The sequence below is a fragment of the Lentzea cavernae genome (genome assembly GCF_014653695.1).
Classification (GTDB): domain Bacteria; phylum Actinomycetota; class Actinomycetes; order Mycobacteriales; family Pseudonocardiaceae; genus Lentzea; species Lentzea cavernae.
In genome coordinates this window covers 57164-113946 of the sequence record NZ_BNAR01000023.1, presented here as the reverse complement: position 1 = coordinate 113946, position 56783 = coordinate 57164, and the positions used below count along the sequence as shown (strand labels likewise).

General features: G+C 69.1%; 59 protein-coding genes and 1 riboswitch (1 of these 60 cut by a window edge). Of the genes, 31 read left to right on the top strand and 28 right to left on the bottom strand.

What is annotated here, in order from left to right; translation table 11 throughout:
• Together thiC and thiD are read left to right on the top strand one after the other, a co-directional pair.
• Positions 1-1248, top strand: partial view of a phosphomethylpyrimidine synthase ThiC gene (thiC, locus tag IE307_RS42255; RefSeq protein ID WP_191305121.1) — the 3' portion only. Its footprint begins 408 nt before the window's first position; 1248 of the gene's 1656 nt are visible here — the last part of the coding sequence; its start codon lies off the left edge, out of view; its stop codon occupies positions 1246-1248.
• Positions 1245-2060, top strand: coding sequence for a bifunctional hydroxymethylpyrimidine kinase/phosphomethylpyrimidine kinase (gene thiD / locus IE307_RS42250; protein ID WP_191305120.1), 816 nt, complete (start codon positions 1245-1247; stop codon positions 2058-2060). The genes thiC and thiD overlap by 4 nt, the downstream gene beginning before the upstream one ends.
• A 33-nt stretch (positions 2061-2093) precedes the next feature.
• Here thiD and IE307_RS42245 read toward each other — a convergent pair whose 3' ends face one another.
• From IE307_RS42245 to IE307_RS42225, 5 genes are all read right to left on the bottom strand, one after another.
• The gene (locus IE307_RS42245) at positions 2094-2423 is read right to left on the bottom strand and encodes a VOC family protein (protein WP_229905586.1); all 330 of its coding nucleotides are present in this window, start codon (positions 2421-2423) and stop codon (positions 2094-2096) included.
• Positions 2424-2486: 63 nt separating this feature from the next.
• Entirely contained in the window at positions 2487-2930 is a 444-nt protein-coding gene (locus IE307_RS42240) for a MarR family winged helix-turn-helix transcriptional regulator (protein ID WP_229693556.1), read from the bottom strand.
• 75 nt (positions 2931-3005) lie between these two features.
• Positions 3006-3761 (bottom strand): thiazole synthase, encoded by a 756-nt coding sequence (locus IE307_RS42235; RefSeq protein WP_191305119.1) that lies wholly within the window; start codon positions 3759-3761, stop codon positions 3006-3008.
• Position 3762: 1 nt separating this feature from the next.
• Complete coding sequence (gene thiS / locus IE307_RS42230) at positions 3763-3963, bottom strand: sulfur carrier protein ThiS (protein ID WP_191305118.1); 201 nt, start codon at positions 3961-3963, stop codon at positions 3763-3765.
• Positions 3960-4916 carry an FAD-dependent oxidoreductase gene (locus IE307_RS42225; protein ID WP_191305117.1) on the bottom strand — a complete coding sequence of 319 codons (957 nt, stop codon included), beginning with the start codon at positions 4914-4916 and terminating at the stop codon, positions 3960-3962. Before IE307_RS42225 ends, thiS begins: the two co-directional genes overlap by 4 nt.
• Positions 4911-5022: riboswitch (TPP riboswitch) on the bottom strand. It overlaps the preceding gene by 6 nt.
• Before the next feature lie 26 nt (positions 5023-5048).
• Between IE307_RS42225 and thiE the strand changes: the two genes are divergently transcribed.
• Both thiE and IE307_RS42215 read left to right on the top strand, forming a co-directional pair.
• Entirely contained in the window at positions 5049-5687 is a 639-nt protein-coding gene (thiE, locus tag IE307_RS42220; RefSeq protein WP_191305116.1) for a thiamine phosphate synthase, read from the top strand.
• A 31-nt stretch (positions 5688-5718) separates the two neighbouring features.
• Positions 5719-6480, top strand: coding sequence for a dioxygenase family protein (locus IE307_RS42215; protein ID WP_191305115.1), 762 nt, complete (start codon positions 5719-5721; stop codon positions 6478-6480).
• Here IE307_RS42215 and IE307_RS42210 read toward each other — a convergent pair.
• A complete protein-coding gene (locus IE307_RS42210) occupies positions 6473-7030 on the bottom strand; it encodes a TetR/AcrR family transcriptional regulator (RefSeq protein ID WP_229905579.1) in 558 nt (185 codons plus the stop codon). The genes IE307_RS42215 and IE307_RS42210 overlap by 8 nt on opposite strands.
• Positions 7031-7079: 49 nt before the next feature.
• Between IE307_RS42210 and IE307_RS42205 the strand changes: the two genes are divergently transcribed.
• A complete protein-coding gene (locus IE307_RS42205) occupies positions 7080-7982 on the top strand; it encodes an NADP-dependent oxidoreductase (protein ID WP_191305113.1) in 903 nt (300 codons plus the stop codon).
• 50 nt (positions 7983-8032) lie between these two features.
• Here the strand turns inward: IE307_RS42205 and IE307_RS42200 are convergent, their stop codons facing one another.
• Together IE307_RS42200 and IE307_RS42195 are read right to left on the bottom strand one after the other, a co-directional pair.
• The gene (locus IE307_RS42200; protein ID WP_308436442.1) at positions 8033-9016 is read right to left on the bottom strand and encodes a S1 family peptidase; all 984 of its coding nucleotides are present in this window, start codon (positions 9014-9016) and stop codon (positions 8033-8035) included.
• Positions 9017-9543: 527 nt separating this feature from the next.
• Positions 9544-10032, bottom strand: coding sequence for a hypothetical protein (locus IE307_RS42195; protein ID WP_191305111.1), 489 nt, complete (start codon positions 10030-10032; stop codon positions 9544-9546).
• Positions 10033-10095: 63 nt separating this feature from the next.
• On the opposite strand from IE307_RS42195, the gene IE307_RS42190 reads away from it, so the two are divergent.
• Positions 10096-11025, top strand: coding sequence for a threonine ammonia-lyase (locus IE307_RS42190; RefSeq protein WP_191305110.1), 930 nt, complete (start codon positions 10096-10098; stop codon positions 11023-11025).
• Positions 11022-11930, top strand: a complete 909-nt coding sequence (locus IE307_RS42185) for a threonine ammonia-lyase (RefSeq protein ID WP_191305109.1) — start codon at positions 11022-11024, stop codon at positions 11928-11930. Before IE307_RS42190 ends, IE307_RS42185 begins: the two co-directional genes overlap by 4 nt.
• On the opposite strand, the gene IE307_RS42180 is transcribed toward IE307_RS42185, so the two are convergent.
• Both IE307_RS42180 and IE307_RS42175 read right to left on the bottom strand, forming a co-directional pair.
• Positions 11904-13364, bottom strand: a complete 1461-nt coding sequence (locus IE307_RS42180; protein WP_268250475.1) for an MFS transporter — start codon at positions 13362-13364, stop codon at positions 11904-11906. The genes IE307_RS42185 and IE307_RS42180 overlap by 27 nt on opposite strands.
• Positions 13361-14116 carry a GntR family transcriptional regulator gene (locus IE307_RS42175; RefSeq protein ID WP_030480591.1) on the bottom strand — a complete coding sequence of 252 codons (756 nt, stop codon included), beginning with the start codon at positions 14114-14116 and terminating at the stop codon, positions 13361-13363. The genes IE307_RS42180 and IE307_RS42175 overlap by 4 nt, the downstream gene beginning before the upstream one ends.
• Before the next feature lie 223 nt (positions 14117-14339).
• On the opposite strand from IE307_RS42175, the gene IE307_RS42170 reads away from it, so the two are divergent.
• The 5 genes from IE307_RS42170 to IE307_RS42150 are packed head-to-tail and all read left to right on the top strand — an operon-like array spanning position 14340 to position 19897.
• Complete coding sequence (locus tag IE307_RS42170; protein WP_191305107.1) at positions 14340-15614, top strand: extracellular solute-binding protein; 1275 nt, start codon at positions 14340-14342, stop codon at positions 15612-15614.
• Between the two features lie 10 nt (positions 15615-15624).
• The gene (locus tag IE307_RS42165; RefSeq protein ID WP_191305106.1) at positions 15625-16623 is read left to right on the top strand and encodes a carbohydrate ABC transporter permease; all 999 of its coding nucleotides are present in this window, start codon (positions 15625-15627) and stop codon (positions 16621-16623) included.
• Positions 16623-17441, top strand: coding sequence for a carbohydrate ABC transporter permease (locus IE307_RS42160; protein ID WP_191305105.1), 819 nt, complete (start codon positions 16623-16625; stop codon positions 17439-17441). Before IE307_RS42165 ends, IE307_RS42160 begins: the two co-directional genes overlap by 1 nt.
• A 3-nt stretch (positions 17442-17444) precedes the next feature.
• Positions 17445-18863: a glycoside hydrolase family 3 protein gene (locus IE307_RS42155; protein ID WP_191305104.1), complete on the top strand. Its 1419-nt coding sequence runs from the start codon at positions 17445-17447 to the stop codon at positions 18861-18863.
• Positions 18860-19897, top strand: coding sequence for an SIS domain-containing protein (locus tag IE307_RS42150; protein ID WP_191305103.1), 1038 nt, complete (start codon positions 18860-18862; stop codon positions 19895-19897). Before IE307_RS42155 ends, IE307_RS42150 begins: the two co-directional genes overlap by 4 nt.
• Before the next feature lie 127 nt (positions 19898-20024).
• Here IE307_RS42150 and nagA read toward each other — a convergent pair whose 3' ends face one another.
• Positions 20025-21227, bottom strand: a complete 1203-nt coding sequence (nagA, locus tag IE307_RS42145; RefSeq protein WP_191305102.1) for an N-acetylglucosamine-6-phosphate deacetylase — start codon at positions 21225-21227, stop codon at positions 20025-20027.
• Between the two features lie 189 nt (positions 21228-21416).
• Here nagA and IE307_RS42140 point away from each other — a divergent pair, with 189 nt between their 5' ends.
• Positions 21417-22091, top strand: a complete 675-nt coding sequence (locus IE307_RS42140; RefSeq protein ID WP_191305101.1) for a FadR/GntR family transcriptional regulator — start codon at positions 21417-21419, stop codon at positions 22089-22091.
• Here IE307_RS42140 and IE307_RS42135 read toward each other — a convergent pair.
• The 4 genes from IE307_RS42135 to IE307_RS42120 all read right to left on the bottom strand — a co-directional run bounded on the left by IE307_RS42135 (position 22088) and on the right by IE307_RS42120 (position 24953).
• Positions 22088-22267 (bottom strand): DUF397 domain-containing protein, encoded by a 180-nt coding sequence (locus IE307_RS42135; RefSeq protein WP_308436441.1) that lies wholly within the window; start codon positions 22265-22267, stop codon positions 22088-22090. The genes IE307_RS42140 and IE307_RS42135 overlap by 4 nt on opposite strands.
• Positions 22268-22275: 8 nt before the next feature.
• Complete coding sequence (locus IE307_RS42130; RefSeq protein WP_191305100.1) at positions 22276-23088, bottom strand: helix-turn-helix domain-containing protein; 813 nt, start codon at positions 23086-23088, stop codon at positions 22276-22278.
• 201 nt (positions 23089-23289) lie between these two features.
• A complete protein-coding gene (locus IE307_RS42125) occupies positions 23290-24027 on the bottom strand; it encodes a PIN domain-containing protein (RefSeq protein ID WP_191305099.1) in 738 nt (245 codons plus the stop codon).
• A 47-nt stretch (positions 24028-24074) separates the two neighbouring features.
• Positions 24075-24953, bottom strand: coding sequence for a LysR family transcriptional regulator (locus tag IE307_RS42120; protein WP_191305098.1), 879 nt, complete (start codon positions 24951-24953; stop codon positions 24075-24077).
• Between the two features lie 71 nt (positions 24954-25024).
• On the opposite strand from IE307_RS42120, the gene dapA reads away from it, so the two are divergent.
• On the top strand, positions 25025-25882 hold the full coding sequence (gene dapA, locus IE307_RS42115) for a 4-hydroxy-tetrahydrodipicolinate synthase (RefSeq protein ID WP_191305097.1): 858 nt from the start codon (positions 25025-25027) through the stop codon (positions 25880-25882).
• Here dapA and IE307_RS42110 read toward each other — a convergent pair.
• The 9 genes from IE307_RS42110 to IE307_RS42070 are packed head-to-tail and all read right to left on the bottom strand — an operon-like array spanning position 25879 to position 34439.
• A complete protein-coding gene (locus tag IE307_RS42110) occupies positions 25879-26709 on the bottom strand; it encodes an amidohydrolase family protein (RefSeq protein ID WP_191305096.1) in 831 nt (276 codons plus the stop codon). The two genes, dapA and IE307_RS42110, sit on opposite strands and share 4 nt — an antisense overlap.
• Positions 26706-27662 (bottom strand): aldo/keto reductase, encoded by a 957-nt coding sequence (locus IE307_RS42105; protein WP_191305095.1) that lies wholly within the window; start codon positions 27660-27662, stop codon positions 26706-26708. The genes IE307_RS42110 and IE307_RS42105 overlap by 4 nt, the downstream gene beginning before the upstream one ends.
• A complete protein-coding gene (locus tag IE307_RS42100) occupies positions 27659-27970 on the bottom strand; it encodes an L-rhamnose mutarotase (protein WP_191305094.1) in 312 nt (103 codons plus the stop codon). Before IE307_RS42100 ends, IE307_RS42105 begins: the two co-directional genes overlap by 4 nt.
• A gap of 3 nt (positions 27971-27973) precedes the next feature.
• Positions 27974-28990, bottom strand: coding sequence for an ABC transporter permease (locus IE307_RS42095; protein ID WP_229905578.1), 1017 nt, complete (start codon positions 28988-28990; stop codon positions 27974-27976).
• Positions 28987-30462, bottom strand: a complete 1476-nt coding sequence (locus IE307_RS42090; RefSeq protein WP_191305093.1) for a sugar ABC transporter ATP-binding protein — start codon at positions 30460-30462, stop codon at positions 28987-28989. The genes IE307_RS42095 and IE307_RS42090 overlap by 4 nt, the downstream gene beginning before the upstream one ends.
• Entirely contained in the window at positions 30462-31496 is a 1035-nt protein-coding gene (locus tag IE307_RS42085) for a sugar ABC transporter substrate-binding protein (RefSeq protein ID WP_191305092.1), read from the bottom strand. The genes IE307_RS42090 and IE307_RS42085 overlap by 1 nt, the downstream gene beginning before the upstream one ends.
• Positions 31497-31510: 14 nt before the next feature.
• Complete coding sequence (locus IE307_RS42080; RefSeq protein ID WP_191305091.1) at positions 31511-32263, bottom strand: SDR family NAD(P)-dependent oxidoreductase; 753 nt, start codon at positions 32261-32263, stop codon at positions 31511-31513.
• A complete protein-coding gene (locus IE307_RS42075) occupies positions 32260-33567 on the bottom strand; it encodes an enolase C-terminal domain-like protein (RefSeq protein ID WP_191305090.1) in 1308 nt (435 codons plus the stop codon). The genes IE307_RS42080 and IE307_RS42075 overlap by 4 nt, the downstream gene beginning before the upstream one ends.
• On the bottom strand, positions 33567-34439 hold the full coding sequence (locus IE307_RS42070) for a fumarylacetoacetate hydrolase family protein (protein WP_191305089.1): 873 nt from the start codon (positions 34437-34439) through the stop codon (positions 33567-33569). The genes IE307_RS42075 and IE307_RS42070 overlap by 1 nt, the downstream gene beginning before the upstream one ends.
• Before the next feature lie 113 nt (positions 34440-34552).
• On the opposite strand from IE307_RS42070, the gene IE307_RS42065 reads away from it, so the two are divergent.
• The 3 genes from IE307_RS42065 to IE307_RS42055 are packed head-to-tail and all read left to right on the top strand — an operon-like array spanning position 34553 to position 38634.
• Complete coding sequence (locus IE307_RS42065) at positions 34553-37369, top strand: S8 family peptidase (protein WP_191305088.1); 2817 nt, start codon at positions 34553-34555, stop codon at positions 37367-37369.
• A 51-nt stretch (positions 37370-37420) separates the two neighbouring features.
• A complete protein-coding gene (locus IE307_RS42060; RefSeq protein ID WP_191305087.1) occupies positions 37421-38341 on the top strand; it encodes an N-acetylglucosamine kinase in 921 nt (306 codons plus the stop codon).
• A 20-nt stretch (positions 38342-38361) separates the two neighbouring features.
• On the top strand, positions 38362-38634 hold the full coding sequence (locus IE307_RS42055) for a hypothetical protein (protein ID WP_191305086.1): 273 nt from the start codon (positions 38362-38364) through the stop codon (positions 38632-38634).
• Here IE307_RS42055 and IE307_RS42050 read toward each other — a convergent pair.
• A complete protein-coding gene (locus IE307_RS42050) occupies positions 38629-39537 on the bottom strand; it encodes a LysR family transcriptional regulator (RefSeq protein WP_229905583.1) in 909 nt (302 codons plus the stop codon). The genes IE307_RS42055 and IE307_RS42050 overlap by 6 nt on opposite strands.
• 205 nt (positions 39538-39742) lie before the next feature.
• Between IE307_RS42050 and IE307_RS42045 the strand changes: the two genes are divergently transcribed.
• From IE307_RS42045 to IE307_RS42015, 7 genes are read left to right on the top strand one after another with little or no spacing between them, the layout of a single operon-like run.
• Entirely contained in the window at positions 39743-40537 is a 795-nt protein-coding gene (locus tag IE307_RS42045; protein ID WP_191305084.1) for a 2-amino-3,7-dideoxy-D-threo-hept-6-ulosonate synthase, read from the top strand.
• A complete protein-coding gene (locus IE307_RS42040) occupies positions 40534-41607 on the top strand; it encodes a 3-dehydroquinate synthase II family protein (protein ID WP_191305083.1) in 1074 nt (357 codons plus the stop codon). Before IE307_RS42045 ends, IE307_RS42040 begins: the two co-directional genes overlap by 4 nt.
• Before the next feature lies 1 nt (position 41608).
• Positions 41609-43006, top strand: a complete 1398-nt coding sequence (locus IE307_RS42035; protein WP_191305082.1) for a class I adenylate-forming enzyme family protein — start codon at positions 41609-41611, stop codon at positions 43004-43006.
• A 33-nt stretch (positions 43007-43039) separates the two neighbouring features.
• Entirely contained in the window at positions 43040-43552 is a 513-nt protein-coding gene (locus tag IE307_RS42030; protein WP_191305081.1) for a YbaB/EbfC family nucleoid-associated protein, read from the top strand.
• Positions 43552-43878 carry a hypothetical protein gene (locus IE307_RS42025; RefSeq protein ID WP_191305080.1) on the top strand — a complete coding sequence of 109 codons (327 nt, stop codon included), beginning with the start codon at positions 43552-43554 and terminating at the stop codon, positions 43876-43878. Before IE307_RS42030 ends, IE307_RS42025 begins: the two co-directional genes overlap by 1 nt.
• On the top strand, positions 43875-45131 hold the full coding sequence (locus IE307_RS42020) for a hypothetical protein (protein ID WP_191305079.1): 1257 nt from the start codon (positions 43875-43877) through the stop codon (positions 45129-45131). Before IE307_RS42025 ends, IE307_RS42020 begins: the two co-directional genes overlap by 4 nt.
• Positions 45128-46306 (top strand): hypothetical protein, encoded by a 1179-nt coding sequence (locus IE307_RS42015; RefSeq protein WP_191305078.1) that lies wholly within the window; start codon positions 45128-45130, stop codon positions 46304-46306. Before IE307_RS42020 ends, IE307_RS42015 begins: the two co-directional genes overlap by 4 nt.
• A gap of 1 nt (position 46307) precedes the next feature.
• Here IE307_RS42015 and IE307_RS42010 read toward each other — a convergent pair whose 3' ends face one another.
• Complete coding sequence (locus IE307_RS42010) at positions 46308-46955, bottom strand: DUF3159 domain-containing protein (protein WP_191305077.1); 648 nt, start codon at positions 46953-46955, stop codon at positions 46308-46310.
• A 126-nt stretch (positions 46956-47081) separates the two neighbouring features.
• On the opposite strand from IE307_RS42010, the gene IE307_RS42005 reads away from it, so the two are divergent.
• From IE307_RS42005 to IE307_RS41985, 5 genes are read left to right on the top strand one after another with little or no spacing between them, the layout of a single operon-like run.
• Entirely contained in the window at positions 47082-48293 is a 1212-nt protein-coding gene (locus IE307_RS42005) for an ROK family transcriptional regulator (RefSeq protein ID WP_191305076.1), read from the top strand.
• A 16-nt stretch (positions 48294-48309) separates the two neighbouring features.
• Complete coding sequence (locus IE307_RS42000) at positions 48310-49635, top strand: ABC transporter substrate-binding protein (RefSeq protein ID WP_191305075.1); 1326 nt, start codon at positions 48310-48312, stop codon at positions 49633-49635.
• A 12-nt stretch (positions 49636-49647) separates the two neighbouring features.
• Positions 49648-50622 (top strand): carbohydrate ABC transporter permease, encoded by a 975-nt coding sequence (locus IE307_RS41995; protein ID WP_191305074.1) that lies wholly within the window; start codon positions 49648-49650, stop codon positions 50620-50622.
• A complete protein-coding gene (locus IE307_RS41990; protein ID WP_191305073.1) occupies positions 50619-51512 on the top strand; it encodes a carbohydrate ABC transporter permease in 894 nt (297 codons plus the stop codon). The genes IE307_RS41995 and IE307_RS41990 overlap by 4 nt, the downstream gene beginning before the upstream one ends.
• A complete protein-coding gene (locus IE307_RS41985; RefSeq protein ID WP_191305072.1) occupies positions 51509-52777 on the top strand; it encodes a 6-phospho-beta-glucosidase in 1269 nt (422 codons plus the stop codon). The genes IE307_RS41990 and IE307_RS41985 overlap by 4 nt, the downstream gene beginning before the upstream one ends.
• A 39-nt stretch (positions 52778-52816) precedes the next feature.
• On the opposite strand, the gene IE307_RS41980 is transcribed toward IE307_RS41985, so the two are convergent.
• The gene (locus tag IE307_RS41980) at positions 52817-54010 is read right to left on the bottom strand and encodes an RNA-guided endonuclease InsQ/TnpB family protein (protein WP_373306084.1); all 1194 of its coding nucleotides are present in this window, start codon (positions 54008-54010) and stop codon (positions 52817-52819) included.
• Between the two features lie 152 nt (positions 54011-54162).
• Here IE307_RS41980 and IE307_RS41975 point away from each other — a divergent pair, with 152 nt between their 5' ends.
• The gene (locus tag IE307_RS41975; RefSeq protein ID WP_191305070.1) at positions 54163-55176 is read left to right on the top strand and encodes an N-acetylglucosamine kinase; all 1014 of its coding nucleotides are present in this window, start codon (positions 54163-54165) and stop codon (positions 55174-55176) included.
• Positions 55177-55382: 206 nt separating this feature from the next.
• On the opposite strand, the gene IE307_RS41970 is transcribed toward IE307_RS41975, so the two are convergent.
• Complete coding sequence (locus tag IE307_RS41970; RefSeq protein WP_191305069.1) at positions 55383-55616, bottom strand: hypothetical protein; 234 nt, start codon at positions 55614-55616, stop codon at positions 55383-55385.
• A gap of 377 nt (positions 55617-55993) precedes the next feature.
• Here IE307_RS41970 and IE307_RS41965 point away from each other — a divergent pair, with 377 nt between their 5' ends.
• Entirely contained in the window at positions 55994-56782 is a 789-nt protein-coding gene (locus IE307_RS41965) for an SGNH/GDSL hydrolase family protein (protein WP_373306083.1), read from the top strand.
• The last annotated feature ends 1 nt before the right edge of the window (position 56783 follow it).

The window sequence follows — 56783 nt, the reverse complement described above, 5'->3', positions numbered from 1 at the left end:
GAGCCGATGATCATCGGCAAGAAGTTCCTCGTGAAGATCAACGCCAACATCGGCAACTCCGCGGTGTCGTCGTCGATCGAGGACGAGGTCGAGAAGATGGTCTGGGCGTCCCGCTGGGGCGCCGACACGATCATGGACCTGTCCACCGGCAAGCGCATCCACGAGACGCGCGAGTGGATCCTGCGCAACTCACCCGTGCCGATCGGCACCGTGCCGATCTACCAGGCGCTCGAGAAGGTCAACGGCGATCCGGCCGCGCTGTCGTGGGAGGTCTACCGCGACACCGTGATCGAGCAGGCCGAGCAGGGCGTCGACTACATGACCGTGCACGCGGGCGTGCTGCTGCGGTACGTGCCGCTGACGGCCAAGCGCGTCACCGGCATCGTCTCGCGCGGCGGGTCGATCATGGCCGCGTGGTGTCTCGCGCACCACCGGGAGAGCTTCCTCTACACGCACTTCGAGGAGCTCTGCGACATCCTGCGCGCCTACGACATCACGTTCTCGCTGGGCGACGGGCTGCGGCCGGGTTCCATCGCGGACGCCAACGACGCGGCGCAGTTCGCCGAGCTCAAGACCCTGGGCGAGCTCACGCACATCGCCAGGGCCAAGGACGTCCAGGTCATGATCGAGGGCCCCGGCCACGTGCCGATGCACAAGATCGCCGAGAACGTCCGGCTCGAGGAGGAGTGGTGCGGCGAGGCGCCGTTCTACACCCTCGGGCCGCTGGCCACGGACATCGCGCCGGCGTACGACCACATCACGTCCGCGATCGGCGCGGCGCAGATCGGCTGGCTCGGCACCGCGATGCTCTGCTACGTCACGCCGAAGGAGCACCTCGGCCTGCCGAACCGCGACGACGTGAAGACCGGCGTGATCACGTACAAGATCGCGGCGCATTCGGCGGACCTCGCCAAGGGCCACCCCGGCGTCCAGGACTGGGACGACGCGCTGTCCAAGGCGCGCTTCGAGTTCCGCTGGGAGGACCAGTTCAACCTGTCGCTCGACCCGGACACCGCGCGCTCGTTCCACGACGAGACGCTCCCCGCGGAACCGGCGAAGACGGCGCACTTCTGCTCGATGTGCGGGCCGAAGTTCTGCTCCATGAAGATCACGCAGGACGTGCGGCGCTACGCCGAGGAACGCGGACTGTCCACAGTGGAGGCGATCGAGGCGGGCATGGCGGAGAAGTCCGGCGAGTTCGCGGACACGGGCAACAAGGTCTACCTCCCGGTCGTGGAGACCACGTGACCGAGGCGCCCCCCAGGGTGCTCACCATCGCCGGAAGCGATTCCGGCGGTGGTGCGGGCATCCAGGCCGACCTCCGCACGCTCTTCGCGTGCGGAGTGCACGGCTGCGTCGCGCTGACGGCCGTGACGGTCCAGAACTCCTTGGGCGTCACGGGTGTCTCGGAGATCCCGGCGGACGTCGTCGCGGCGCAGATCGTCTCGGTCGCCGAGGACATCGGCGTGCAGGCCGCGAAGACCGGCATGCTCGCCTCCGCGCAGATCATCGAGGCCATCACCCCTGCGCTGGACCGCGTCGGCATCGGCGCGGGGAAGACCCCGCTGGTCGTCGACCCGGTCTCGGCCTCCATGCACGGCAACCCGCTGCTCGCCGACAACGCCCTGGACGCGTTGCGCGGCCTGCTGTTCCCGCGCGCGACGCTGGTGACGCCGAACCTCGACGAGGTGCGGCTGATCACCGGCATCGCGGTGAAGGACCGCGAGGACCAGCGCGTGGCGGCGAAGGCGTTGCACGCCATGGGCCCGGAGTGGGTGCTCGTGAAGGGCGGCCACATGTGGGACGACCCGGAGTGCCTCGACCTGCTCTACGACGGACAGGAGTTCATCGAACTGCCCGGGCCCCGCTACGACACCGAGCACACGCACGGCAGTGGCGACACCTTGGCGTCGTCGATCAGCTCGGCGCTCGCTCGTGGAGCCTCGGTGCCGGAAGCCGTGCGGTTCGGCAAGGAGTTCATCGTCCGCTCGGTGGCCACGGCCTACCCGCTGGGCGCCGGCTCCGGGCCGGTCTCACCTTTTTGGAGGCTCGACGGCTGAAACCCGCTGGGCCGCCCCACGCCTTCGGCCGGGCTACGACTCCTCGTCGACTTCCAGGCAGAGGCAGAAGGGGTGGCCCGCGGGATCCAGCAGCACCCGGACGTTCGGCTGCAGCTGGAACTCCGCCACCGAAGCACCGAGCGCCACCGCCTCGGCGACAGCCGATTCCAGATCACCGACCTGGAAGTCGAAGTGCATCATCGGGCGCTGCTGCCCGTCAACCGGCGGCCACACCGGCGCCACGTAGCCGTCCGTGCGCTGGAAGACGAAGAACGGGCCGTTCGGCGAGGCCGCGACGATCGCGGTGCCCGGCTCCTCGTGGCCGACGTGCCACCCGAGGAGCTCGGCGTAGAAGCGAGCCAGGCCGGCGGGGTCGGGCGCCTTGATCGATGCCCTCCACCTGCCGCCGGTCCGCGACTTCCTGCGCTACTTCGGCTCCTCGCCGACCAGCGTCTCCAGCGCGTCCAGCGCACCGACCAGCGCCGAGATGTGTTCCGGCGTCAGCTGTTCGATCCGCCGCTGCAGTTCGCGCACCCGCGCGGACCGCACGCCGGACACCATCGTCTCGCCCTCGGGCGTGGGGGTGGCGAGCCAGGCGCGGCCGTCCTGCGGGTCGGGTTCGCGCTTCACGTACCCGGCCTCGACCAGCGCGGCGACGATGCGCGACAACGTCGGGGGCGCCACGCCCTCCTTGTTCGCGAGGTCTCCGAGGCGCATGGGGCCGCAGCGCGCGAGGGTGGCCAGCGCGGAGACCGCGCCGGGGCCGAGTCCGGGGGAACCGGTGCGTCGCAGCAACCGGGCCAGCCGGCCGATCGCCAGGTACAGGCGCGCGGTCGCGTCCTCGACCTCGGCGTCAATGGGGGCCGTCACGGCTAGTCGTCCTCCTCGGCGGATTTCAGGTAGTGCTCAATCATCCCCCAACACGTGAGTACCCAAGGTAGCGACTCAGAGACCCGGCGAAGACGCTTGGGCCCAAAAGCGCCGCGGAATTCGACCGGCCAGGTGCGCCAGCCGTCCGCCCTCGACCGCACAACGCATGGCGGCGCCCATCCGTTCCGGGTCCTGAGCTCGTGTGACGGCGGTCGCGAGGAGCACCGCCGAGCAGCCGAGTTCCATCGCGAGCGCCGCGTCCGACGCGGTGCCGATGCCCGCGTCGAGAACTACTGGAACAGATGCCCTGGAAGTGATCAGCTCGATGTTGTGGGGATTCCGGATGCCCAGGCCCGTGCCGATGGGAGAGCCCAACGGCATGACGGTCGCGCAGCCGACGTCCTCGAGCTTGCGCGCCAGCACCGGGTCGTCGTTGGTGTAGGGCAGGACCACGAACCCGTCCAGGACCAGGCGTTCGGCCGCGTCGAGCAGTTCGACCGGGTCCGGCAGCAGGGTCTCCTCGTCGTGGACGACCTCGAGCTTGACCCAGTTCGTCTCCAGCGCCTCCCGCGCGAGCTGCGCGGTCAGCACGGCCTCGGCGGACGTGCGGCAGCCCGCGGTGTTCGGCAGGACCTCGATTCCAAGGCGCCGCAACAACTCCAGCACACCGGTCTGACCGGCGGCGTCGACGCGGCGCATCGCCACGGTCGTCAGCTCGGTGCCGGAGGCGACCAGGGCCCGTTCCAGCACCGAGAGGTTCGCGGCACCGCCGGTGCCGGTGATGAGCCTGGACCGGAACTCCCGGCCCGCGATGATCAGCGGATCGTCCACGTCAGCCTCCCTGGACCGCGGTCAGCACCTCGACCACGCCGCCGTCCGGCACGATCGTCTTCTCCCACAACGCCCTCGGCACCACGGCGCCGTCCAGTGCCACGGCCACGCCCTTCGCCGGTGCTCCCACCAGCGTCACGACCGCGGCCACCGACGTGCCCTCGGCCAAGTCGCGGGAGGTCCCGTTCACCTGTGCCCTCACGAACTTCCCTCCTGAAGCAGTTCCACCACGAGACGTGCGGTGTGCGGGGCCAGCAGCAGTCCGTTGCGGTGGTGGCCCGTCGCCGCGATCACGCCGGGTTCGAGCCACCGCACGACCGGCACGTTGTCCGGGCTGCCGGCGCGGAACCCCACGGCGGCCTCGGTCAGCGCGTACTCCGCGATGCCCGGCAGCACGGTTTCCGCGTCCCGCAACAGGTCCCGCACGCCCGCGACGGACACGTCGGTGTCGAACCCGGCCTCGTACTGCGTCGCGCCGACGACCAGACCGTCGTCGCGCGGCACCAGGTACACGGGACGACCGGAGACCAGCGCGCGGATGGTGTGACGAGGTGGCGGCAAGGCGCCGGGGCGGTGCGTGAGCCGCAGGATCTCGCCCTTGACCGGCCGGATCACGTCGCGCAGAGCCGGGTGCAGCGAGCCGCTCCACGCCCCGGCCGCGATCACCGTGACCCGTCCCTCCACTGAGGACACGACTCCGGCGTCCTGACATGCCTTCCACAGTGCGGAAAGCAGCACCCTGTTGTCGACGGCCAGGTCTCCCGACGCGTACACGCCACCGCGCACCGCGGGGCCCAGCGACGGTTCGAGGGCCCGGATCTCCCGCGAGGTCAGCAACTCCCCCGCGTGCCGCAGGTCGGCGAGGTCACCTGGCTGCGTCCCGACCGCCAGCGTCCCGGCGTCGAACAGCGGCACACCGATCGACGCGGCGAACGAGGGCCACATCGCCAGGGCCTCGACACCCTGCGCCACCACGGCTTCCTCACCCGGCCAGGCCTCCGTCACCGGCGCGAGCATGCCGCCGGCGACCCGCGAACCCGCGTGCGGCGAGCCGTGGTCGGAGACGGAGACGGAGAACCCGGCCCGTGCCGCGGCCAGCGCCACGGACAGACCGATGACGCCGCCACCCCGGACGGCCACTTCCACACTGCTCAAGGCATTCACGCTCCCTGCGCCGGCATGACCCGGATCAGGTTCGACGGTCGGAGCGAACCACGCTCCCTCTCAGCCCGGTGTTCTCCAGGCTCCCGTGCGGACCGACTTCAACATAACGGTTAACGTGCGTGCGTGCCAGGACTCGACGGAAACCTGATCAGGCAACGACTCGCCGACGCGACCCTCTACCTCTGCACACCGAACCGGCCTGATCTGGCCGAGTTCGCGGACGCGGTCCTCGCGGGAGGCGTCGACATCATCCAGCTGCGGGACAAGTCACTCGAGGCGAAGCAGGAGATCGAGGCGATCGAACTGCTCGCCGAGGCCACCGAACGCCACGGGAAGCTCCTCGCCGTCAACGACCGGGCGGACATCGCTCATGCCGTCGACGCCGACGTGCTGCACCTGGGCCAGGACGACCTGCCCGTCCCGCTCGCCCGCAGGATCATCGGCGACGAGGTGGTCATCGGCCGTTCCACCCACGACGTCGGCCAGATGACCGCGGCGGCGCAGGAGCCCGGTGTCGACTACTTCTGCACCGGCCCGTGCTGGCCGACGCCGACCAAGCCGGGCCGTCCGGCGCCGGGACTCGACCTCGTGCGCGCCACGAAGTCCGACCGCCCGTGGTTCGCGATCGGTGGCATCGACCTGACGAACCTTCACGAGGTCAAGGAAGCCGGAGCCACCCGAGTGGTCGTCGTGCGGGCCATCACGGACGCCGAGGACCCGCGCAAGGCGGCCGAGTTGTTCAAATCCGAACTTGATCGTTGAAATTTGAACTAAAAGGCGTACTCTCGAAGACGTGAGCGCACCTGTGCTGTACCTGAGCCACGGGGCTCCCCCGCTGGCTGACGACGAGACGTGGACCAGAGAGCTCAAGGACTGGTCCGCCACCCTCCCGCGCCCGGAGGCCGTTCTCATGGTCTCCGCGCACTGGGAGGAGGCGCCGACGACCATCGGCGCGACCACCACCGTCCCGCTGGTCTACGACTTCTGGGGCTTCCCGCAGCGCTACTACGAGGTGAAGTACGAGGCTCCGGGCGCGCCGGAACTCGCGGACGACGTCCGCAAGCTGCTGGGCGGGCACGTCGAGCAGGACGAGGAACGCGGTCTCGACCACGGCGCCTACGTGCCGTTGAAGGAGATGTTCCCGGACGCCGACGTGCCGGTGCTGCAGATGTCGATGCCCACGCTCGACCCGCGCGAGCTGCACGAGATCGGCCGCAAGCTGGCGCCGTTGCGGGACAAGAACGTCCTGATCGTCGGCAGCGGGTTCATGACCCACAACCTGAGCTGCGTGAACTTCCCGGCCGGACCGGACTACGAGCCGCCGTCGTGGTCGAAGGAGTTCGACGACTGGGCGCACCAGCAGCTGGCCGCCGGCGACGTGGACGCGTTGCTGGACTTCCAGGTGAAGGCTCCGGCCGCCGGGATCGCCCATCCGAGGACCGAGCACTTCGCCCCGCTGTTCGTGGCCCTCGGCGCGGCGAGCGACGAGAAGGCGCGCACCAGCGTGGACGGTTTCTGGTACGGGCTCTCGAAGCGGTCCGTGCAGTTCAGCTAGCGGCGCCTTCCAGGAACAACCTGGCCAGTCGTCGCGCGATGGCGGGCGTCCCGTTGCGGACGCCCCCGCTCGCCATCAGGAGCAGCACCACGTCGTCGACCGAGAAGTCGGCCCGCAGCCGCCCGGTCGCCTTCGCCCGGCGGATGAGTTCGCCGAGCGAGCTGAACGCCATGTCGCGCACGGAGGCGAAGTCGATCGCCCTCGGGTAGGCGCTCGTGAACGCCGCCGCGAACCCGCGGTCGAGCACGTGCAGCCGGCACACCTCCTGCACCGTGTGGCAGAAGCCCTGCCACGGGTCGGAGTTCGCCAGCCCCTCGTCGACCGCGGCCGTGCAGGCCGCCATCTGCTCCGAGAACGCCTCCACCACAAGGGCTTCCTTGGTGGGGAAGCGGCGGTAGAGGGTCGCCGGACCGACGCCGGCCCGCCGGGCGAGCTCGCGCATCGGCACGTCCAGCCCCTCCGCCGCGAAGGCCTCGCGGGCGACGGCCATGATCCGGTCGCGGTTGTCCTGGGCGTCCGCGCGCAGGTTGTGAGTCAGATTTCCCGTCACCGTCTCAGTTTCCGCTAAGCGGACGCCCTGTTCCACTAATTTCGCCGCCATGCGAGCACTCCAGTTCTCCCAGTACGGCCCCGCCGACGTCCTGCACGTCGCCGAGATCGCCGAACCGCACGCGGGCCCCGGCCAGATCCGCGTCGCCGTCCGCGCCTCCGGTGTCACCCCCGCCGACGCCGGACTGCGCGCCGGGCGGTTCGGGCAGCGGCTGCCGCTCCCGCACGTGCCCGGCGTGGACGCGGCCGGTGTCGTCGACGAGGTCGGTGAGGGCGTCACCGGCGTCGGCGTGGGCGACGAGGTGTTCGGCCTGGTCGACTTGGCCCGGCTCGGCGGCGCCAACGCGGAACACGCGGTGCTGGCCGCGTGGACGGCCAAGCCGGCGGCGTTGAGCTGGGAGCAGGCGGGCGGTGCGGCCGCCAACGTGGAGACCGCCACCAGGACGCTGGACCTGCTCGGGGTCCGCGACGGCACGACGGTGCTCATCGCGGGAGCCGCGGGCGGTGTCGGCACGGTCGCCGTCCAGCTGGCCGTCGCACGGGGAGCGAAGGTGATCGGCGCCGCCGGTCCGTCGACCCAGGACTTCGTCGCGGGACTGGGCGCGATCCCCGTCGTGCACGGAGAAGGCCTGGCGGACCGGGTCGCCGAGGTGGACGCGGTTCTGCACTGCGCGGGCGCGGTTCCCGACCTGGTGACGATCGCGGGTTCACCGGACCGCGTGGCGACGATCGCCGACCTGTCCGGCGAACACGGGATCCGGCTGTCCCACACGGCAGGAGGCCCCGGCTCGGATCCTCAGGCGCTGCACGGTCTCGCCATCGCCGCGGCGCTCGCCGAGCAGGGCTCGTTCACCGTTCCGCTCGCCGGGGTCTTCCCGCTCTCCGAGGCCGCCGACGCGCACAGGCTGAGCGAGACCGGCCACGCCCACGGCAAGATCGTGCTCGTCAACTGAAGAAGCGCTGTGACACCGGGGTGTCACAGCGCTTCACGGTGTTGCGGGGACTAGCCGCGCGTGAGGGTCAGGCCGTAGCGCGACAGGATCGGGTTGACCGGCTGGAAGTACGTGGTGCCGCCGGACGAGCAGTTGCCCGAACCACCGGACGTCACGCCCTGGGCCTGGCCGAAGCCGGAGCCCGCCACCCACGAACCACCCGAGTCGCCACCCTCGGCACAGGCGTTGGTGCGGGTGAGGCCGCGCACCTGGCCCTGCGGGTAGTTCACGGTCTGGTTGAACGCCTGGACGGTGCCGCAGCGCCAGCCCGTGGTGGAACCCGAACGGCAGATCTGCGAACCGACCGCAGCCTGGGTCGAGCCCTTCACGATCACGTTCGTGCCGTTGTAGCGGTTGACCCACGGACGCGGGGTCCAGTTCGCGTTGGTGCGCACCCAGGCGTAGTCGTTGCCGGGGAACACGGAGCCGGCGAACGTGCCCTGAGCGACGCGGTTGAAGCCGGAGACCGCGGTACCGGTGGTGCCGCAGTGGCCGGCCGTGACGTAGCCACCGGTCACGGAGAAGCCGAGCGAGCAACGCCCGCCGCCCATGTAGATGGCGTCGCCACCGCGCAGGTCGTACAGCGGCGTCGGGCTCTCGGTCACCTCCTCGACCTTCACGGTCGAGCCGATGGACTTCGCGGTGGCGATGAAGCTGTCCGCCGCGGCGTCACGCGCGTTCTTGTTGACCTCGATCACGACGGCGTTCGACTTCTCGTCGACGCGCCAGCTCGTGATCGCCTTGGGGGCGCTCATCACGTCGAGGACGGACTTGGTCCCGTTGAGCTGCGTGAGCGAGCTCTTCACGACCTGGGTGTCCGCGCCGGTCACGGAGAGTCCTGATTTGGTCACGGCGACGGTCAGTCTGCCGCTCGCCTGGTCGATCCAAGCTCCGCCGAACGCGTCGCCCAGCGACGACTTGGCGGACTCCGCGACCTCGCTCGCTTTCTGGTCAGACGCCAACCGGACGCGTGCCTGGTCAGCGTTCAGGCCCAAATCACGCTCCACCGCTTGGAGCAATTCGGCCGGGTAGCTCTCCGTATCGGAACCGGATGAGCCGACCGGTGCGGCAGGGGCGCCAAACGCCGGTACGCTGAGAGCAGTGACGACTCCGGTGGCGAGCAACACGGCACCGGTTACACGGGCCGCACTCGTGCGGTTCATCAAGCGTCTCCCTCACTTTCGGGTGCAGGGGAACCCGAGAGTCGGTTGCAGGGACCTCTCTCGGGGGCTCTAGGGGGACGGGTGGTGGGGCGGCGGCAGGGGTCGCCCCACCCCTCCCGTCCTCAGTCGCGGCGCGAATCCACGGCAGGCGCCGGGCTCAAGCGGACGTGCCACGAGCCTCATTGCGCCTCCTCCCGGTCTCTTCCGGACCGAATCCTTACGCCCGTTCGAGTGAAGTTGCGGAACTCTTGGCTATGACGCCCCGCCTCGAACGTGAACGAAGTGTGTCACAGCTCACGACAGATCAACTGCGGCGCGTAGCAATTGACAGTTAACTATCGCTCAACGTGATTACGTGATCACCGAATGGGGTCGGCGCTGGAGGAAGGCGCCGAGCTGTTCGTCGGCTGTCGGGATTCTGTCGACGTCGACGGCGGCCCGGTCGTGGTGGTGCTCTCCGACGACGACGGGGCGGACGTGCTCGGAGGGACCGTCACGGTCTCCGTCTCGGTCTTCGTCGTCTCGGTGTGCGTCTCGGTCTGGGTGCTTGTGGACGGTTTGCCCGTATCGGCGGTGACGGGTCTGCCGGTGACGAGCTGGACGCTCGTGGCGGTGAGGACGGTCACGACGAACACGAGCAGTCCGCCGACAGCGATTACCTGCCAACGCTTTTCGCGTTCCATCGACCGTTGGTAGAACACGGCGCCGACGGTGGTCACCACGCTCGCGAGGATCGCGCCGATGATGGTGCCGACGAGGTTGAGGCGAAGGCTCAGAACGGCCGCTGTGGTGGCCGCGAGCACACTCGCGATGAGCTTGACGGGGGTGATCTTCTCCTTCTCAGACATGACACACGTAGGACGTTGGGCACAGTTCACCGGTTGTGCCCCGGTGACGTGCATCATCGACGCATGCGCCTGGTGACCCTCGAAGACGTCCGCGCGGCCGCGGAGGCCATCGCCCCGCACGTCGTCCGCACCCCGTTGCTGCCCTTCGACTCCGGCCTGTGGATCAAACCCGAGTCGCTGCAGGCGATCGGCGCGTTCAAGATCCGCGGCGCCGTGAACGCCTTGTCCCGCATACCTTCCGAGGACCGGGCGCGCGGTGTCGTGGCGTACTCGAGCGGCAACCACGCGCAGGCGGTCGCGTACGCGGCCAAGACGCTCGGCATGCCGGCCGCGATCGTCGTGCCGGAGAACACCCCGAAGCTCAAGATCGAGGCCACGCGGGCGCACGGCGCCGAGGTGTTCGTCGTCGGCATCACCGAACGCGAGTCCCGCGCCAACGAGCTGGTGCAGGAGCGCGGCGCCACGCTGATCCCGCCGTTCGACCACGCGGACGTGATCGCGGGCCAGGGCACGATCGGCCTGGAGGTCCTCGCCGATCTTCCTGACGTGGCAACGATCCTGGTGCCGGTGAGCGGCGGCGGGCTGATCTCCGGCGTCGCGGCCGCGGTGAAGGCCCTGCGCCCCGACGTCCGCGTGATCGGCGTCGAACCCGAGCTGGCCGGCGACGCCGCCGCCTCGTTCACCGCGGGAGAGCAGGTCCGCTGGGACGCGCACGACCGCGCCCGCACCATCGCCGACGGTCTGCGCGCCGAGCCCTCGGAGCTGACCTGGGCCCACATCAGCAAGCACGTGGACGACTTCATCACCGTCTCCGAGGACGAGATCCGGGACGCCGTGAACCAGATCGCCCGCCGCACGCGGGTCGTGGCCGAGCCGAGCGGTGCCGTGCCCGTCGCCGCCTACCTGAACCGGAAGCTGCCGGACGGTCCGGCCGTCGCGGTGGTCTCCGGCGGCAACATCGAACCGAACCTGCTCGCGTCGATCCTCGGATGATCGCGCTCCCAGACGTCCGTTCGGCGGCGACGGTCATCGCACCGCACGTGGTGCGCACACCGTTGCTGCCGTTCGGTTCTGGATGGATCAAGCCGGAGAACCTCCAGCCGGTCGGCGCGTTCAAACTGCGCGGCGCGCTGAACGCGTTGGCACGCCTGGAGAACCGCGCCAACGGCGTGGTGGCGTACTCCAGCGGCAACCACGCGCAGGCCGTGGCGTTCGCCGCCCGCCTGCACGGCGTCCCGGCCGCGATCGTGATGCCGGACAACACCCCGGCGGTCAAGGTCGAGGCCACGAAGGCGTTGGGGGCCGAGGTCTTCATCGTCGGCATCACCGAACGCGTCGAACGGGCGCGGGCCCTGGTCGCGGAACGTGGAGCGGCGCTGATCCCGCCGTTCGACCACCCCGACGTCATCGCCGGTCAGGGCACGATCGGCCTCGAGGTCCTGGACGACCTGCCGGACGTCGAGGCCGTCGTGGTGCCGATGTCCGGCGGCGGGCTGATCTCCGGTGTGGGCACGGCGATCAAGTCGCTGCGCCCGGACGTCCGCGTGATCGGCGCGGAGCCCGAACTGGCCGCCGACATCGCGGAATCGCTCAAAACGGGCGAACTGGTGCGCTGGGACCCCTTGAAACGGGCTCAGACGGTCGCTGACGCGTTGAGAGACGAACCTTCAGCACTCACCTGGGCGCACATCAGCGCGTACGTGGACGACGTGATCACCGTGTCGGAGGCCGAGATCCTCGCGGCGGTGGCCGACCTCGCCCGCAGGGCCCGGCTGGTCGCCGAGCCGAGCGGGGCGGTCGCGGTCGCGGCGATGCGGAAGATCGGCGGCAGGGGCGTTGCCATCGTGTCCGGCGGCAACGTCGACCCCGGGCTACTGGCGAGCCTTCTCGCCACCTGACCGGATGTGCGTGGGAGGTCCCTCCACCCCGCAGTGCAGGCACTCACCGGGGTGCGGGGCGTCCTGCTGCTCGGGCGCCGCGGCGAGCACCCGGTTGTCGACGCCGATCGCCAGCAGGCCACCGATGATCGCGGCGACCGCGCACAGCACGAGAGCCATCTCCCACCCGGCGGTCATGACCTCGGGGTTCGTGTAGTCGTCGCCCATCAGCCCCACGGCCGCGGGCAGCACGGCCGTCGCGAGCAGGCCGCCGGTGCGCGCCACGGCGTTGTTCACACCGGACGCCACGCCCGCGTGGTGGTCGTCGGCGGAGGCGAGCACGGTCGCCGTCACCGGCGCCACCACGATCGCCAGGCCGATGCCGAACACGAGCACACCGGGCAGCACGCCGGTGACGTACGAGGCACCGGGCACGGCGTTGCGCAGCAGCAACATCCCCAGACCGACGAGGATCGGGCCGACGACCAGTTGCAACCGGGGCCCGTACCGCTGGGCGATCTTCCCGGACGTCGAGGACGCCAGCAGCATGATGATCGTGATCGGCACGCTGGCCAGGCCCGACGCCGTCGGCGAGTAGCCCAGCGAGATCTGGAGCTGCAGCACGAGCAGCACCATCACGCCGCCCAGCGCCGCGTAGACGAGGAACGTCAGGACGTTGGAGACCAAGAACGTCCGGTTGCGGAACAACTCCGGCGGCACCAACGGGTCCGCGGAGCGCTTCTGCACGATCCCGAACGCGATCATCGCGGCCAGCCCGGCGGCCGCCACGACGTACGACTGCTCGACGAGCCCGCCCGTCAGCAGGGCGAGTCCCACCGCGCCGACCAGCGCCGACAGGTAGTTCGGGTGCCCAGCCGACTCGTCGCGCGACTCCGGCACGTACCGCAGCGCGAGGAACACGCACAGCGCGGCCACCGGCAGGTTCACCAGGAACGCGAGCCGCCACGACCAGGCCTGCACCAGCAGCCCGCCGACGAGCGGGCCGACGGCGGTGGCCACACCGGACAGTCCCGACCACGCGCCGATCGCGCGTGAGCGGTCCTCCCGGTTGAACGACGACTGCAGGATCGCCAGCGCGCCCGGCGTCAGCAACGCCGCGCCCACGCCCTGCAGCACACGTGCCGCCACCAGCACCGGAACGTTCCACGCGGCACCGCACAGCAGCGAGGCGACGCCGAACCAGATCACGCCGATCACGTAGACCCGGCGCCGCCCGAACCGGTCGCCGAGAGATCCGGCGACGAGGATCAGCGAGGCCAGCGCCAGCAGGTACCCGTTCAGGATCCACTGCAGGTCGCTGACCGACGCGTCGAGCTCCGCGCCGATCCGGGGCAGCGCCACGTTGACGATCGTCCCGTCGAGCATGGCCATGCCCGAGCCGAGGATCGTCGTGGTCAGGACCAGCCGGGCTCGCGGCGTGCCCCAGGCGATCAAGACGGCCGGTTCAGCGTGGCCACGAACTTGTAGCGGTCGCCGCGGTAGACCGAGCGCACCCATTCGATCGGGTTGCCCTCGGTGTCGAACGAGTGCCGGGAGAGCAGCAGCATCGGCAGACCGATGTCCGCCCCGAGCAGCTCCGCCTCTTCCGGCGAGGCGAGCGCCGTCTCGATCGTCTCCTCGGCGTGCCCCATCTCGACGCCGAACCGCTCGGACAGCACCTGGTACAGCGAGGCGCCGGGCGCCAGGTACCGGCGCAGCCCGCGGAAGCGGCCCAGCGCGAGGTGGGTCGTCTCGATGGCCATCGGCTCGTTGTCGGCCAGGCGCAGCCGGTGCAGGCGCAGCACCTTGGCACCGGGGCGCACGCCCAGGTACCGGGCGAGCTCCGCCTCCGCCGGCATCTCCGAAGCCTCGATGAGCTTGGACGACGGCACCCGGCCCTGGGCGCGCATGTCCTCTGTGTACGAAGACAGCTGCAACCTCTGGGCGACCTTGGGTTCCGCCGCGAAGGTGCCCTTGCCCTGCACCCGGAGCAGCCGGCCTTCCACCGTCAGCTCGGCCAGGGCCTGGCGGACGGTCGTCCTGGAGACGTCGAACTCCGCGGCCAGCGACCGTTCCGTGGGGATCGGCGATCCGGGCGGCAGCGCCCTCAAGAGGTCGAGCAGGTGCCGCTTGAGACCCCAGTACTTCGGCTCGCGTTGTGCACGCGTCCTGGCGTCCACGCCTGATGCAGGCGTCGTCTCCAGCATGGCCTCCTCCTCGCACTCCACGTCACGCACCACAAGGATGCCTTGTCCGTGTCGATTCGTGCGTCCGAACCCCCGACATCCGTCGCGAAATTCGTCCGATGACTTCGCAACGTCTTGGTCACGCGCTTGACAGACGCGGTGACGCAGCACACGCTGTTCCGCATTGGTCTACACCACTTGGAAGTTCCGGCCCTGTGCCGGGCTCGGTGAAAGGGCGCGAACTGTGAAGGGCTGGAGAGGACTCGCTGTCGGTGCCGCCGCGCTGGCAGTGGCCGTGTCAGGCTGTGGCACGAGCACGAGCAGCGGTGGCAGCACGGAGACCAAAGAGATCACCGTGTGGCTCATGGACGGCTCCGCGGCGCCGACCCTGACCGACGCCTTGAACAAGGAGTTCGAGTCGGCGAACGGGATCAAGGTCAAGTACGAGGTCCAGAAGTGGACCGGCATCCAGGAGAAGCTGACGACCGCGCTGGCCAGCAGCACGCCGCCGGACGTCATCGAGCTCGGCAACACCCAGACGGCGTCGTTCGCCGACCAGGGCACCCTCGCCGACCTCACGGCTGACGCGAGCCAGTTCAACGGTGGCGAGTGGCTGGGCGGCCTCAAGGACTCGCTGACGCTGAACGGCAAGCAGTACGGCGTTCCGTTCTACGCCGCGAACCGCACCGTCATCTACCGCACGGACCTGCTGCAGGCCGCGGGCGTCACGGCGCCTCCGACCTCGCGTGCCGAGTGGATCGACGCGATCAACAAGCTCAAGGCCGCGAACGCGTCCAACCCGGACTTCCAGGCCCTGTACCTGCCTGGTCAGTCCTGGTACTTCCTGCTGTCCCTGATCTGGGACGAGGGCGGCGACATCGCCAAGCAGGACGGCGGCAAGTGGACCGGCACGCTGGACACCCCGCAGGCGAAGGCCGGCTTCGAGGCCTACAAGGCGATCTACGACGCGTCGGCCGCCAAGAAGGTCCCGGCTGACATCGACGAGGCGAAGCCCCAGCAGATGGAGGTCTTCGGCACGGGCAACGTCGGCATGATGGTCGGTCTCCCGTGGGAGCTCGGCGGCGCCGTGAAGGCGAACGCGGGCCTGGCCGAGAAGACCTCGGCGTTCCCGATCCCGTCGAAGAAGGCCGGCTCGTCCGCCCCCGTGTTCCTGGGCGGCTCGAACCTCGCCATCCCGGCGTCGAGCAAGAACACCGACGCGGCCAAGAAGTACCTGGCGCTGCTGTCGTCCAAGAAGTACCAGGACCTGCTCGCCGAGGGCGGCGCGGTTCCCGGCACCTCGAAGGACACCGCCAAGCTGGCCACCAACGCGGTCGGCAAGGCTCTCGCGGCCTCCTCCCCCAACGGCAAGGTCACCCCGGTGACGCCGAAGTGGGCGGCCGTCGAGGCGGGCCAGAACCCGCTCAAGGACGCGCTCACCGCGTACCTGACCGGCGCGAAGACGCTGGACCAGGCGACGAAGGACGCGAGCGAAGCCATCACCAAGGCCATGGCCTAGCCAAGCTGAGATGACGGCCGTCAAAACGACCGAAGCGGCAGCGCCGGCAGGGGACATCCCTCCGGCGCTGCCGCCTGCCGTGACGGGTGGGGCGCGCAAGCGCCGCCGCCGGGGCAGCGCCTTCGACCGGGCGTTGCCCTACCTGCTGCTCGCTCCCGCACTCATCGCGATCCTCTGGCTGATCGGCTGGCCGGTCGTCTCCGTCTTCGTGACGAGCTTCCGCCAGCTGAACCTCGGCGAGCTCGTTCGCGGTGAGGTCGTGTGGACGGGCCTCGACAACTACACGACCGTCCTGCAGGACGAGCGCTTCTGGGAAGTCTCGCTGCGCACCGTCGTGTTCACCGTCTCCGTCGTCGGAGCGTCGGTGGGCATCGGCCTCGGCATCGCACTGCTGATGCGCGTGCTGTCGCCGGTGGTGCGGATCGCCCTGCAGATCGCGATGCTCTGCGCGTGGGCGATGCCGATCCTCGCGTCGACCACCGTCTACCAGTGGATGTTCGACCAGAACTACGGCATCTTGAACAAGACGCTGGTGCAGCTGGGTTTCGACTCGTTCACCGGCTACTCGTGGTTCTCGTCGGGCTCCTCGACGCTGTCCGTCGTCGGTCTGCTCATCATCTGGCAGGCGATCCCCTTCCTCGCCTTCTCGCTGTACGCCGGGCTCGTCGGCATCCCGCGCGACCTCTACGAGGCCGCGGGCATCGACGGCGCCTCGCCGTGGCAGACGTTCCGCGCGGTGACGTGGCCGGAGATCAAGTCCCTGCTGATGATGGTGACGTTCCTGTCGACCCTGTGGGACTTCAAGGTGTTCGCCCAGATCTGGGTGTTCCGCGAGGGCGGTCCCAGCGGTGAGAGCACGACCCTGCCGGTGCTGCAGTACCTGGAGGGCATCGCGAAGAGCCACTTCGGCGTCGCGGCCGCGATCTCCGTGCTGATGATGGTCATCCTCGGCCTCATCACGTTCCAGTACCTGCGCAAGCTGCTGCAGACCGAGGAGGGGAAGATCTGATGCTCAAGAAGTCCGCGGCGAACCTGACGGGCCTCGCGCTCGCGTTGTTCTTCCTCTTCCCGACGTACTGGATGATCACGACGGCGTTGAAGCCCAAGGGCTCGACGATCACGTCGGACTACGACCTGATCCCGTTCTCGGTGACGTTCACGAACTTCGTGACGGCGTGGACGAAGCCCGGCTTCCTGTCCTCGCTCGGCAACAGCCTCCTGGTGACCCTGACCGCGGTCGTGGCCGCGATCGTCATCGGCATCACGGCGGCGGTCGCCATGTCGCGCTTCGCGTTCCGCGGCCGCAAGAGCTTCGTGCTGCTGATGCTGGTCGCGCAGATGGCGCCGTTCGAGGCGTTGCTGATCCCGATGTTCCTGATGATGCGGGACCTGCAGCTCTACGAACACCTCTCGTCGCTGATCCTCGTGTACTTCGCGGTGACGCTGCCGTTCTGCGCGTGGACGTTGCGCGGGTTCGTCAACGGCATCCCGATCGAGCTCGAGGAAGCCGCGATGGTCGACGGCTGCGGGCGGTGGAAGGCGTTCCAGAAGGTGACCCTGCCCCTGCTGGGCCCGGGTCTCGTGGCCACCTCGGTGTTCGCGTTCATCACCGCGTGGAACGAGTTCCTGTTCGCCAAGGTGCTGATCCGCAGCCAGGACCTGGAGACGCTGCCCGTGTGGCTGTCCGGGTTCCAGACGGCGTTCGGCACCGACTGGGGTGGCGCGATGGCCGCGTCCGTCCTGTTCACCGTGCCCGCGCTGGTGTTCTTCCTCATCGTGCAACGCAAGATGGTCGCCGGCGTGACAGCCGGTGCTGTGAAGGGATGACGCGTGGATCAGTTGGCCGCTGCCGTTCTGCTTCCCGGCTTCCACGGAACGACCGCCCCCGACTGGTTGCTGCGGCGGGTCGCTGACGGCCTCGGCGGCGTTGTGCTCTTCGGGCGCAACGTCGTCGACGACGCCCAGGTGACCGCTCTGTGCACCGAACTGCGTTCGGCGCGCCCGGACGTGGTGATCGGCATCGACGAGGAGGGCGGCGACGTCACGCGTCTCGACGCGGGCCGCGGCTCCGAGGTGCCGGGCAACCACGCGCTGGGCGCGGTGGACGACCTGGACCTCACCAGGACCGTGGCCGCGTCCATCGGGTCGCGCCTCGCGAAGTGCGGGATCTCGCTCAACCTCGCCCCGTCCGCCGACCTGGTGCTGACGCTGGACGACCCGATCATCGGCGTCCGCGCGTTCGGCTCGGACCCCGTGCTCGCCGCCCGGCACGTCGCCGCGTGGGTCGAGGGGCTGCAGGCCGTGGGCGTCGCCGCCTGCGCCAAGCACTTCCCCGGCCACGGAGCGTCCACAGAGGACTCCCACGAGCAGCTCCCGGTGCTCCCCCGCACCGAGGAGCAGCTGCGCGCCGTCGAGCTCGTGCCGTTCCAGGCGGCCGTGCACGCGGGCGTCCGCTCGATCATGACCGGCCACCTCGTGATCCCCGAGTGGGGTCCGCAGCCGGTGACGCTGAACAAGCACGCGATCGACCTGTTGCGCACCGAGCTGGGCTTCACCGGCGCGGTGATCACCGACGGCCTGGACATGAAGGCGGTCGGCGGCGACCTGGCCCTGGGCGCCGTGCGCGCGCTGGCCGCCGGTGTCGACTCGCTGTGCCTCGGTGGCATCGCGCTGAACGACGACGACCTGCAGTGGCTGATCGACTCGATCGTCGGCGCGGTCAAGTCCGGTGACCTCTCCGAGGAACGCCTCACCCAGGCGGCGGCGCGGTCGCTGGCGCTCGGCATTCCACCGTCCACGGTGGACGCTCACGACCCCGAGATCGGTCTCACAGCCGCGCGACGCGCTGTTCAGGTGCGTGGCAGGGTTGACGTTGGTTCCGACCCGGTCGTCGTCGACCTGGTCGTGGACCCGTCGATCGCGGTCGGCGACGTCCCGTGGGGTCTCGGCCCCTACCTGCGCGAGGTGCTTCCGGGCACCGAGGTGATCGCCGCGCGCGACATCTCCGCGGACGAAGTTGCGAAAGCGGCGGGTGACCGGACGGTTGTGGTCGTGACGCGAGATGCCCACCGGCACACGAGCGCTCGACAACTGGTAACAAACTTAACTAATCTGCAGCTGGACGTGGTGCACGTCGAAACCGGCGTGCCTGGTCCGGACCTGGGCAGCGTCGCCCGCATCGACACCCACGGCGGTTCTCGGGTGAGCCTCCGAGCCGCGGCCGAGCTGATCCTGAAAGGCACGACATGACCACGCCAGGCCGGCACATGGAAGCGGAGATCGCCGCGCAGCCGTCGATCTTCTCCTCGCTCTACGAGTCGCGCTCGGCGATCGCCGAGGTGGCGGCGGTGATCCGCGAACGCGCACCGCGCTTCGTGCTGTTCGCGGCCCGCGGTTCCAGCGACCACGCCGCGATCTACGCGAAGTACCTGACCGAGATCCTGCTGGAGCTCCCCGCGGGCCTGGTCTCCGCCTCGACCACCACGCTCTACGGCGCCGAGCCCGACCTGCGCGACGTGCTGCTCGTGACGGTCTCGCAGTCCGGCGGCTCGCCCGACCTGCTGGAGGTCACCGCCTCCTACCGCAGGCGCGGCGCCCTGACCGTGGCCGTGACGAACACGGCCGACTCGCCCCTGAACGCGGCCGCCGAGCTCTCGGTGGACGTGTCCGCGGGCGTCGAGCACGCGGTCGCCGCCACGAAGACCTACTCGGCGACGCTGCTGGCCCTGTACCTGCTGATCGACGCGGTGCGCGGCGGCAACGGCGAGGCGGCGGCCAACCTCGGCGAGCTGGCCCAGGTCACGCTCGACGCGTCGGCTCCGACCGTCGACGAGGCCGTCCGCCGCTACCGGTTCGTGGACCGGGTCCTCACCACGGGTCGCGGCTACTCCTACGCCACCGCGCTGGAGGCGTCGCTGAAGCTGGCGGAGACCTCCTACCTGGCGGCCCGCGCGTACAGCGGCGCCGACCTGCTGCACGGCCCGGTCGCCGCCGTCGACGGCGAGACCGCCGTTCTCGCGGTCACGTCGCTGGGCAAGGGCGGCGACTCGCTGCGCGACGCCCTCGACGTGGTCCACCAGCGCGGCGCTGACGTGGTGGCGGTCGGCTCGGCCTCGGAGAAGGTCGGGGCGACGCTCGCCATCGGCATCCCGGAGACGGCTGAGGAAGTGGCTCCCGTGCTGGAGATCCTGCCCGTGCAGCGCCTGGCCTACGGTCTCGCGCTCGCCCGCGGCGGCGACCCGGACAGCCCGCGCGGGCTGAACAAGGTCACCCGCACCCGCTGACCCGCACCACCGGAAAGAGCCCGCCTGGTCCCCCCAGGCGGGCTCTTTTTTCGCGCGGATCAGCCGAAGACCGAAAAGGGCGCCTCCCCCGTCCTGCACGGGGAAGACGCCCTTCGTCGTCGGAGATCTACTGACCCGCGGTGGCGTACCCGGCCGCGACAGGCGCCGCGACAGGCACCTCCGCGTCGAACACGACCCGGCCGTCGACCCAGACCTTCTTGGGCCGCAGGTCGTCGTCCCACCACACCAGGTCCGCGACGGCGCCCGGTGCGAGACGACCCAGACCGGACTCACCGATGACCTCGGCGGGCACGATCGTCGCCGATGCGAGGGCATCGGCCACGGGAACACCGACGGACACGATGTTCCGCACGGCCCGGTCGAGCGTGAGCGCCGAACCGGCGATCGTGCCCTCCGGCGAGCGGGGCACGCCGTCCTCGGTGAGCAGCACGTCCGCGCCACCGAGGTGGTAGCGGCCGGGCGGCATCCCCGCGGCGGCGACGGCGTCGGTGACGAGCGCGACCCGCGCACCGGCGGCGTTGAACACGAGCCGGCACACGTCCGGGCCCACGTGGGCCAGGTCCGCGATCAGGCCGAGGGTGAAGCGCTCGTCGACCAGAGCCACGCCGGGCACACCGGGTTCGCGGTGCCCCAACGGCCTCTGGGCGTTGAACAGGTGCGTCACCATCCGCGCACCCGCGTCCGCGGCGGCACGGGTCTGCGCACCGGTCGCGTCGGAGTGCCCGACGGCGACCAGCACCCCGGCCTCCGCGAGCCGGCGAACGGCCTCGAAACCGCCTGGCTGCTCAGGCGCCATCGTCACCATCCGCAACGCGCGGCGGATCAGGTCGTCGTCCAGCAACGCCGAGATCTGGTCTGGACCAGGCTCGACCATGAACGACGGGTCGTGCACCCCTGCCCGTTTGGGCGACAGGAAGGGGCCTTCGAGGTGCACGCCCAGCGGCCGGGCACCCACTCCGTCCGGCAACGCGGCGGAGGCGGCGAGCACGGCACGGGCCTGCCTGAGAACCACGTCGACCGGTGCGGTGATCAACGTGGGCAAGAACCGGGTCACACCGGTGGACGGCAGAGCTTCGGCCACGGAACGCATCCCGTGGGCGTCCACCTCGGCGAAGTCGACGCCGACGGCGCCGTTCACCTGCACGTCGACCAGGCCCGGCGTCAGCAGGCCGTCGGACAGGACCTCCGCGCCGGGTGGTGCTTCACCGGTGGTCACCTCGACGATGCGGCCGTCCCTGATCCGCACCGAGGCAGGACCGACGATCGTGCGACCGAGCAATGCGCGCGGTGCTGCGACAACGGCGTCCAAGATCCCTCCTTGAATGGTCCAGACCATTATGGCCACAACAGGGGTTCCCGTCACGTGTCGTTACTAGATAACCATCTCACAGGACAGTTGGTGAATGCAGTCCGAAATGACCGTGATGCCACGAAGATGACCATCCGTGGCGCATACTGGACACCAGACATCCGAGGTCTAGTACGAGTTGAGGGTGCCGTGGCAGTCACCGACGATGCGATCCTGCGCGTCAAGGAGATGATCGTTTCGGGCGAGCTGAAGCCCGGCGACCGCCTCCCGCGAGAGGCTGACCTGGCAGAACGCCTCGGGCTGTCCCGCAACTCGCTGCGCGAGGCGGTCAAGGCCCTGTCGCTCGTCCGGGTGCTCGACGTCCGCCAGGGCGACGGCACGTACGTCTCATCGCTCAGGGCCGACGACCTGCTCGGCGCGCTCTCGTTCGTGCTCGACCTGCACCGCGGCGAGGACTCGGTGCTCGAAGTCCTCCAGGTTCGCCGCATCCTGGAGCCCGCCGCGGCCGCCATGGCCGCCCAAAGGGTGGAACCGGACGAGATCGTGAAGCTCCGCGCCCTCTGCGACGCGGCCGAGAGCGCCAAGTCCGTGGAGGAACTGGTCGAGCACGACCTCGACTTCCACCGCGCCATCGCCCAGTGCTCGGGCAACGCCTACCTGGCCCAGCTCCTCGACACGCTCGCGGGCCCCACCGTCCGGGTGAGGATCTGGCGCGGCATCACCCAGTCGAACGCCGTGGACCGCACGGTCGCCGAGCACCGCGCCATCGTCGACGCGCTGGCCGCACACCAGCCGGAGCTCGCACGCAGCTGGTCCACGGTGCACGTGGCCGGCGTCGAGCAGTGGCTGTCGGACCTGGCCTAGTCGAAGTCGCCGCGCTTGACGGCGTCCAGGAAGCCGGTCCAGCCGGGCACGTCGACTGTGGAAGCCGTGTTCTTGGAGTCACGCAGGAGCGCGGCGGAGCCGTTCAGAGCAACCTCGACGCAGTTGCCGTTTCCCCCGCTGTTGCTGCGGCTGCTCTTGCGCCACACAACGGACACTTCGATCCCTACCTCTCGGCAGCCAACCTTCCGATCAACGCGGCGGACTCCTCCGGGGTCAACGCCAGCTTCGAAAGGTGCTTGAAGGTGAGGGTAGCGGACTTCACCCTGGCCGGATCCTCGATGTGGATCGACCCCTCGGTGTGTTCGACGTACAGCACTCGGGGGTCGCTGGGGTAGGGGAAGTCCAGCAACGCGAACGAGCCGTTGTACCCCTCGTGCAGGCCGATCGAGTCGAGGATGACCTGCAGCGTGACGTTGGGCAGCTCGCCCACCTCGTTGATGTGCAGCAGCTGCCCGCGATCCGCGTGCCGAAGCGCGGACTCGGTGAAGATCCCTTGGTACCGAACCGGTTTGTCGCCGTGGAGGCGCTGCTGCCTGCGCACCCGAATCGCGATCTGATCCTCGACCCACTTCTTCGACCGCGGCGCCCGCACGCTGGCGAACAACGCACGCATGTACCTCTTGCTCTGAACCATGCCGGGGATGTAGCTGGCCTCGAACGTCCTGATCGCCGTGGCGTCGTGCTCAAGGCTGATGTAGCCCTGGTCCTCCAGCCGGTACTGGTGCCACCAGGCCTTCTCGTCCGCGAGCTGCCACATCTCGACGTACGGCTCTTGGTCGTCGGCGATCACGCCGTAGACGTCGAGCATCGTCTCGAACGCGGAGTAGTCGGGCACCTGACCGTTCTCGATGCGGCTGACCTTCGCGATGTTGTAGCGCAGCCGCTCGGCGATGTCCTTCTGACTGAGCCGTGCCCTTTCGCGCAGCGCCTGCAAAGCCCTGCCGAGGCGCCGCTGCCGGAACGTGGGTTCGGACACGAATGAGACGTTATCGGCGTGATCTGGAATCTGAGATTCTCACTGCGCCTAAACCTGCCGCAGCTGTTCCAAGACCACCCGAACGGCTGGCTGCCCGTCCGCCCGGCGCAACCGACCGCAGGCAATAAAAAAAACCCGACCCACGAGGGGCCGGGCGGATATGCACCCATGCTAGCACGACAACTTGCGTGCGTGCATGCATCACCAGCCCGGAGGGCGGGTGTAGCGACCTGCAGGATCAGGCAGTTGATGACTCCGGAAGTCCACCTCCGTGAGCGTCCGCCACCAGTGGTGACCACTACCGACACCCGTTCCGGCGCTCATCGACAATGCTCCGGCCGTGTAGCCGCTGCCAGGGTTCACGACACCGACAGGCACTCGTTGCCAGGCGTGGTCGACAGGCAGTCGAAGATCGCTGTCGTTGCTGATGAGCACGACAGCGTCAACAGCCCCCACCAGCACGTCCACCAGGAGGTGCGCGGCGACGTTGACGTCGGAACCCTTCTCTTCGAACGTTGCCACCGATGCCATGAACAGTGCTCCGGCGACCGGCTGCCCCTGCGCCTGCACTTTGATCGGCCACTCGGGGTGTACCAGAACGGGACGGCCTTTGTTCCCCTCGGTCGCCAGAGGCCGCTTGATCACCTTGCTGATGTAGTTGCCGTACTCGATGTGATCGACGCTTCCGGCCGCCAGCAACGCTTTCAGGTAGACGTCCTGGTCCTGCGAGCCCGAGGCGTTGTGGGCCGAGCTGATCCTGGCGGTGCAGTAGACGATCCGGTCCGCTTGAGCTCCCGGCCAGTTGGTCGCTTGTTCGGCCAGCAAGGAATTGACCAGGGCCCGCACATCTAGCCAGCGCCAACCTGAAGTACCACGGCCGCAATGCTTTCGTCCGCCGTAATAGAGGTTGTAGCCATCCACGTAAACGCCCACACGCATCCAGCGACGATAGCCCGAATCCACATTGGACCCAAACGAGTGAAGTGTCAGACCTGCCGCAGCTGTTCCAAGACCACCCGAACGGCTGGCTGCCCGTCCGCCCGGTTCCGCACCACTGCCGACACCGTCCGGAACACCTGCTGCGTCAACGGCCTCAACGCAACACCGGGCCGCCGGGCCACCGAAGGCACCAGCGCCACCCCCAGCCCGGCCTCGACCAGCCCGCACATCACCCCGAAGTCGTCGCAATAGGCCTGCGCCCGAGGCACGAACCCGGCCGCACCGCACGCCCGCTGGGTCAGCTCGTGGCAGGACGCGTCGGTCCTCGGCATGATCCACGGCCGGTCCGCCAGCACCGACAGGTCCACGGAGTCCTGCTGCACCAACGGGTCTGAAAGCGGCAGGGCGACGTTCACCGGCTCCACGAACAACTCGAACGACTCGCAGGACGTGGGCAGCGAGCGCGGCATGATGTTGTACGAGTGGATCACCGCGATGTCGATGTCCCCGCGCCGCAACGCGGGCAGTGACGCCTCCGGTTCCATCTCGTGCACGAACAGGTCCACATCGGACCCGTGCTGGGACCTCAGCACCTGGATCACCCGGGGCAGCAAGGCGGCAACGGACACGAACGCCCCGACGCGCACGACACCGGACACGGACGTGCGCAACGAAGCCAGGTCGGCCTCGGCCGCCGCGAGCTGGTCGAGCACGAGCTGCGTGTGCGCCGCCAGCACGTGCCCGGCGCGCGTCAACGCGAGCCGGCGCCCGTCCCGTTCGACCAGCGCGACACCGGCCTCGCGTTCCAGCGCAGCCAACTGCTGGGACACCGCCGGCGAGGTCACGTGCAACGCCTCCGCGGCGGCCGTGACCGTGCCGTGGACCGACAGAGCGTGGAGCAGCCGAAGCCGTCTAACGTCCAACACAAAGCTCAGCTTAACGTTCCGAGCAGAACTTCTAACTGGAACTTCGCGAAGACTGGAGCCACGCTGGAGGCATGTTCGGACGAGTGCTCGTAGCCATGGTCACCCCGTTCACCCCCGACGGTGACCTGGACCTCAAGGGTGCGCAGGAGCTGGCGGCGCACCTCGTCGACCGGGGCGGCGCGGACGGCCTGGTCGTCAACGGCACGACCGGTGAGGCGCCGACCACGACCGACGTCGAGAAGGCGCAGGTCATCAAGGCCGTGAAGGAGGCCGTCGGCGACCGGACGCAGATCCTCGCGGGCGTCGGCACCAACTCCACCCGGCACACCATCGAGCTCGCCCACCAGGCGCAGGAGAGCGGTGCCGACGGCCTGCTGGTCGTGACGCCGTACTACAGCAAGCCCACGCAGGAGGGCGTCGAGAACCACTTCAGGCAGGTGGCGAACGCGTCCGGCCTCCCGGCGCTGCTCTACGACATCCCCGGCCGCACGGGCACCGCGATCGACACCGAGACGCTGCTGCGGCTCGCCGAGCACCCGCGGATCGTCGGTGTGAAGGACTGCAAGGTCGACCTGCTCGCGACCGCCCGCGTGATCGCCGAGACCGGCCTCGACTACTACTCCGGCAACGACGAGCTGATCCTGCCGCTGTACTCGATCGGCGGCGTCGGCACGGTCAGCACCGTCGGCCACGTCGTCGGCAACGAGATCAAGGCGATGCTCGACGCCTACGACGAGGGCGACAACAAGGAGGCCCTGCGCCGCCACCAGGCGCTGCTGCCGGTGATCACCGCGATCATGACCCGCGAGCCCGGCGCCGTCGCGGTCAAGGCCGCGCTCAACCTGCTCGGCCTGCCCTCCGGCCCGGTCCGCGAGCCGCTCGTCGGAGCGACCCCGGAGCTGATCAACGAGCTGAAGGCGCTGTTCTAAAGCCCGTAGACCCGGCGAGCGGTGTCCCCGAAGATCGCGGCCTGCTCGCCGGCGGACAGCTCCGACACCAGTTCTCGGGCCGCACCAAGCCATTCGTCGTAGGTGGCCGCCAGCAGGCAGACGGGCCAGTCCGAGCCGAACATCAGCCGCTCCGGGCCGAACGCGTCCAGCACGACCTCGAAGTACGGCCTCAACAGGTCGATGTCCCAGTGCTCCCAGTCGGCCTCGGTGACCAGGCCGGACAGCTTGCACGTCACATTCTCGTGCGCCGCGAGCGACCGGATCAGCTCGGCCCACTCCCCCGGATCCGACCCGATCGCGGGCTTGGAGCAGTGGTCCACCACGAAGTGGACCTGCGGCAACGCCGCCACGGTCCGGCGTGCGGCGGGCATCTGGTGCTGCAGGGTCAGCAGCTCGTAGACCAGCCCGTGCGCGCCGACGGCCGCCAGCCCGTTCCAGACGTCCTTGCGGCACAACCACTCCGGGTCCGGCTCGCCCTGCACCTGGTGCCGGATCCCGCGCAGCCACGACCCGTCGGGCGACTCCACCAGCTCCGCCAGGGCATCGGCGACACCCGCGGAAGTGAGATCCGTCCAGCCCACCACCGCGCCGACGACGTCCGAAGAAGCCGCGATGGCCAGGAACTCCGGCGTCTCCTCCGGCACGCACACCGTCTGCACCAGCACCGAGGCCGACACCTCACCGGCGACAGCGACGAAGTCGGGCTCCAGGAACGACCGCCGGATCGCGCCCATCGGCGGATCGGTGATCCAGTCCTGATCACGCACCGAGAGATCCCACAGGTGGTGATGAGCGTCGACGATCACGGGGTGGGCACCTCCGGATCGATGAGGTTCAACGCCTTCAGCTCGTTCCACAGGTCCTCGGGGATCGCGGCGGAGAAGTACGAGGCGTTGGCGGTCATCTGCTCGGCCGTCCGTGCGCCGATCACCACCGACACCACCGCGGGATGCCCCAGCGCGAACTGGATCGCCGCCTGGGGCAGCGTCACGCCGTGCCGCCCGCACACCTCGGCGATCGCCCGCGCCCGTGCCACCAGCTCGAAGGGCGCTTCCTCGTAGTCGTACCTGGCGTCGGACGCCACCTCGGGCTTCGACAGCAGCCCGGAGTTGAAGACCCCGCACGCCACCACGGACACACCACGGTCGACGCAGGCGGGCAGGAACGAGACCAGCGAAGGTTGTTCCAGCAACGTGTACCGGCCGGCCAGCATCACCACGTCGATGTCGGTCTCGCGGACGAACCGCTCGGGCATCTCCCACTGGTTCATGCCGACGCCGATGGCGCCCACGACACCCTGCGACCGCAGTTCCTCCAGTGCCGGATAGGCCTCGCCGAAAGCGGAGGCCCAGTGGTCGTCCGGGTCGTGGATGTAGACGATCTCCACCCGATCGGTGCCCAAGCGCTCCAAAGAGGACTCGATCGACCGCTTCACGCCGTCCGCCGAGTAGTCCCGCACCCGCCGGAAGTTCCGCGGCACCGCGAAGCCCTCGTCGTCAAGGCCTTCGCCGTCGAACGGCTCCAGCAGCCGCCCGACCTTCGTGGAGATCACGTACCCGTCGCGCGGCCGCCCGGCCAGAGCAACCCCGACACGACGCTCCGACAGGCCGAGCCCGTAGTGCGGCGCGGTGTCGAAGTAGCGGACGCCGCTCTGCCACGCGGCTTCGACCGCGCCGAACGCCACCTCGTCGGACACCTCCCGGTAGAGGTTGCCGATCGGCGCGCCACCGAAGCCCAGACGGGACACATCGACCTTCACGGCAGCTCCCACACGAGTCGCACAGCGGGTTCGGCGCCGGAGTAGTCGTCCTCGACCTCCAGCAGTTCGGCCATCCGAGCCTGCCACGGAACGTTGGCGGGGTGCTCGGCCAGGTGCTCACGCATCGCGCGGTAGTCCTCCACCTCGACGAGGTGGAACAGCTCGCGCCCGGAACGCCAGATCCGCCACGAGTGCACCCCGGCCTCGCGCAACGCCCCGTCCAGCTCCACCGGAATCGTCGCGTGGACGCGGTCGTAGTCGGCCTCGCGTCCCTCGCGCAACCGGGTGTGCAACGCAACGGTCTCCAACGCTCACTCCTGCTTCTGCCCGGTGGCGAACCGCGTCACGACCAGCGCGAGGATGATCACCGCACCGTACGAGGCCTTGATGTAGAAGCCGGACACTCCCTGCAACCGCAGGATCTGCTCCACGAGCCCCAGCATCAGCACGCCCGACAGGGCACCGAACAGCGTGCCCTTGCCACCGTTCAACGAGATCCCGCCGATCACCGCGGCCGCGAAGACCTGGAAGATCATGCCCTCGCCCTGCGTGGCGGCCACCGATCCGAGCCGCCCGGTCATCAGGATGCCCGCGATCACGGCCAGCACCGAACCGATGATCAGCACGATCCACACCACCCGGTCGACCCGGATGCCGGCAGCGCGCGCGGCCTCCGAGTTGCCGCCGATCGCGTACAACGAGCGTCCGGCACGCAGGTACTTCAGCACGAAGATGCCCACCGCGTAACAGATCACGCAGATCCACACCGCCGCCGGCAGTCCCAGCCACGTCGTGGAACCCAGGTACAGGAACGACTCCGGCACGTCGATCAGCGACTTGCCCTCGGTGATCGCGAGCTGCAGGCCGCGCAGCATCGTGAGCATGCCCAGCGTGACCATGAACCCGGACAGCCCGACCTTGAGGATCAGGAACCCGTTCAGGCCACCGATCGCGATGCCGATCAGGATGCACAGTGGCAGCGCGAGCCAGGCGGCCAGACCGACGTCGAGCCCACCGGCCGACGACGGGATGATCAACGCGACGGCGAGCGCGGGCGCGAGACCGACCGTCGACTCGAGCGACAGGTCCATCTTGCCGACGATCAGGATCATCGCCTGCCCCAGCACCAGCAACGACAACTCGCTCTGCTGCGTCAGCACGGCGATCAGGTTGTTGGGCGTCAGGAAGATCGGCGACAGGATCGCCCCGATGATCAGCAACAGGATGATCACCGGGACCAGAGCGAGGTCCTGGTAGCGCGCCAGCCGGAACTTCTGCTTCTCCGAAGGCGCGGTCGCCGCGACCGGCGGAGTCATGGCCTTGGTCATTCCGAGCTCATTCCTTCGATCGCAGAGATCAGTTCCTGGTCACGCCAGCCGCGGCTGAACTCCTTCACGACCTGGCCGTGGAACAGCACCAGCACGCGGTCGCAGACCCGCAGGTCGTCGAGCTCGTCGGAGACGACGATCGCCGCCTTGCCCCGCCGCGCCTGCGCGTCGACGACCCCGAGCAGCGACTCCTTGGACTTCACGTCGACACCGGCGGTCGGGTTGATCAGCACCAGCACGGACGGGTCGCCGGCCAGCGCACGGGCCATCACGACCTTCTGCTGGTTGCCGCCGGACAGGTCCGACACCGGCTGGTCCGGTCCGGCGGCCTTGACGTCGTACGACGCGATCGCCGTGCTGCCCGCCGAGCGTTGCGCGGACGGCCACACGAACGCCCCGGCCGTGCTCATCGTCGCGTTCTCCGCGATCGACAGGTCCAGCACGAGCCCCTGGTGGTGCCGATCTCGTGGCACACAACCGATTCCAGCGCGAAGTGCGGCCGGTACGTCACCGCCGCGCACCACGGAACCGTTCACCGAGATCGTGCCAAGAGACGGCTTGCGCAGCCCGTAGACCGTCTCCGCGAACTCGTGCTTGCCCGACGACGCGCTGCCGGCGAGCCCGATGACCTCACCGCGCGTCGCCGACAGCGAGATGTCCGTGAAGTGGTCGCCGCTCAAGGACGACACCGCCAGAACGGTCTCGCCGGACGACGGCCGGTCGTCGCCGCTGGGCACGTTCAGCCCGCCGGCCTCACCGGTCATCGCCTCGATCAGGTCGGGCTTCGACATCTCCGCGACCGGGGCGGTGGCGATGTGCCGCGCGTCGCGGTAGACCGTCACCGTCTGGCAGACCTCGTAGACCTCCTGCAGGTGGTGGGAGATGAACAGGAACGTCACCCCTTTGTCCTGCAACGACCTCATCCGGTCGAAGAGCCGCTCGATCGCCGGGCCGTCGAGCTGCGCGGTCGGTTCGTCGAGGATCACGAACCGCGAGCCGATCGACAGCGCCCGCGCGATCTCGACCAGTTGCCGCTGCTCGACGGTCAACGTGGACACCAGTGCGTCCGGCCGGACCGCCACGTCGTAGGTCTCCAGCAGCTCCGCGGCCTGGAGGCGCAGCTTCTTCCAGCTGATCAGCCCGCCGCCGAGGTCCTGCCGGTTGATGAACAGGTTCTCGGCGACCGACAGCTCCGGCACGACCGTCGACTTCTGGTAGACGCAGGCGACGTGCCTGCGCCAGGCCGAACTGTCGGTGACGGGCGGCGCGGGTTCGCCGAAGAACGAGACCTCGCCCGCGTCCGGCGCACGCATGCCGGTGAGGACGGAGACCAGCGTCGACTTGCCCGCGCCGTTGCGACCGACGAGCGCGTGTGACTCACCGGCGCGAATTTCGATGCCCACGTCGTCCAACGCGAGCGTCCGCCCGAACCTCTTCGTCACGCCACGCGCGACAGCCGCGTACTCGGTCATCAGATCTGGTTTCCCCAGAACGCCTTGTCGTCGACGTTCTCCTTGGTGATCAGCGGCGCGGGCAGCTGGTCCTCGAGGCGGCCGCCGCCGACGTCGACGATGGTGGAGTCGTGGTCGGTCGGGCCGGGCTGGAACGTCTTGCCCTCGACGGCGGCCTTCGCGTAGAACAGCGCCCACTTCGCGTAGAGGTCGGCCGGCTGCGACACGGTCGCGTCGATCTCGCCCTTGCGGATGGCTTCGAGCTCCGCCGGGATGCCGTCGTTGGAGACGATGAAGATGTGCTTCGGGTCGGTCGGCGGCACGATCAGGTTCTTCTGCCGCAACACCTGCAGCGTCGGCGCGAGGAACGCGCCACCGGCCTGCATGTAGACGCCGTTGATGTCCGGGTGCTGGTTCAGCCTGGTCTGCAGGGCCGCGGCCGCCTTGGCGCCCTCCCAGTCGGTCGGCTCCTCGAACACCGTGATGCCGGGGTAGTCCTTCTTCATGCAGGCGGCGAACGCCTCGGAGCGGTCGCGGCCGTTGACCGACGCGAGCGCGCCCTGGAACTCGACGACCTTGCCCTTGCCGCCCAGCTTGTCGCCGAGGAACTTGCAGGCCTTCTCGCCGTACGCCTTGTTGTCCGCGCGCACGACCATGTAGGTCTTGCCCTTGTCCGGACGGGTGTCGACGGTGATCACCGGGATCCCGGCCTTGTCGAGCCGGTCCAGGGTGGACGCGATGGCGCCGGTGTCCTGCGGGGCCATCACGATCGCCTTGGCGCCCTGCGACTGCAGCGACTGGGCGTTCGCGACGAGGTTCTCGACCTTGTTCTGCGAGTTGGTCGGGTTGAGCAGGTTGATCCCGAGTTCCTTGGCCTTGTCCGGGAAGTACTTGATGTAGGAGTTCCAGAAGTCGGTGTCGGCACGCGGGTGGTCGGCACCGATCGGGCCGACGCCACCGGCTCCGGTCCCGGCTGCTCCGCCGCCACAGGCGGACAGTGTCAGTGCACCGGCGAGCGCGAGGCACACCGCGGCGGTGAGGTTGCGACGCTTCATCGTTGTCCTGCCTTTCATGGCTGCTGGGGACGCAAGCGCAGGCCGTGCATGCCGCCGTCGACCGCGAGGATCGTGCCGGCGGTGGAACCCGAGAGCGGGCTCGCCAGGTAGGCGACGGCTCCCGCGACCTCCTCGGCGGAGACGAGCCGGCCGTGCGGCTGGCGCGCCTCCAGCGCGGCTCGTTCGGCGGCGGGGTCCGGTGCCGAGTCGAGCAGGCGGCCCACCCACGGGGTGTCCGCCGTGCCGGGGGCGACCGCGTTGACGCGAATGCCCTCGCGGACGTGGTCGGCGGCCATGGCGAGCGTCAGCGAGTACACCGCGCCCTTGCTGGCCGAGTAGAGAGCGCGCTGCGGGAGCCCGGCCCAGGCAGCGATGGAGCAGGTGTTGACGATCGCCGCGGACGGCGACTTCCGCAGGTGCGGCAGTGCCGCCCGCGAGACGCGGACCATGCCCAGGACGTTGACGTCCAGCACCTTCGACCACTGGGCGTCGTCGTTGGCCGCCACGTCGCCCTGCGCGCCGATGCCGGCGTTGTTCACCACGACGTCGAGCCGTCCGAACCGCTCGACGACCTCGGCGATCGCGGCTTTGACGCTCTCGTCGTCCGACACGTCCGCGCGGATGCCGACGAGCGGGTCCGCCACGTCCGGGTTCAGGTCCAGCGCGACGGCGGTGGCACCGCGGCTCGCCAGCAGCTCGGCGGTGGCCAGGCCGATGCCGGACGCACCGCCCGTGACGACGGCGACGAGTCCTTCGAAGTCGGTCACTTCTCGCCCTCCAGCGCCGTCCACACAGGACCTTCTGGGTACACGTGGTCGGCCAGCGTCTGGTCCTTGAGCTGGGCGGAGAAGCCCGGCTCCGCGGGCGCCAGGTAGCGGCCGTTCTCGACGACGGCCGGGTCGAGGAAGTGCTCGTGCAGGTGGTCGACCCACTCGATCACGCGCTCGCCGACCTCGCCGGAGATCGCGACGTAGTCGAAGAACGAGAGGTGCCTGACCAGCTCGCACAGGCCGACGCCGCCGGCGTGCGGGCACACCGGGATGTCGAACTTGCGGGCCAGCAACAGGATCGCGATGTTCTCGTTCACGCCCGCGACCCGGCAGGCGTCGAGCTGGAGCACGTCGATCGCACCGGCCTGCAGGAGCTGCTTGAAGATCACGCGGTTCTGCACGTGCTCGCCGGTGGCGACCCGGATGGGAGCCAGCGCGTCGGCGATCGCGCGGTGCGCCAGGATGTCGTCCGGTGAGGTTGGCTCTTCGATCCAGTACGGGTTGTAGGGCGCCAGCTCGCGCATCCAGCGCACGGCCGTGTCGACGTCCCAGCGCTGGTTCGCGTCGACCGCCACGCGGGTGTCCTCGCCGACGACCTCGCGGGCGAGCTTCATCCGGCGCACGTCGTCGTCGAGGCTGCCGCCGACCTTGAGCTTGATCATGTCGAAGCCGTCGGCGAGGGCCTGGCGGGCGAGTCCGGCGAGCTTCTCGTCGGAGTAGCCGAGCCAGCCCGGTGACGTCGTGTAGGCCGGGTAGCCGTCGCGCGTGATGGTGTCCGTGCGCTCGGCCTTGCCGTGCTCGGCCTCGCGCAGGATCTGCAGCGCCTCGTCCGGCGTCAGGGCGTCGCTGAGATACCGGAAGTCGACGAGGCTGACGATCTCCTCGGGCGACATCCGGGCGAGGAACCGCCAGACCGGCAGCCCGGCCCGGCGGGCGGCGAGGTCCCAGGCCGCGTTGACGACGGCGCCGATCGCCATGTGCGCGACGCCCTTCTCGGGACCGAGCCAGCGGATCTGCGAGTCGCCGATCAGCTCGAAGTACAGCTCCGCCAGCGCTTTCGCGTTCTCCGGCACGTCCTTGCCGACGACGTGCGGCGCCAGCGCCTTGATGGCGGCGGCCTGCACGTCGTTGCCCCGGCCGATGGTGAACGCGAGCCCGTGGCCCTCGGGACCGTCGTCGGTCCGCAGCACCACGTACGCGGCGCTGTAGTCCGGGTCCGGGTTCATCGCGTCGGAGCCGTCGAGCTCGCGCGAGGTCGGGAACCGGATGTCCAGGACGTCCAGTGCGGTGATCTTCGGCATCACGCCTGCCCCAGGGTCTGGCGTTGCCTGCCGAGACCCTCGATCTCCAGCTCGACGACGTCACCTGCGCGCAGGTACGGCTTCGGCTCCGGCTGCCCGAGCGCCACCCCAGCGGGTGTACCCGTGTTGATGACGTCACCCGGACGAAGGACAAGGAAGTGGCTGAGGTAGCGCACGATCTCGGCGATCGGGAAGATCATGTTCTTGGTGGACGAGTTCTGCTTGATCTCGCCGTTCACCCAGAGCCGCATCTCGAGGTTCTGCGGGTCGGCGATCTCGCCTGCGGGCACGAGGAAGGGACCGAGAGGGTTGAACGTCTCGCAGTTCTTGCCCTTGTCCCACGTCCCGCCGCGCTCGATCTGGAACTCGCGCTCGGAGACGTCGTGCGAGAGCACGTACGCGCCGACGCACGCCAGAGCGTCCTCTTCGGACTCCAGGTAACGAGCTGTGCTCCCGATGACGACGCCGAGCTCGACCTCCCAGTCGGTCTTCACCGACCTGCGCGGGACGAGCACCTGGTCGTACGGCCCGACGATCGTGTCGGGCGTCTTGAGGAACACCACCGGCTCACCGGGGATGTCCGCGCCGGTCTCCTCCGCGTGGTCGCGGTAGTTGAGGCCGATGCAGATGACCTTGCCCGGATGCGCGAGCGGCGGCCCGACGCGCAGGTCCGCGGTGTCCAGGACCTCCAGCTCACCGGCTTCGAGGGCGGCGCGCACACGCGCCACGCCGTCGTTCGCGAGGAACGCCCCGTCGACGTCAGCGCTGGCCGAGATCTTGGCAGCGATCGGCAGGAGGTCGTACGTGACCCCGTCGTCGGTCCTGACCGCAGGACGTTCGTCGCCGACCGGCCCCAGGCGCAAGAACTGCACGGCCGTTCCTCCTCTGCTCACACCCTACGAAATACATCGGATGTATAGCCCCGCGAGGCCGTCTGCGTCTAGGGCTTGGCGTGAAGTCGTCCGATGAATAGGAGGAGTTGGACATGCACTTGGTGACCGCGTCCGTCCTGGTGGGCGCACTGCTCGCGCCGGTCGGACCAGCGGAGACTGCAACCGTTTTCGTGGAGCTGACCTCGGCCGCGGCGGTCGATTCGGGCACTTCCGCGCAGGCGCGTTCAGCGCGCGATCGGACATCGGAACACGTGTCCCGGGTCGTCTCCCGGTCAGGCGGCCGGGAAGTCGCCAGGACGAGCAACGCGGTGCCCGGCGTGGTGCTGTCGGCGGACAGGTCCCGCCTGCCGGCCCTGGCTCGCATGCCCGAGGTGCGGGCCGTGCACCGGATGGTCCCCAAGGAGGTCACGAACGCGCACGCCGTCCGGCTCACCAGGACGTCCGAGGTGTGGAAGTCGCTCGGGCGGTTCGGCGAGGGCGTGCGGGTCGGCGTGATCGACACCGGCATCGACTACCGGCACGCGGACTTCGGCGGCGGCGCGTTCCCCGGCGCCAAGGTCGTCGGCGGCCACGACTTCGCGGGCGACGCCTACACCGGCACGTCCTCGTCGATCCCGCAGCCGGACGGCGACCCGCTGGACTGCGACGGCCACGGCACGCACGTCGCCGGGACCGCGGCAGGCTACGGGGTCAACGCCGACGGCACGACCTACCGCGGTTCGTACTCGTCCGTCGACCTCGACGCGATGAAGATCGGACCGGGCACCGCGCCCCTCGCCTCGCTGTACGCGCTGAAGGTGTTCGGCTGCAAGGGCGGCACGAACCTGACCGCGAAGGCGCTGGACTGGGCGCTCGACCCCGACGGCGACGGCGACTTCTCCGACAAGCTCGACGTGGTGAACCTGTCGCTGGGCAGCGACTTCGGCGCTCCGGACGACCCCGACGCGTTGTTCGTGCGCAAGCTCGTCGAGCACGGCGTGGTCGTGGTCGCGGCGGCCGGCAACGGCGGTGACTTCTACGACGTGTCCGGCTCCCCCGCCAACACCCCCGAGGCGATCTCCGTGGCGAACAGCCGCGACTCGTTCTCGATGCTGGACGGCCTGGAGGTCGCCGGGAAGAAGCTGGCCGGCCAGTACAGCCAGAACTTCAAGGACGCCTTCGACCTCACCCTGCCCGTCGTGCGGCTCTCGTCCGATGTGGACGGCTGCAAGCCGATCGCGGAGAAGCTGGACGGGAAGATCGTCTGGTTGGAGTGGGACGACAGCGACGCCACCCGCGCCTGCGGTTCGGGTGCCCGCACGGACAACGCCTGGAAGGCCGGGGCGGCCGGCGTGCTGCTGCCGACGTCGTTGCCGGTGTTCGCGGCCGGGATCGCCGGCAACGCGCACGTCCCCGCGTTCCAGCTGACGGCGGCGGCGTCCCGCGAGCTGCGCCCCGCACTGGAGGCGGGCACGCTGACGGTGCGCCTGACCTCGTCGTTGAAGGTCGCGGTGCCGTCCGTGGAACCGTCGATCGAGGACACGATCACGCCGTCGTCCTCGCGCTCCCGGTCCTCGATCGCGGTGGCCGCACCGGGCGACACGATCTTCTCCGCCGCGTCCGGCACCGCCTCCGACGGCGTGTCCCTGGGCGGCACGTCGATGGCGTCGCCGCACGTCGCCGGGATCGCGGCACTGCTGCGCGAGGTGCATCCCGAGTGGACGGTCGCGGAGATCAAGGCCGCGCTGGTGAACACCGCGTCCGGCGTCATCCGCTCCTCGGACGGCGTGCGCGAGGCCCCGATGCGCGTCGGCTCGGGGCGGGTGGACGGGCTCGCCGCGCTGTCGTCGGACGTGCTGGCGCTGGGCGACGCGTCGTTCGGCACGGTCGAGGCCTCCGGCCCGGTGCTGACCAGCCGGGTCCTGCGACTGGTCAACAAGGGTTCGCGGACCGTCTCGCTGCACGCGCGCTACGAGCCGATCACCACCGTGCCCGGCGTCTCCTTCCAGGTCGCCGTGCCGTACGTCGTGCTGAGGCCCGGTGGCTCGGCGTCGGTGCCCGTGCTGCTCCGGATCTCGAACCCGTCGGCGTTGCGCAAGACCCCCGACCCCACGGTGTCGCTGGACGAGGGCCGCCAGTTCCTGGCCGAGGCGTCCGGCCTGGTGAGGTTCACCGGCGACCGCACCCTGCAGGTGCCCGTCTACGCGGCCCCGAAGCCGGTGTCGCGCCTGACCGCGGCCGGGGGCCGTGTCGCGGGCCGCGGCCTCGACCAGCCCGGCTACCAGGCACGCATGACCGCGCTGCAACTCGGCGCGCGCTCCGACCGCCTGCCCCCGTGCGGCCCCGAGGCGCAGGACGACTGCGCCGTGAACCGCACCGCCCGAGGCGGCGACCTCCGCTACGTCGGCGCGACCGCGACCACGGACCTGCTGGCGTTCGGCGTCGCGACCTGGGACACCTGGGCGAACCTCGGCGGCAACACCCAGCCCGAGGTGCGGTTCTCCGTGGGCGGCAAGAACTTCGTGACCACGGCCACGAAGCAGACCAACCCCGACGGCGACATCACCGCCGACGTCTGGCTGGCCCGCACCAAGATCGCCGGCACGGACGAGGTCGTGGACGAACAACCGCTGAACGGCCACGACGGCACCGTCGACACGAACCTGTTCGACAGCGACGTGGTGGTCCTCCCGGTGGCACGATCCGCTCTGCCGTCCGGCCCGGTCACCTACACCGCCGGCGTGCAGAGCGTCTACACCGCACCCGCCGATCCGGACGAACTGGTCGATGTCGCCCCCGCCGCCACGTTCGACTACGGCCTGATCGTCCCGTCACTGTCCACAGTGGTACGTCCAGGCGACCCGATCCCGGCCGGATCCTTGGTGTTCTTCCACCACAACGCAAGCGGTAACCGCGCTTTCGTGAGGTGACACCCGGTTGGGCGTGCCTCAGCAGGCAGTCTCTCGGCATACTCGGTCGTTATGGATCTGGTCGTGGGACTCGACGCTGGCGGCACGTCAACCAGGGCCTTGGTGCTCGATCTCGACGGCGCCCGCCTGGGCCAGGGCCTGGCGGGCGGCGCGAACCCGAACTCGCACCCGCCCTCGGTCGCCGCCGCCCACATCGGCGAGGCCCTCGCGGAAGCTCTCGACGGCCTCGACTCCCGCAAGGTCCGCTCCGGCGTCCTCGGCATGGCCGGGGCCACCAAACTCGCGGACCCCTCCATCGCGGCGCTGTTCCAGGAGGCCTGGGAACGCGCGGGCCTGCACTGCCCGATGCGCGTGATCACCGACAGCGAGGCGGCCTTCGCCACCGGCACCTCCTCCCCCGACGGCACGGTCCTGGTGGCGGGCACCGGTTCCATCGCGGGCCGCATCGCCGGCCACCGCATGGTCGCCCAGGCAGGCGGCTACGGCTGGCTGATCGGCGACGACGGCTCGGCGTTCTGGCTGGGCCGCGAGGCCGTCCGCGCGACCCTGCGGCTGCTCGACCTCGACGCGCCCCTGGAAGGCCTGGCCACCGCCGTGCTGACGGCCGCGGGCGTGCGCGGGCGCGGCCAGCTGATCAACGCCGTCAACGCGGCGCCTCCGATCGCGCTGGCCCGCTTCGCGCCCCTGGTCAGTTCGGCGTACCACCACGGCGACCCCGACGCGTTGGCCATCGTGACCTCCGCCGCCCGGCTGCTGGCCGACACCGCGACCGCCGTCCGCGAGCCTTCCGACACGTCCCCGATCGTGTTGGTGGGCAGTCTGATCAAGACGCCCGTGGGCACGCATCTGAAGCAGGAGCTGCTCACCCGCGGCACCGCTCAGGTGATCATGGCGACGGAGGGGGCGGCGGGAGCGGCCTGGCTGGCTGCGGTGGACGTGCTCGGACCAGAAGCCCCGCGCCCGGCCTCGTGATGTGCGAAGGTGCATTCGTGATGCATGTTCTCGCGGCTGAGCCCAACGTCGCCTACCTGCTCGGCAGGTTCGTCGGCTACCTGATCATTCCGGCGGTGATCGTCGCGGTGATCATCGCGGCCGTCAAGAACAGCCAGAAGCACAAGCGCCTGCGGGAGCAGCAGCAGTACTGGGCCCAGCAACAACAACAGCAGCAGTACCAGCAGTGGGCGCAGCAGCAGTACTACGCACAGCAGCAGTACCAGCAACAGCAGTACCAGCAGCCGCAGCAGCCCCCGCCCCCGCCGTCATGACGCCAGCAACCGTCCCGGATGCGACGTGCGCTCGTGGTAGGCGCGCAACAGGCCGGCGTGCACGTCGTCCACGTGCTCGGCGGCGCCGGTGTTCCACACCAGCGAGATCCGCCGGTGCAGCGGGTTGCCGATGATCGGTTTGAGCAGCACGCCCGGGAGGTCGTGACCGGGGAAGAACCCCGCCACGGCACCGGTCGACCGCACCAGGTCGGCCGCGACGAACGGGTCGACGCCGAAGTGCGCGCACCGAGGTGTGAACCCGACGGCCTCGCAGGCGAGTTCGAGGTTGAGCCGCCCACCGTGGTTCTCGTCCGGCACGACCCACTCCTCACCGGCGAGCTCGGACAGCAGCACCTCGCTGCGCCCGGACAACCGGTGCCCCAGCGGAACGCCGATCAGCATGCGTTCCGTGACGAGGCCCCGGAGACCGACCGCGTCCGGGATCCTCAGCGGGCTGCGCGGGAACTCCACCACCAGAGCCAGGTCGAGGTCACCCGTGCGGATCATTTCCAGCACGGCCTCGCCATCGCGTTCGACGTGCGTGGTCTGCGACAGGGCGGGCAGCACCTCCCTGACCACCCCGACGAGCAACGCGGCCGGCAGGCCCGCCGTCGCGCCCAGCCGGATCCCCGCGTCGCCGCGCACGGCCAGCTTGCGCGAGGTGACGAGCAGGTCGTCGAACCGTTCGACCAGGTCCTGTGCTTGCAACACGACGTGCCGGCCCAGTTCGGTCAGCTCGACACCGTCGTTGCCGCGCAGGAACAAGGGGCCGCCGAGACTCGCCTCGATCCGCCGCACCTGGGTGGTCAGCCCGGCCTGCGCGATCTTCATCTGCGTGGCGGCGCGGCTGATGCTGCCCGCACGCGCCACGGTCAGCACCACGTGCAGATGTCTCAGCTCCATTCGCACTGAGGAAGCCTAAAGCAGTTACCGAGCCACAAAATCGGCCACGTGGGTGTCACCAGATCACGCTCCGTCGCCGGTGCAAGCGCGGTTGCTCTGTCCGGCCGATAACCCGGGAATTATCGGCACCTCGCACCTGCCGCTGCGAGCACGGCCTGCCGCACCCTTCTGTTCATTGCCAAACGACAGCAGGGGTGTGAGCGCCATGAGGAAAGCGTTGCGACTGCGACGCCTTTCCCGTCCGCAGGACGACAGGTACCTCTTCGTGCCGTTGGACCACAGCGTCTCGGACGGCCCGGTGGTGCCGCGCGACCGGTGGCAGGACCTCATCCGGTCCGTCGCACTGGGCGGCGCGGACGCCATCATCGTCCACAAAGGACGGGTGCGGACCATCGACCCCGCCGCGCTGGGCGGATGCGCGTTGATCGTGCACCTCAGCGCGGGCACGGCGCACATGGCCGACGCCAACGCGAAGGTGCTGGTCGGCGAGGTCGACGAGGCGGTGCGGCTCGGGGCCGACGCGGTGAGCGTGCACGTCAACATCGGCTCCGACACGGAGGCGCGCCAGCTCACCGACCTCGGCACGGTCGCGGCGGCGTGCGAGGCCTGGAACTTCCCGCTGGTGGTGATGGCCTACGCACGTGGCCCGCGCGTCGGCGATCCCCGCGACCCCGCGCTGCTCGCGCACGTCGTCAACATCGCCGCCGACCTGGGCGCGGACATCGTCAAGACGAACCTCGCGCACTCCTCGGAGGGCATGGCGGACGTCGTCGCGAGCTGCCCGGTTCCCGTTGTCGTGGCAGGTGGTCCCGCTTCCACGAACAGCATCGCCGGTCACGCCCGCACCGCGATGGCCGCCGGCTGCGCGGGCCTCGCCGTCGGACGACGGATCTTCACGTCCCCGGCGCCGTTGCAGCTGGTCGCCGAACTCGCGTCGATCGTGCACGCACCCACCGACGCAAGCCTCATCCACGCCCTGACAGCTTTGGAGAACCGGTGAAGTTCGCCTGGATCGACCTCAGGACCGTCCCGGAAGCGCACCGCACCGCCGTGGTCGACGCGGCCGTGCACAGCCGCGTCGCCGGAGTCGTCGCGGACGATCCCGCACTGCTGGACGACCTGCCGCCGACGATCACCCGCGTGCTGCTCGTTCCCGAACCGGTCGACAGCCCGCACCTGGTGATCGCGCCGGTCGACGACCAGGACCAGCTCGACCGGCTGCCGTCGCGTTCGGCGTTCGTGACGGTCAGCGACGACCGCACGCTCAAACTGGCCTGCGCCGCGGCGGAACGGCTCGACCACACCGTCGTGCGGTTCACCGACCCGACGAAGATCCCCCTCGAAATCGTGATCGCGGCGGCCGACGGGGCGTCCGGCAAGCTGGTCACCGTCGTGGACGACCTGGTCGAGGCCGCGATCGTCCTGGAATGCCTGGAACACGGCTCCGACGGCGTGCTGATGGCCCCCGCCGACGCGACCGACGTGTTCAAACTGGCGCGGCTGCTGGAGGTGAAGTCCCCACCGCTGACCTTGACCACCCTGACCGTGGAGTCGTTGACCCACAACGGACTCGGCGACCGCGTCTGCGTCGACACCGCCTCGCACTTCGCCGAGGACGAGGGCATCCTGGTCGGCTCGTTCTCCTCGGGCTTCGTCCTGTGCTGCAGCGAGACGCATCCGTTGCCGTACATGCCGACGCGCCCGTTCCGCGTCAACGCGGGCGCCCTGCACTCGTACGTCCTCGGCCCGGCGAACCGCACGAACTACCTCTCCGAACTGCGCTCCGGCAGCAAGGTCCTCGCCGTCAACGCCGACGGCCGCACCCGCGAGCTCACCGTCGGCCGCGCCAAGCTCGAGTCCCGCCCGATGCTCACGATCACCGCCCGCTCACCGGAAGGCGTCGTGGTCGACCTGATGGTCCAGGACGACTGGCACGTCCGCGTCCTGGGCCCCGGCGGCAAAGTGCTGAACGTGACCGAACTCCGCCCCGGCGACGAACTCCTGGGGCACATCGCCTCCGAACAACGGCACGTGGGCCTGCCGATCGGCGAGTTCTGCAAGGAGTCCTGACGTGCGCGCGTTCATCACGGACCTCCTGCACCGCCACAGCGACTCCACGCCGGTCTTCAGCCACCGCAGCACAGTCACCCACGGCCTGCTCCGCGCCGACGTGTCAGCACACGCTCTCCGCTTCGCCGCCGTGGGCATCGGCGAAGGCAGCACGGTCGCCGTCCAGGTACCCCCGAGCTTCAGTCACCTGGAAGCCGTCCTCGCGCTGTGGAGCCTCGGCGCACAGGTGATCTCGATCGACCACCGCCTGCGCCCGTCCGAGGCCCACGCCCTGCACGCGCTGACCCGCCCGGAGTTCCTCGTGCACCCCATCGGCGAGACCGCGCCGGGCTTCCAGGAGCGCTACGGCCTCGTGGCCTCACCGGCCGACGGCGTCCCCGCGCCGACCGCACACCGCATGGTCCAGTTCAGCTCCGGCTCGACGGGCCGCTCGAAGGTCATCGGCCGCACCACGTCCTCCCTGATCAACGAGGTGGCGCGCTTCGAGGCCTCCCCCGGCATGGTCCGCCGCGGCGAACGCCTGCTGCTCCTCAACTCCCCCGCCCACAGCTTCGGCCTGATCGGCGGCCTGCTGCACTCGCTCGCCACGGGCGTCCACCTCGTGTTCGCCGCCAGCCCGGCTGCTGTGGACGTTCTTGATGCCGCGCGGACCTTCGAGGTCGACTTCCTCACCGGCCTGCCGTTCCACTTCGACCTCCTCGCCTCCTCCCCCGACCGCTCTGCCCTGAGCACCTTGCGCGGAGCGTTCGCCGGCGGCGAGCTCATGCCACAGGACGTGGCCTCCCGATTCCTTGCCGCGTACGGCTTTCCGGTCGGCGAATGCTTCGGCACCACCGAGACCGGCGCCTTGACCATGACGGTCGAGGGCACCGTCCGCCCGTCCGTGGGCCCTCCGATGCCCGGCATCACGGCCCGTGTGCGCGACGGCTTGGTGGAGGTGGCCCTGCCGGAAACGCCCTACCTGTCCCCGGACGACCCCTCGCGCTACTCCGGCGGCTGGTTCCGCACGGGCGACCGCGGCGAGTTCACAGCCGACGGCGAACTCCGCCTGCTCGGCCGCTCCGACTCGCTGGTCGTGGTGCGCGGCAACAAGGTCGACCTGACCGAGGTCGAGACAGTCCTACGTGGACACCCGCAGGTAACCGAGGCCGTGGCCGTCGGCTCCTCGGAAATTCGCGCCTACGTGGGAACTCCGAGTGACACGCTCACCGCTGAGGCCTTGTCCGAGTGGTGCACGGAAAGACTCGCGGAATTCAAACTCCCCCAACACATCCACGTCATGGACACCCTTCCGCGCACACCCACCGGCAAGATCATCCGACGCATGGAGCCGCTCCACGCGTCCTACCTCCGGGCACACCTGGACCGTTTCCCAGCGCAATCCGGTGACCCTCGGTAACGTCCCCCTCACGCACGTGCAAGGGGGACCCACATGACCGACCCGAACCAGCTCATCGAGGACTACGAACAGCGCACCGCAGCCCTGCTCGAACAGGCCCAAGAGGCCAAGTCCCGAATCGCGAACCTGACCGGTGCCGCCACCAGCTCGGACGGCGCCGTGACGGTGAGCGTCAGCGCAGGGGGAGCGCTGCTCAGCCTGTCCTTCGGCACCAAGGCCGACGACATGCCCAAAGACCGCCTCGCGTCACTCGTGATGTCCACGGCCAAGCGAGCCCAGGCCCAGGCCGTCGGCCAGATCACCACGATCATGGCCCCGCTCATCGGCGACAACAGCGAGGCCATGCAGTTCGTCCAGTCCCAGATCCCACCGATCGACGTCCCGGACGAGCCAGAACCCGCCGCGCCGCAGCAGTTCGTGGTGAACGAGGAACAACAGGACGCGGCCAGCACGCAGCCCCCACCCCGCCCGGTGCGCCGTCCTGTGGAGGACGACGACACCGACTACGACCAGCGCAGCCTCTTCAAGAAGGAAGGTGGCTGGTGATGTCGGGCTTCCAAGTAGATCTCAAAGTCCTGGAGGCCCACGAGCGCGAGCTCAAGGCACTCCTCGCAGGCCTGCCCTCCGGAGCCGACGCCGGCGCCGACTACGTCGGCAACCCGCAGGCCTGGGGCGTCATCGGCATGTTCTTCGCCCAGATCATGGAGCGCTGGACCAACGATGCGCGCGAGTACGTCGACACAGTGAAAACCGCAGGTGACGACGTCGTCGAACGGTTCGCCGGCATGCGCCAGACCTACGCCGACCAGGACGAGGCGATGGCGCAGTCGTTCAAGAAGCTCCGCCAGGGCCTCGACGAGGTGCAGCCGTGAGCGAACAACCTCCGAGCCCGCTCAACGCCACCGAAGGCTTCGCCCCTTCGAGCTTGGCCCAGAAGTCGAACTTCGACAGTCCGACTCAGGGCTGGGACGCCGCCGGCATCTTCAGCAGCTCGGCCAACCTCATCTACGACGGCGTCAAGGGCGACTGGGGCGCAGTGGCCGGTGATGCGGCGGCCTTCGGCATGGACCTGCTCGGGTTCGTCACGAATCCGATGGGCAGCCTGCTGTCCGCGGGCATCGGCTGGCTGATCGAGCACATCGGTTTTCTCAAGGAGGGGCTCGACCTCCTGGCCGGAGATCCCGATGCCGTGAACGCGATGGCTCTGACCTGGAGCAACATCGCCAAGCGCATGCAGGAGACCGCCGACAAGTACAACGGCACTCTCGACACGCTGAGCCAGTCCCAGGGCGCCGCCGTCGACGGCTACCGCAAAGCCGTGCAGGACTTCTCCAACGTCGTGGTGGGAGGCGCGAGCCACGCCACCTCCGCAGCGTCGGCGATGACCGTCGCGGCCTCGGCAGTAGGTGTAGTGCGCGGTGCGGTCCGCGACGCGATCGCGAGCTTCGTCTCCAACGCGATCATCAAGTTCGCGGCGGCCAGCGCGCTGACACCGATCACCTTCGGTGCCTCGCAGGCGGCGTTCATCGCGGACACCGTCGTCCAAGGCACGATCACCGCTGGCAAGAACGCGAAGAAGATCAGCAAGGTCGTCAAGCAACTGGAGAAGGTCGCCGACGACGCCAAGCGATCGCGGGACACGATCAAGGGCACGACCCGCAACCTCCGCGGCACGGTGAAGACCTACAACCAGAACGCGGTGAAGCACTCCCAGCAGGCACTCCACATGGCGAAGAAGGCGCAGGCGGGCAAGCTCGACGCCTCGGACGTCGACAAGTTGAAGGAGATCGGCAAGCGCGGCGACCAGCTGGACAAGGACTACAGCAGGGTCAAGGCCGACCTGGGAGACAACGTCAACCGCAACTTGCGCGACAGCCTGGGGCTGGGCGACCGACGTCTCGGTCACGCGAACGACATGCTCGACGGCGGGTGGACCCCCACGTTCAGGGGAAAGGAGTATCCCGAGGTCTCCCTGCCGCTCGCCCCGAAGATCCTCGGCAACGCGATGGCCCAGGAGTGGAGCGACCAGTCCCACCGCGAGGCTGACGCGCAGGTGAAACAGGACGCGCGAGACCAGGCGTGGCGTGAGTACTGGGAGAGGCAGCGAATGGAGGGTGAGCTGTGATCGAGCTGTTCCTCCGCCGCGTGACAGGGCTCGCGCTGATCGTGTTCGCCGCCGTCCTGACCCTGGTCGCCGCCACGCGCCTGGACGAGTGGGAGAACGCCCTCGCCGCACGAAAGTCGATCCAGCCCAACAGTCTCGGCGAACTGGCTGCCGGAGCGGTGGCGTTCTGGGTGATCACCATCATCGGTTTGCTCTGGCACTGGCGCCGCCTGCCGATGTGGCGCATCTGGTGCCGGTGGTCCGCGTATCCCGGTGCGTTCATGGGGATCTTCCACGCCGTGCAGATCGCCGGAGACCACGACCGGCCGGTCGCGTGGGCTGTCGCGGTTGGACTGGTCGCGGTGTCCTGGGCACTGAGTGAGCTGGTCGTGCTGGTCATGACCCGCCCGGTCACGTCCACGCTCACCCGGTCGAAGCTGGAGATCCCGTTCCCCACCAGGGGTCTCAAAGCGAGGTTGTGCGTTCGCGAGGACCGGTTGGCGCTGGACAGCCTGGTGTCGCGGCGCAAGCGTTCGCGGGACGTGGTCGCGGTGCCGTGGACGGCGATGCGGTCGATCGAGCTGATCGAGGTCGAGCAGGAGATGACCTGCCAAGTGATCATCTACGCCGATGGGGACATCGGCAGGCCTCGCTCGTTCGACGTGACACCCGGTCCCGCCCTGCACGTCGTCGGCACAGCTCGTGAGCTCCTGATTCCGGTGACTCCCGAGGTCGGCGCGACGGCGCTCGCAATGGTGCAGGCGCGGTCGGCGGGGGTCGAGGTCGCTGAGAGGCCGCTGTGGTCCTACCGCCCACTGAGGAGGCACGAGCTTCGTCCGGCGAACTGGGAGTTCCGGACCGACAGCCGCCCTTACATCTTGCTGCTCGTCGGCGCGTTCCTGCTCATGCCGCTCTACATGCTGACGATGATCACGTTGTCCGTGGTCACGGGCTCGGCGGAGTTGCAGAAGGATTGGGACACCGTGGGCGGGCTCGACAAGCAGTACCAGGTGATCGTCGGCGGGCTTGGGCTCATCTCGGTCGCCTTCCTCTACCTCGCCTACCGATTCTGCTTCAAAGCATTCCTGGACTTCATGGAGGGCCAGCAGTCCATCGAGGCGTTCCCCGAGGCTCCGCCCCTTCCGGCCAAGACCGGGACGGTGCCCGGCTCCGGCAAGAAGCGGAAGAAGCGCTGACCTAAGAGGCAGACTCCGGCACCCGCGGATGCCGGAACCCGGGGTGGTCCTCCGGCAACGCCCGCTTCAACAACCACCCCGACACCAAGATGCACACGATCTGCAACGGCCAAGACAACGCCACCCGCAACGTCGCCAGCCAAAAGACCTGCGCATCCAGCCACAACGGCGTGAACACGGCGACCCGCAAAACGTACTGCCCAACCCAAGCCCAAGACGCCACCGAGTAGGCGCGCAAGAGCGCAGGATCCCGCCGCCACCGAGTCTTCTGCCCCAGCAAAGTCCCCACGACCAGCCCCAGGAACGGCCACCGCACCGCGATCGACCCGGCCCAAGCCAGCGCCGAAGCCACATTGGACAGCAACTGGATCAGGAAGAAGTCCTCGACGCGCCCGGTGTACAACGCCACCAGAGCCGCAGCCACCACCAGCAGCACGGACAGCAGGACCGCGCGGGGCTTCTCCCCGCGCACCAGGCGGAAGACACCGATCGCCACGCCGCACAGGACCGCGACCACCGCGCCCGCGCCGATCGAGTGGCCGAAGAGCAGCCAGCCCGCGACGAACGCCAGCGGCGGCAGGGAGGCGTCGAGGGCGCCGCCTCGGCCTCCGAGCAGTGATGCGAGCGACTCCTGGCGCACGTCGGTCATGGTTCCAGGGTGCCTTAGGCGAACCTAAGTCAGGTAACGGACCCATATCGGGGATTGACCCGCGTGAAGCAGGTCACTACCGTCTGCGGAAATCGTCTGGAAAGTTAACAGACAGGAGCGGACCTAATGCGTGCCGGAAGCCCACGACTGCTGCGGGAGATCAACGACCGCGCAGCCATCGAGGCTCTGCTGCGCAACGGGCCGCTGACCAGGTCGGAGTTGGAAGGTCTGATCGGCCTCTCCAAGCCGGCGACCGCACAGCTGCTCACCAGGCTCGAAGACGCCGGCACGGTGGTCCGCAACGGACTGCGTGGCGGTGGACGCGGGCCTCGGGCCCAGCTGTGGTCGGTCAACGGGGCGCTTGCGCACATCGCCGCTGTCGATCTCACCCCCGAGACGGTCGACATCGCGATCGCGGACATCTCCGGTGCCGTGCTCACCGAGCACAAGGCGCCGATGCCCGTGAAGCACGGCGTGCTGGAGGCGTTCGTGAGCGCGGTCGGCAAGGCCTGCGGGCAAGCGGGTCTGAGTGCCGACCAGTTGCTGCACGTCGTGGTGGGCTGTCCGGGAGCGGTGAACCCCGCGAACGGTGAGCTCGCCTACGCACCTCATCTGCCCGGCTGGAACGGTTTCGACGTGCCCGGCCGGTTGCGGGAGCAGCTCGCGACCTCGGTGAGCGTCGAGAACGACGTCAACCTCGTCGCGCTGGAGGAGATGGTCGCCGGGCGGGCCACGCAGGTGAACGACTTCGTCGTCATCTGGCCCGCGGACCTCGTCGGTGCCGCCGTCGTCGTCAACGGATCGCTGCTGCGCGGCGCTTCCGGTGGGGCGGGCGAGATCGACGGGTTGATGATCCCCGACCGCGCGGCGGCCGACACCGACACGGACCGCTCCGGCGGCACGTTCGGTGAACTGCTCAGCAGTACAGCGATCTGCAGGCTCGCACGCGCCCACGGGCTCGCCGCGCGCAACGGCCACGGGGCCGTGCGCAAGGCGCTGGCCGCGGGTCCGGCGGGCCGCGAGTTCATGGTCGATCTCGCCAAGCGCATCGCCACGGGCGTGGCTAGCGTCGTCGCGGTGCTCGACCCGGAACTCATCCTCCTCTCTGGCGACATCGCCCAGGCAGGCGGAACCACGCTGAACGACCTCGTTGCCGCGGAACTGCGGCAACTGGTGGTGCCGAGAACGCCCATTCAGCTGGCTTTGGTGACCGGGAAGCCGGTGCGCAGCGGCGCACTGCACTCGGCCCTGGCGGTGGCCAGAGAACAGGTGTTCGGCCTCCCGGCTGCCACCACGGCTCCATTCCGCGGCCCAGTGGTCGCCGGGTCCCCACGTTGATCGAGAAGGAGTGCACATGCGCAAGCACACCCGTGCTGCCTTGCTCTGTGTCGCCGCAGCGCTGACCCTCACCGCATGTGCGGCGGGCAAGGGTGGTGGCGCCAATTCCGACGCCGCAGCTGCTCCTGGCAAGGACGACAAGCTCACCCTCACGGTCTGGAGCAACTACTCCGACCGCGAGTACGAAGAAGTCACGAAGGCCCTCAAGACGTTCAACAAGAAGTTCCCGAACATCGAGATCAAGCACGAGGGCTCGCAGGACGACGACAAGATCACCGCGGGCATCCGTTCGGGCAACACCCCGGACGTCGCGCTGTCGTTCACCACGGACAACATCGGCCAGTTCTGCTCCTCCGGGGCGTTCCAGCCGCTGAAGAACTACATCGACCGCGACAAGGTCGACCTGAACCAGCTCTCCCCCGCGGTTCAGGAGTACACCGAGTACAAGGGCGACCGCTGTGCGATGCCCATGCTCACCGACGTGTACGCCATGTACTACAACAAGGACGCGCTGTCGGCGGCGGGCATCGCGACCCCTCCGAAGACGCTCGACGAGCTGTACGACGCGGCCGTGAAGGCGACCAAGAAGGCGCCGAACGGGGACATCGAGGTCGCGGGCTACCTGCCCACGATGGGCTTCTACGCCAACCGCCCGACCATCCTCGCGCCGACGTTCGGCGCGGAGTGGGACAAGGACGGCAAGTCCGCTCTCGCGAGCTCGCCCGGCTTCACCGAGATGATGACCTTCCAGAAGAAGCTCGTCGACTTCTACGGCTACGACGCCCTCGAGCGGTTCCGCGCGGGTCTCGGCCAGGAGTACTCGGCCGACCACGCGTTCCACCAGGGCAAGATCGCGATCATGATCGACGGCGAGTACCGCACCGCCTTCCTCAAGGCGCAGGCGCCGCAGATCAAGTTCGGCACCGCCCCGTTCCCGACGTGGAAGCCCGCCGACTACGGCACGGCGTTCACGACCGGCACGATCATGGGCATTCCCAAGGGCGCCAAGAACCCCGGCGCCGCGTGGGAGCTGATCAAGCACCTGACGTTCGACACCGACACGATCGTCGACCTGTCCAACGCCATCAAGAACGTCCCGAGCACCAAGGCCGCCATGGAGAGCCCGAAGCTCGAGGTGGACGAGCAGTTCAAGACGTTCATCGACCTCGCCAAGAGCGACAAGCTCAAGGGCAACCCCGTCACCCCGATCGGTGACGCGCACATCAAGGCCGTCACCGACTTCTCGGTCTCCTACCAGTCCGGCAAGGTCCCGGACCTGGCCGCGGGCCTCAAGGAAGTCGACAAGAACATCGACGACCTCATCGCCAAGAGCGGCAAGTAGAGGATCCGCAAGATGACCGCCACGCTCGGCGCTCGTCCCGCCCCCGGCAGGGGGCGGGCACGTGCCCGCCACCGTCTCGCCGTGCTCGGGTTCATGGCCCCGGCACTCATCGGCTTCGTCCTGTTCTTCGGTTATCCGCTGGTCACCACGGTCGTGCTCTCGTTCACGAAGTACGACCTGATCAACCCGCCGGAGTTCAACGGACTCGACAACTACACGTTCATGTTCAAAGATCCCTTGCTGATCAAGGCGATCACGAACACGCTCTGGTTCGTCGTGGTGCTCACGATCGCGCGGACCGTGTTCGCGCTGGGCGTGGCGTCGGTCATCGCTCGTCTGAAGTCGGGCGTCGGCCTGATCCGCACGCTCTGCTACCTGCCCTCACTGGCACCGCCGGTGGCCGCGACACTCGTGTTCTTCATGGTGATGCGCCCCAACGGAGGACCGCTCGACACCGTGCTCGGCTGGTTCGGCGTCGACTCGCCGCTGTTCTTCTCCGACCCGGCCTGGGCGAAGCCCGGCATCACCGCGATCATGCTGTGGATCTCCGGCGACCTGATGATCATCATCCTCGCCGCGATCCTCGACGTGCCGCAGGAGCAGTACGAGGCCGCCGAGCTCGACGGCGCCGGCCCGATCCGGCGCTGGTGGCACGTCACGCTCCCGACGATCTCCCCGGTGCTGCTCTTCGGCATCGTGAACTCGGTGATCCTCGCGTTGCAGCTCTTCACACAGGCGGTCGTCGCGGGGTCGGCCGGCTCGGGAGCGGCGGACGCCACGGGATCGACCAAATATCTCGGTTTCCCGGACAACTCCACGCTGACGTTCCCGGTTTACCTGTACACGCAAGGCTTCCGCTACTTCGACATGGGCTACGCGGCCGCCATGGCCACGGTCCTGTTCGTCATCTCGTTCGCCGCGACCATCGTGCTGGTCCAGCGGATGCGCAAGAACTCCACCGCTGAGGAAGGGGGTCCGGGAGCATGACCGCCACGCTGACCAAACCGCCGGTCGACGTCCCCTCGGAACCGGAGCAGCCGCGTCGCAAGATGAACGTCGGCGCCGTCCTCAACTGGGTCGCCACCCACGCGATCGGCCTCGCGCTCGGCCTGATGTTCGCCACGCCCGTCGTGTTCGTCTTCCTCACCGCGGTGATGTCCGACGACCAGGCGTTCACCTCGGACCTGTGGCCGCGCGAATGGCACTGGGGCAACTTCGTCGAGGTCTTCGACAAGGCCCCGCTCTTCCAGTACCTGGTCAACAGCCTCACGTACTCGCTGCTCGCGACCCTCGGCATGCTGATCTCGTCGATCCCGGCGGCCTACGCCCTGGCCAAGCTGAAGTGGCGCGGCCGCAACGTCGCCTTCATCCTCGTCATCGGCGCGATGATGCTGCCGCCGCAGGTCGTGGCCGTGCCGCTGTACGACACGTGGTCGGGTCTCGGCCTCACGGGCACCTTGGTCCCGTTGATCGCGCCGTACTTCCTGTTCGACGCGTTCAGCATCTTCCTGTTGCGCCAGTTCATGCTCACCATCCCACAGTCCTACGTGGACGCTGCGCGGGTGGACGGCTGCTCGGAGTTCCAGGCGCTGGTGCGGATCATCGTGCCGATGGCGAAGCCGGGCATCGCGGCGACCGCGCTGTTCTGCTTCCTCTTCACCTGGAACGACTACTTCGGCCCGCTGCTCTACACCGGCGAGGTCAAGGACCAGTGGACGTTGTCGCTGGCACTGGCGACGTTCAAGGGCATGCACATCGTCCAGTGGAACTCCTCGATGGCCGTCACGTTCCTGACGATGATCCCGGCCGTCGTCCTCTTCGTCTTCGCCCAGAAGTCGTTCGTCAAGGGAATCACGTTCACGGGAGTCAAGGGATGAAACTCACCGTCGTCGGTGGCGGGTCCACCTACACACCGGAGCTGATCGACGGCATCGCCGGCCGTCGCACCAGCCTGGCGGTGGACGAGATCGTCCTCGTGGACCCGGACCAGCACCGCCTCTCGCTCATCGGCCCGTTCAGCCAGCGCCTGCTGGACCACGCGGGTCACCCGGCGAAGGTGCGCACCACCTCGTCGCTCGAGGAAGGCGTCGAGGGCGCCTCCGCTGTCCTGCTGCAGCTGCGGGTAGGCGGGCAGAAGGCACGCGCTTCGGACGAGACGTTCCCGTTGACCTGCGGGTGCGTCGGCCAGGAGACCACCGGCGCGGGTGGCCTCGCCAAGGCCCTGCGGACCGTGCCGGTGGTCCTGGACATCGCGGACAAGGTGCGCCGGCTCGCCGGGCCGGACACGTGGATCGTGAACTTCACGAACCCGGTCGGCATCGTGACGCGTGCGCTGCTGCAAGAGGGGCACAAGGCGATCGGCCTGTGCAACGTGGCGATCACGTTCCAGCGCTGGACGTCCGCGCTGCTCGGGGTGGATCCGTCCACTGTGGAGCTGGAGCACGTCGGCCTGAACCACCTCACGTGGGAACGCGGCGTGCACGTGGACGGCGTCGACCGCCTGCCGGAGCTGCTCGAGAAGCACGTCGAGGGCCTGGCGGAGCACATCGGCATCGACGGTGGGCTGATGCGGCGCCTGAACATGGTGCCGTCGTACTACCTGAACTACTTCTACAACCACGACGCCGTCGTGAAGAAGCAGCTCACGTCCCCGCCGCGCGCGGAGGTCGTCGCTGCCGTCGAGAAGGAACTGCTCGACATCTACGGCGACCCGTCGGTCGTGACGAAGCCGGAGCAGCTGTCGCAGCGCGGCGGTGCGTACTACTCCGAGGCGGCCGTGCAGCTCGTGCACGCGCTGACCGGTGGCGAAGGCGCTGAGAAGCACGTGGTGAACGTGCGGAACAACGGTTCGCTGCCCTTCCTGCCCGACGACGCCGTGGTCGAGGTGTCCTCCACCGTGGACGCCGATGGCGGCAGGCCGCTGCCCGTCCGTCCGGTGGAACCGTCCATCTCCGGCCTGATCTCGCACGTCACCGCGTACGAGTACCTGGCGCTGGAAGCCGCAAAGCACGGTGGCCGTGACCGGGTCGCGAACGCGCTGCTCGCTCACCCGCTCATCGGTCAGCACGCGATCGCGGACCAGCTGGCCGACGAGCTGATCGCGCAGAACCGCGATCTGCTGCCGTGGGTGAAGGGAAACTGACAACGTTGGCTTCCTTTCCCTCATGAACGAGGGAGATTCCTACAGCTCGCGCCACAGGGTTTTCTGCTTCGTCGCCGACTGCCCGCCCGGAGGGTTCCGTTGAGGTCTTACACCGGCTCCACAGACCGACGCCGCCAGCCCGGCGGTCAGGATGTTGCGTGCCGCGTTCACGTCCCGGTCATGGGTCGCGCCGCAGCCACAGGTCCAGATGCGCACGTGCAGCGGCATCTCCGCAGCGAGGGCGCCGCAGACCGAGCACAGCTTGGACGACGGGAACCAGCGGTCCACGACGATCACGTCTCGCCCGTACCAGGTCGCCTTGTACTGCAACTGTTGCCGGAACTGCCGCCAGCCCGCGTCATTGATCGCACGGGCCAGTCGGTGGTTGCCGACCATGTTCGACACGGTCAGGTCCTCGATCACGAGCGTTTGGGTTTCACGCACGAGCCGGGTGGTGACCTTGTGCAGGGAGTCGGTACGCCGATCGGCGATCCAAGCGTGGATGCGAGCGACCTTGACGCGTGCCTTGACCCGGTTGCCGCTGCCCTTCTGCTTACGGCACAACGCCCGCTGAGCCTTGGCCAGTGCCGTGCGGTCCCGCCGCTCGTGCCTGGGATTGCCGATCTTCTCCCCGGTCGAAAGAACCAGCAAGTGGTCAAGACCGACATCGATGCCGACCGCCGCATCCGTGGCGGGCAACGGCCGCACGCCGGAGTCCTCGCACAGCAGGGACACGAACCAGCGCCCAGCCGAGTCACGCGTCACCGTCACCGTCGACGGCTTCGCGCCCTCAGGAAGTGGCCGCGACCAGCGGATGTCCAGCGGCTCGGCCATCTTTGCCAACATCAGCTCACCATCGCGCCAACGAAATGCCGAACGCGTGTACTCCGCGCTGGCACGCGACTTCTTCCGCGACTTGAACCGCGGAAACCGCGCACGCCTGGCGAAGAAGTTCCTGAACCCGGTCTGCAGATGCCGCAAAGCCTGTTGCAACGGCACCGACGACACCTCGGCCAGAAACGCGAGATCCTCGGTGCGCTTCCACGCGGTCAGCAATGCCGACGTGGACTCGTAGCCGACCCGCTCCCCGCGCAGCGTCCATGCCTCCGCACGCGCCTGCAACGCCAAGTTGTAGACCTTGCGGACACAGCCGAACGTGCGCGACAACTCTGCCGCTTGCGCCCCGCTCGGATAGAAGCGGTACCGAAACGCCCGCTTCACCTGCCCGTTCACCATTCACAGATTACGCGGCCATCGTGTGCCCCTGTACGGCTGGGTTGTGGACACCATGTCGCCCTGACAGCGACATGGCCGTTCCCTCACTGCTCCGCAGAGGCCCAATTCCTCCTCGTCCTGAAGGACGAGGTCTCCTCGGAGGACTTCAGATGACCGACCGGGTGCTCGCCATCGACGGCGGGAACAGCAAGACCGCGGTGCTCCTGGTGGACGCGGACGGCAAGGTGCTCGCGCAGGTGCGCGGGCCCGGTGCCCCGCCGCAGACCGTGGGCATGAAGCGCGGACTCGACGTGTTCGAGGGACTGGCACGCGAGGCCGCAGCCGCGGCGGGACTGTCCCCCGACGAGCCGATCGCCTCGCACACGTCCGCCTACCTCGCGGGGGCCGATCTGCCCCGCGAGGAGGAGGACCTGACGCGGGCGATCACCGAGCGGGGCTGGTCGACCACGACGTTCGTCGGCAACGACACCTTCGCGTTGCTGAGGGCAGGTACCGCCGCCGCTGGGGGTGTGGCGGTCGTCTGCGGAGCCGGCATCAACGCCGTCGGTGTCGCTCGTGACGGCAGGACCCACCGCTTTCCCGCCCTGGGCGCGATTTCCGGCGACTGGGGTGGCGGCGGGCAGCTCGGCAACGACGCCCTGTGGCACGCGGTGCGGGCAGAGGACGGCCGGGGCGAGCCGACGTTGCTGCTCCCCGCGCTGCTGGAGCACTACGGCGAGACGTCGATCTCCAAGGTCGTGGAGAAGATCCACTTCGAGGAGCTCGAACTCGACCCGCACGCGCTGTGCCCGTTGGTGTTCGAGGTGGCCGCGCGGGGTGATGCCGTTGCCCTGCAACAGGTCGACCGCCTCGTCGAGGAGATCGTCCTGCTCGCCACCGTCTCCATGCGCAAGCTCGACCTGATGAACGAGCCCGTGGACGTGGTGCTGGGCGGCGGGGTCCTCACCCACACCGGCGACGTGGTGGTCGGCCCGGTCCGGCAGCAGATCCTGGAGGCCGCCCCGCTCGCCCAGGTCCGCCTGGTCGACGTGCCACCCGTGGTGGGCGCGGCCCTCCTCGGCCTCGACCACATCGGGGCCTCGCCGGGCGCAGAGCTGAGGCTGCGCTCGGCGTACAGCGAACAGGTACCGGCGGCCGCACTGGACGTGGCGGTCACCGGCTGACCCACCAGACCCCGTCTCAGGGGGTTGATCGGCGGCGGCGCCCCCTGAGACGGTCCCAGCCCCACTGCTCGGGGCAGATCGGCGGCGGCGTCCCGAGCAGTGGCCCCACCCCTTTCCGAGGGGGCGACCCGGCGGCGGCGTCCCCTCGGAAAGGCCTGACGAACCCCCGCAGCGACCTCACACGCCGAGGACGCTCCGGGGGTTCTTCACGTCCAGGGCACGGAGGACGGCGCGATCGGCAACGCCTCGGAGGGCACCGGGGGCAGCGCCGCCGTCGGCACCACGGTCGTCCCCGCGACGCTCTCCCGGGGCGTCTCGGCCTCCGGGGTGACCACGGGGTTCGAGTGCGGCGGTGGGGTGACGGCGACCGGACCGGCGGACGGCGGGGACGGGGTCAGCTTCACCGCAGCGGGCGTGGAGGGGCCGGGGCTGAACTCCATCGGAGGCTGCTCGCCCCCTATCTGCACGGCCCCGGGACCGGTGGGGGCGGGCGCGGATCCCGACGAGACCGGTCCGCTCAGGGCGAGGGCGGCCAGAGCCCCGGCTGTGAGAAGCGCGACACCGAGAGAAAGGAACGGAAGCGGCAAACCAGAACGCACCCGGCAGAAGGTAGCGACCGAATCAGACGAATCCCCGGGATTCTGCTCCAGCATCGCTCGATCGAGTGGTAAAAGAATCGTCACCCACAGCGACTGAACCTACGATGCCGTAACCGACGGTGGCGTAACCAGGGGTTCGTTGTGCATGCTAACTAGTCGCCTTCGGACGGGAGCCCGCGAGCGACGGACGACGCAAGTGCACGAGAAAGGGGGATGTTGTGCTGCTGCGATGGAACAGTCTCGTGTCCCTGGGGGACAGCTTCACCGAGGGCATGGACGACCCGGGGCCGGGAGACACCTACGTGGGCTGGGCGGACCGCCTGGCGGGCATGATCGCCCGGCAGACGCCCGAGTTCCGGTACGCCAACCTCGCGGTCCGCGGCAAGATGCTGCAGGAGATCATCGACGACCAGGTGCCGCTCGCGATCTCGCTCAAGCCGGACCTGGTGACGTTCTGCGGTGGCGGCAACGACATCATGCTGCCCAACAGCGATCCGGACGCGCTGGCCGAGGTCTACGAGGTGGCGGTCGCCGACCTCAGGGCCGCCGGGGCCGACGTCGTGATCTTCACCGGCTTCGACACCAGGGCCACGCCGCTGCTCAGGAGCCTGCGCGGCAAGATCGCCATCTACAACGCGCACCTGTGGTCGATCGCCGAGCGCTACCACTGCCGGATGGTCGACCTGTGGTCGATGCACGCGCTGCACGACCGTCGCGCGTGGAGCGAGGACAGGTTGCACCTCTCGCCGGAGGGGCACCAGCGGGTGGCGCTCAAGGCCTCCGAGGTGCTCGGTCTGACGGACGACCACTCGTGGAACGCGCCGTGGCCCGTGCTCGAACAGGCGGACTGGGTCACCCAGCGCAAGGCGGACCTCAAGTGGGCGCGCGAGTACGTGGTGCCGTGGATCGGCCGCACGCTCCGGGGCGAGTCGATGGGGGACGGAATGGCGCCGAAGAGGCCGGAACTGCTGCCTCTCGCGCGGTGCACCGAAGAGAACTACCAGTAGG

Excerpts from the sequence above, each read along its gene's own strand:
- IE307_RS42205 (WP_191305113.1), top strand. The coding sequence starts at position 7,080 with ATGCGAGCACTCCAGTTCTCCCAGTACGGCCCCGCCGACGTCCTGCAC.
- IE307_RS42195 (WP_191305111.1), bottom strand. The coding sequence starts at position 10,032 with ATGTCTGAGAAGGAGAAGATCACCCCCGTCAAGCTCATCGCGAGTGTG.
- IE307_RS42190 (WP_191305110.1), top strand. The coding sequence starts at position 10,096 with ATGCGCCTGGTGACCCTCGAAGACGTCCGCGCGGCCGCGGAGGCCATC.
- IE307_RS42185 (WP_191305109.1), top strand. The coding sequence starts at position 11,022 with ATGATCGCGCTCCCAGACGTCCGTTCGGCGGCGACGGTCATCGCACCG.
- IE307_RS42175 (WP_030480591.1), bottom strand. The coding sequence starts at position 14,116 with ATGCTGGAGACGACGCCTGCATCAGGCGTGGACGCCAGGACGCGTGCA.
- IE307_RS42165 (WP_191305106.1), top strand. The coding sequence starts at position 15,625 with ATGACGGCCGTCAAAACGACCGAAGCGGCAGCGCCGGCAGGGGACATC.
- IE307_RS42160 (WP_191305105.1), top strand. The coding sequence starts at position 16,623 with ATGCTCAAGAAGTCCGCGGCGAACCTGACGGGCCTCGCGCTCGCGTTG.
- IE307_RS42150 (WP_191305103.1), top strand. The coding sequence starts at position 18,860 with ATGACCACGCCAGGCCGGCACATGGAAGCGGAGATCGCCGCGCAGCCG.
- IE307_RS42125 (WP_191305099.1), bottom strand. The coding sequence starts at position 24,027 with ATGCGTGTGGGCGTTTACGTGGATGGCTACAACCTCTATTACGGCGGA.
- dapA (WP_191305097.1), top strand. The coding sequence starts at position 25,025 with ATGTTCGGACGAGTGCTCGTAGCCATGGTCACCCCGTTCACCCCCGAC.
- IE307_RS42095 (WP_229905578.1), bottom strand. The coding sequence starts at position 28,990 with ATGACCAAGGCCATGACTCCGCCGGTCGCGGCGACCGCGCCTTCGGAG.
- IE307_RS42090 (WP_191305093.1), bottom strand. The coding sequence starts at position 30,462 with ATGACCGAGTACGCGGCTGTCGCGCGTGGCGTGACGAAGAGGTTCGGG.
- IE307_RS42085 (WP_191305092.1), bottom strand. The coding sequence starts at position 31,496 with ATGAAGCGTCGCAACCTCACCGCCGCGGTGTGCCTCGCGCTCGCCGGT.
- IE307_RS42075 (WP_191305090.1), bottom strand. The coding sequence starts at position 33,567 with ATGCCGAAGATCACCGCACTGGACGTCCTGGACATCCGGTTCCCGACC.
- IE307_RS42065 (WP_191305088.1), top strand. The coding sequence starts at position 34,553 with ATGCACTTGGTGACCGCGTCCGTCCTGGTGGGCGCACTGCTCGCGCCG.
- IE307_RS42060 (WP_191305087.1), top strand. The coding sequence starts at position 37,421 with ATGGATCTGGTCGTGGGACTCGACGCTGGCGGCACGTCAACCAGGGCC.
- IE307_RS42055 (WP_191305086.1), top strand. The coding sequence starts at position 38,362 with ATGCATGTTCTCGCGGCTGAGCCCAACGTCGCCTACCTGCTCGGCAGG.
- IE307_RS42050 (WP_229905583.1), bottom strand. The coding sequence starts at position 39,537 with ATGGAGCTGAGACATCTGCACGTGGTGCTGACCGTGGCGCGTGCGGGC.
- IE307_RS42045 (WP_191305084.1), top strand. The coding sequence starts at position 39,743 with ATGAGGAAAGCGTTGCGACTGCGACGCCTTTCCCGTCCGCAGGACGAC.
- IE307_RS42030 (WP_191305081.1), top strand. The coding sequence starts at position 43,040 with ATGACCGACCCGAACCAGCTCATCGAGGACTACGAACAGCGCACCGCA.
- IE307_RS42025 (WP_191305080.1), top strand. The coding sequence starts at position 43,552 with ATGTCGGGCTTCCAAGTAGATCTCAAAGTCCTGGAGGCCCACGAGCGC.
- IE307_RS42010 (WP_191305077.1), bottom strand. The coding sequence starts at position 46,955 with ATGACCGACGTGCGCCAGGAGTCGCTCGCATCACTGCTCGGAGGCCGA.
- IE307_RS42005 (WP_191305076.1), top strand. The coding sequence starts at position 47,082 with ATGCGTGCCGGAAGCCCACGACTGCTGCGGGAGATCAACGACCGCGCA.
- IE307_RS42000 (WP_191305075.1), top strand. The coding sequence starts at position 48,310 with ATGCGCAAGCACACCCGTGCTGCCTTGCTCTGTGTCGCCGCAGCGCTG.
- IE307_RS41995 (WP_191305074.1), top strand. The coding sequence starts at position 49,648 with ATGACCGCCACGCTCGGCGCTCGTCCCGCCCCCGGCAGGGGGCGGGCA.
- IE307_RS41990 (WP_191305073.1), top strand. The coding sequence starts at position 50,619 with ATGACCGCCACGCTGACCAAACCGCCGGTCGACGTCCCCTCGGAACCG.
- IE307_RS41985 (WP_191305072.1), top strand. The coding sequence starts at position 51,509 with ATGAAACTCACCGTCGTCGGTGGCGGGTCCACCTACACACCGGAGCTG.
- IE307_RS41975 (WP_191305070.1), top strand. The coding sequence starts at position 54,163 with ATGACCGACCGGGTGCTCGCCATCGACGGCGGGAACAGCAAGACCGCG.
- IE307_RS41970 (WP_191305069.1), bottom strand. The coding sequence starts at position 55,616 with ATGGAGTTCAGCCCCGGCCCCTCCACGCCCGCTGCGGTGAAGCTGACC.